The sequence below is a fragment of the Cedecea neteri genome (genome assembly GCF_000758325.1).
Lineage (GTDB): Bacteria > Pseudomonadota > Gammaproteobacteria > Enterobacterales > Enterobacteriaceae > Cedecea > Cedecea neteri_B.
The window spans coordinates 801,167-858,068 of the sequence record NZ_CP009459.1 but is presented as its reverse complement, the minus strand read 5'-3'; the positions used below and the strand labels follow the sequence as shown (position 1 = coordinate 858,068).

The 56,902-nt window shown below is 53.4% G+C and carries 55 protein-coding genes (2 of these 55 cut by a window edge); 37 read left to right on the top strand and 18 right to left on the bottom strand.

Features of this window, described 5'->3' with window-relative positions; all coding sequences use genetic code 11:
- Both LH86_RS04125 and melR read right to left on the bottom strand, forming a co-directional pair.
- Positions 1-1,885, bottom strand: partial view of a TonB-dependent receptor gene (locus LH86_RS04125; protein WP_039298584.1) — the 5' portion only. The gene continues 668 nt to the left of window position 1, outside the view; the window shows 1,885 of its 2,553 coding nt (coding positions 1-1,885); its start codon is at positions 1,883-1,885; its stop codon lies off the left edge, out of view.
- Positions 1,886-2,106: 221 nt separating this feature from the next.
- Complete coding sequence (melR, locus tag LH86_RS21870; protein WP_197061700.1) at positions 2,107-3,054, bottom strand: transcriptional regulator MelR; 948 nt, start codon at positions 3,052-3,054, stop codon at positions 2,107-2,109.
- Between the two features lie 325 nt (positions 3,055-3,379).
- Here melR and LH86_RS04115 point away from each other — a divergent pair, with 325 nt between their 5' ends.
- The 7 genes from LH86_RS04115 to LH86_RS04085 are packed head-to-tail and all read left to right on the top strand — an operon-like array spanning position 3,380 to position 10,317.
- Positions 3,380-4,285 (top strand): radical SAM protein, encoded by a 906-nt coding sequence (locus tag LH86_RS04115; RefSeq protein WP_039298581.1) that lies wholly within the window; start codon positions 3,380-3,382, stop codon positions 4,283-4,285.
- Positions 4,286-4,289: 4 nt separating this feature from the next.
- Entirely contained in the window at positions 4,290-5,951 is a 1,662-nt protein-coding gene (locus LH86_RS04110) for a hypothetical protein (RefSeq protein WP_039298580.1), read from the top strand.
- Positions 5,948-6,892 (top strand): hypothetical protein, encoded by a 945-nt coding sequence (locus LH86_RS04105; RefSeq protein ID WP_039298578.1) that lies wholly within the window; start codon positions 5,948-5,950, stop codon positions 6,890-6,892. The genes LH86_RS04110 and LH86_RS04105 overlap by 4 nt, the downstream gene beginning before the upstream one ends.
- Positions 6,889-7,563 carry a PIG-L family deacetylase gene (locus tag LH86_RS04100; protein ID WP_071842811.1) on the top strand — a complete coding sequence of 225 codons (675 nt, stop codon included), beginning with the start codon at positions 6,889-6,891 and terminating at the stop codon, positions 7,561-7,563. The genes LH86_RS04105 and LH86_RS04100 overlap by 4 nt, the downstream gene beginning before the upstream one ends.
- Positions 7,544-8,863, top strand: coding sequence for a hypothetical protein (locus tag LH86_RS04095; protein WP_039298574.1), 1,320 nt, complete (start codon positions 7,544-7,546; stop codon positions 8,861-8,863). The genes LH86_RS04100 and LH86_RS04095 overlap by 20 nt, the downstream gene beginning before the upstream one ends.
- Positions 8,864-8,905: 42 nt before the next feature.
- Positions 8,906-9,409 (top strand): GNAT family N-acetyltransferase, encoded by a 504-nt coding sequence (locus LH86_RS04090; RefSeq protein WP_039298573.1) that lies wholly within the window; start codon positions 8,906-8,908, stop codon positions 9,407-9,409.
- Between the two features lie 47 nt (positions 9,410-9,456).
- Positions 9,457-10,317, top strand: coding sequence for a glycosyltransferase (locus LH86_RS04085; protein WP_039298571.1), 861 nt, complete (start codon positions 9,457-9,459; stop codon positions 10,315-10,317).
- Between the two features lie 196 nt (positions 10,318-10,513).
- Here the strand turns inward: LH86_RS04085 and LH86_RS04080 are convergent, their stop codons facing one another.
- The 3 genes from LH86_RS04080 to LH86_RS04070 are packed head-to-tail and all read right to left on the bottom strand — an operon-like array spanning position 10,514 to position 12,221.
- Positions 10,514-11,524 (bottom strand): alcohol dehydrogenase, encoded by a 1,011-nt coding sequence (locus tag LH86_RS04080; RefSeq protein WP_081942992.1) that lies wholly within the window; start codon positions 11,522-11,524, stop codon positions 10,514-10,516.
- A gap of 51 nt (positions 11,525-11,575) precedes the next feature.
- Entirely contained in the window at positions 11,576-11,920 is a 345-nt protein-coding gene (locus LH86_RS04075) for a carboxymuconolactone decarboxylase family protein (RefSeq protein ID WP_008458624.1), read from the bottom strand.
- 19 nt (positions 11,921-11,939) lie between these two features.
- A complete protein-coding gene (locus tag LH86_RS04070; RefSeq protein WP_039298563.1) occupies positions 11,940-12,221 on the bottom strand; it encodes a hypothetical protein in 282 nt (93 codons plus the stop codon).
- Positions 12,222-12,506: 285 nt separating this feature from the next.
- Here LH86_RS04070 and LH86_RS04065 point away from each other — a divergent pair, with 285 nt between their 5' ends.
- The gene (locus LH86_RS04065; protein ID WP_039298560.1) at positions 12,507-13,409 is read left to right on the top strand and encodes a DMT family transporter; all 903 of its coding nucleotides are present in this window, start codon (positions 12,507-12,509) and stop codon (positions 13,407-13,409) included.
- Between the two features lie 36 nt (positions 13,410-13,445).
- Here the strand turns inward: LH86_RS04065 and LH86_RS04060 are convergent, their stop codons facing one another.
- Together LH86_RS04060 and LH86_RS04055 are read right to left on the bottom strand one after the other, a co-directional pair.
- Complete coding sequence (locus tag LH86_RS04060; RefSeq protein WP_039298557.1) at positions 13,446-14,051, bottom strand: ATP-dependent Clp protease proteolytic subunit; 606 nt, start codon at positions 14,049-14,051, stop codon at positions 13,446-13,448.
- A gap of 19 nt (positions 14,052-14,070) precedes the next feature.
- On the bottom strand, positions 14,071-15,558 hold the full coding sequence (locus LH86_RS04055; RefSeq protein ID WP_039305905.1) for a PLP-dependent aminotransferase family protein: 1,488 nt from the start codon (positions 15,556-15,558) through the stop codon (positions 14,071-14,073).
- 96 nt (positions 15,559-15,654) lie between these two features.
- Here LH86_RS04055 and LH86_RS04050 point away from each other — a divergent pair, with 96 nt between their 5' ends.
- A complete protein-coding gene (locus LH86_RS04050; protein WP_039305903.1) occupies positions 15,655-16,296 on the top strand; it encodes an FMN-binding negative transcriptional regulator in 642 nt (213 codons plus the stop codon).
- Positions 16,297-16,301: 5 nt separating this feature from the next.
- On the opposite strand, the gene LH86_RS04045 is transcribed toward LH86_RS04050, so the two are convergent.
- The 3 genes from LH86_RS04045 to LH86_RS04035 form a co-directional block, all read right to left on the bottom strand.
- Positions 16,302-17,351, bottom strand: a complete 1,050-nt coding sequence (locus LH86_RS04045; RefSeq protein ID WP_039298553.1) for an AI-2E family transporter — start codon at positions 17,349-17,351, stop codon at positions 16,302-16,304.
- A 130-nt stretch (positions 17,352-17,481) separates the two neighbouring features.
- On the bottom strand, positions 17,482-18,039 hold the full coding sequence (locus LH86_RS04040) for a DcrB family lipoprotein (protein WP_008458608.1): 558 nt from the start codon (positions 18,037-18,039) through the stop codon (positions 17,482-17,484).
- A 72-nt stretch (positions 18,040-18,111) separates the two neighbouring features.
- Positions 18,112-18,777 (bottom strand): 7-cyano-7-deazaguanine/7-aminomethyl-7-deazaguanine transporter, encoded by a 666-nt coding sequence (locus LH86_RS04035; protein ID WP_039298550.1) that lies wholly within the window; start codon positions 18,775-18,777, stop codon positions 18,112-18,114.
- Positions 18,778-18,951: 174 nt separating this feature from the next.
- Here LH86_RS04035 and tusA point away from each other — a divergent pair, with 174 nt between their 5' ends.
- A complete protein-coding gene (tusA, locus tag LH86_RS04030; protein ID WP_008458604.1) occupies positions 18,952-19,197 on the top strand; it encodes a sulfurtransferase TusA in 246 nt (81 codons plus the stop codon).
- Positions 19,198-19,234: 37 nt separating this feature from the next.
- Here the strand turns inward: tusA and zntA are convergent, their stop codons facing one another.
- A complete protein-coding gene (gene zntA, locus LH86_RS04025; RefSeq protein ID WP_039298547.1) occupies positions 19,235-21,451 on the bottom strand; it encodes a Zn(II)/Cd(II)/Pb(II) translocating P-type ATPase ZntA in 2,217 nt (738 codons plus the stop codon).
- Between the two features lie 184 nt (positions 21,452-21,635).
- Between zntA and LH86_RS04020 the strand changes: the two genes are divergently transcribed.
- The 3 genes from LH86_RS04020 to LH86_RS04010 all read left to right on the top strand — a co-directional run bounded on the left by LH86_RS04020 (position 21,636) and on the right by LH86_RS04010 (position 25,342).
- The gene (locus LH86_RS04020) at positions 21,636-22,682 is read left to right on the top strand and encodes a LacI family DNA-binding transcriptional regulator (RefSeq protein ID WP_039298544.1); all 1,047 of its coding nucleotides are present in this window, start codon (positions 21,636-21,638) and stop codon (positions 22,680-22,682) included.
- A 162-nt stretch (positions 22,683-22,844) separates the two neighbouring features.
- Entirely contained in the window at positions 22,845-23,915 is a 1,071-nt protein-coding gene (locus LH86_RS04015; RefSeq protein WP_039298541.1) for an SIS domain-containing protein, read from the top strand.
- A gap of 56 nt (positions 23,916-23,971) precedes the next feature.
- On the top strand, positions 23,972-25,342 hold the full coding sequence (locus LH86_RS04010) for a PTS transporter subunit EIIC (protein ID WP_231562718.1): 1,371 nt from the start codon (positions 23,972-23,974) through the stop codon (positions 25,340-25,342).
- A 2-nt stretch (positions 25,343-25,344) separates the two neighbouring features.
- On the opposite strand, the gene LH86_RS04005 is transcribed toward LH86_RS04010, so the two are convergent.
- Entirely contained in the window at positions 25,345-25,971 is a 627-nt protein-coding gene (locus LH86_RS04005; protein WP_039298535.1) for a lysoplasmalogenase, read from the bottom strand.
- 121 nt (positions 25,972-26,092) lie between these two features.
- On the opposite strand from LH86_RS04005, the gene LH86_RS04000 reads away from it, so the two are divergent.
- Positions 26,093-26,449 carry a DUF2500 domain-containing protein gene (locus LH86_RS04000; RefSeq protein WP_039298532.1) on the top strand — a complete coding sequence of 119 codons (357 nt, stop codon included), beginning with the start codon at positions 26,093-26,095 and terminating at the stop codon, positions 26,447-26,449.
- 2 nt (positions 26,450-26,451) lie between these two features.
- On the opposite strand, the gene LH86_RS03995 is transcribed toward LH86_RS04000, so the two are convergent.
- Both LH86_RS03995 and rsmD read right to left on the bottom strand, forming a co-directional pair.
- Positions 26,452-26,721: a DUF1145 family protein gene (locus tag LH86_RS03995; protein WP_096754169.1), complete on the bottom strand. Its 270-nt coding sequence runs from the start codon at positions 26,719-26,721 to the stop codon at positions 26,452-26,454.
- A gap of 5 nt (positions 26,722-26,726) precedes the next feature.
- Positions 26,727-27,314 (bottom strand): 16S rRNA (guanine(966)-N(2))-methyltransferase, encoded by a 588-nt coding sequence (gene rsmD / locus LH86_RS03990; protein WP_039298528.1) that lies wholly within the window; start codon positions 27,312-27,314, stop codon positions 26,727-26,729.
- Between the two features lie 181 nt (positions 27,315-27,495).
- Here rsmD and ftsY point away from each other — a divergent pair, with 181 nt between their 5' ends.
- The 4 genes from ftsY (at position 27,496) to rpoH (ending at position 31,995) form a co-directional block, all read left to right on the top strand.
- The gene (gene ftsY / locus LH86_RS03985) at positions 27,496-29,166 is read left to right on the top strand and encodes a signal recognition particle-docking protein FtsY (protein ID WP_039298525.1); all 1,671 of its coding nucleotides are present in this window, start codon (positions 27,496-27,498) and stop codon (positions 29,164-29,166) included.
- Positions 29,167-29,168: 2 nt separating this feature from the next.
- Positions 29,169-29,837 (top strand): cell division ATP-binding protein FtsE, encoded by a 669-nt coding sequence (gene ftsE / locus LH86_RS03980; RefSeq protein ID WP_039288597.1) that lies wholly within the window; start codon positions 29,169-29,171, stop codon positions 29,835-29,837.
- Positions 29,830-30,885: a permease-like cell division protein FtsX gene (ftsX, locus tag LH86_RS03975; RefSeq protein WP_039305900.1), complete on the top strand. Its 1,056-nt coding sequence runs from the start codon at positions 29,830-29,832 to the stop codon at positions 30,883-30,885. Before ftsE ends, ftsX begins: the two co-directional genes overlap by 8 nt.
- 255 nt (positions 30,886-31,140) lie before the next feature.
- Positions 31,141-31,995, top strand: a complete 855-nt coding sequence (gene rpoH / locus LH86_RS03970) for an RNA polymerase sigma factor RpoH (RefSeq protein WP_039288594.1) — start codon at positions 31,141-31,143, stop codon at positions 31,993-31,995.
- 35 nt (positions 31,996-32,030) lie between these two features.
- On the opposite strand, the gene LH86_RS03965 is transcribed toward rpoH, so the two are convergent.
- Positions 32,031-33,521, bottom strand: coding sequence for a PLP-dependent aminotransferase family protein (locus tag LH86_RS03965; RefSeq protein WP_039298523.1), 1,491 nt, complete (start codon positions 33,519-33,521; stop codon positions 32,031-32,033).
- Between the two features lie 118 nt (positions 33,522-33,639).
- Between LH86_RS03965 and LH86_RS03960 the strand changes: the two genes are divergently transcribed.
- From LH86_RS03960 to LH86_RS03950, 3 genes are all read left to right on the top strand, one after another.
- Positions 33,640-34,905 (top strand): 4-aminobutyrate--2-oxoglutarate transaminase, encoded by a 1,266-nt coding sequence (locus tag LH86_RS03960; protein ID WP_039298521.1) that lies wholly within the window; start codon positions 33,640-33,642, stop codon positions 34,903-34,905.
- Positions 34,906-35,044: 139 nt separating this feature from the next.
- Entirely contained in the window at positions 35,045-36,289 is a 1,245-nt protein-coding gene (locus LH86_RS03955; protein WP_039298519.1) for an aromatic amino acid transport family protein, read from the top strand.
- Positions 36,290-36,546: 257 nt separating this feature from the next.
- Entirely contained in the window at positions 36,547-37,650 is a 1,104-nt protein-coding gene (locus LH86_RS03950; protein WP_071842810.1) for a branched-chain amino acid ABC transporter substrate-binding protein, read from the top strand.
- Between the two features lie 173 nt (positions 37,651-37,823).
- Here the strand turns inward: LH86_RS03950 and panM are convergent, their stop codons facing one another.
- Complete coding sequence (panM, locus tag LH86_RS03945) at positions 37,824-38,204, bottom strand: aspartate 1-decarboxylase autocleavage activator PanM (RefSeq protein ID WP_039298516.1); 381 nt, start codon at positions 38,202-38,204, stop codon at positions 37,824-37,826.
- A 398-nt stretch (positions 38,205-38,602) separates the two neighbouring features.
- Here panM and livK point away from each other — a divergent pair, with 398 nt between their 5' ends.
- The 10 genes from livK (at position 38,603) to ugpQ (ending at position 48,915) form a co-directional block, all read left to right on the top strand.
- Positions 38,603-39,712, top strand: a complete 1,110-nt coding sequence (livK, locus tag LH86_RS03940) for a high-affinity branched-chain amino acid ABC transporter substrate-binding protein LivK (protein ID WP_039298514.1) — start codon at positions 38,603-38,605, stop codon at positions 39,710-39,712.
- A gap of 170 nt (positions 39,713-39,882) precedes the next feature.
- Positions 39,883-40,809, top strand: coding sequence for a high-affinity branched-chain amino acid ABC transporter permease LivH (gene livH, locus LH86_RS03935; protein WP_008457946.1), 927 nt, complete (start codon positions 39,883-39,885; stop codon positions 40,807-40,809).
- On the top strand, positions 40,806-42,083 hold the full coding sequence (locus LH86_RS03930; protein ID WP_039288570.1) for a high-affinity branched-chain amino acid ABC transporter permease LivM: 1,278 nt from the start codon (positions 40,806-40,808) through the stop codon (positions 42,081-42,083). Before livH ends, LH86_RS03930 begins: the two co-directional genes overlap by 4 nt.
- Positions 42,080-42,847 (top strand): high-affinity branched-chain amino acid ABC transporter ATP-binding protein LivG, encoded by a 768-nt coding sequence (livG, locus tag LH86_RS03925; RefSeq protein WP_039288567.1) that lies wholly within the window; start codon positions 42,080-42,082, stop codon positions 42,845-42,847. Before LH86_RS03930 ends, livG begins: the two co-directional genes overlap by 4 nt.
- Position 42,848: 1 nt before the next feature.
- Positions 42,849-43,562 (top strand): high-affinity branched-chain amino acid ABC transporter ATP-binding protein LivF, encoded by a 714-nt coding sequence (livF, locus tag LH86_RS03920; protein ID WP_085938903.1) that lies wholly within the window; start codon positions 42,849-42,851, stop codon positions 43,560-43,562.
- Positions 43,563-43,940: 378 nt separating this feature from the next.
- Positions 43,941-45,257 carry a sn-glycerol-3-phosphate ABC transporter substrate-binding protein UgpB gene (gene ugpB / locus LH86_RS03915; protein WP_039298511.1) on the top strand — a complete coding sequence of 439 codons (1,317 nt, stop codon included), beginning with the start codon at positions 43,941-43,943 and terminating at the stop codon, positions 45,255-45,257.
- 117 nt (positions 45,258-45,374) lie between these two features.
- Positions 45,375-46,262 (top strand): sn-glycerol-3-phosphate ABC transporter permease UgpA, encoded by an 888-nt coding sequence (gene ugpA, locus LH86_RS03910; RefSeq protein ID WP_008457934.1) that lies wholly within the window; start codon positions 45,375-45,377, stop codon positions 46,260-46,262.
- Positions 46,259-47,104, top strand: a complete 846-nt coding sequence (gene ugpE, locus LH86_RS03905; protein ID WP_039298508.1) for a sn-glycerol-3-phosphate ABC transporter permease UgpE — start codon at positions 46,259-46,261, stop codon at positions 47,102-47,104. Before ugpA ends, ugpE begins: the two co-directional genes overlap by 4 nt.
- Positions 47,105-47,107: 3 nt before the next feature.
- Positions 47,108-48,178, top strand: a complete 1,071-nt coding sequence (locus LH86_RS03900; RefSeq protein ID WP_039298505.1) for a sn-glycerol-3-phosphate import ATP-binding protein UgpC — start codon at positions 47,108-47,110, stop codon at positions 48,176-48,178.
- A complete protein-coding gene (ugpQ, locus tag LH86_RS03895; RefSeq protein WP_039298503.1) occupies positions 48,175-48,915 on the top strand; it encodes a glycerophosphodiester phosphodiesterase in 741 nt (246 codons plus the stop codon). Before LH86_RS03900 ends, ugpQ begins: the two co-directional genes overlap by 4 nt.
- 4 nt (positions 48,916-48,919) lie before the next feature.
- Here ugpQ and LH86_RS03890 read toward each other — a convergent pair whose 3' ends face one another.
- Complete coding sequence (locus LH86_RS03890; RefSeq protein ID WP_039298500.1) at positions 48,920-49,279, bottom strand: DUF2756 family protein; 360 nt, start codon at positions 49,277-49,279, stop codon at positions 48,920-48,922.
- A 121-nt stretch (positions 49,280-49,400) separates the two neighbouring features.
- Here LH86_RS03890 and ggt point away from each other — a divergent pair, with 121 nt between their 5' ends.
- A complete protein-coding gene (gene ggt / locus LH86_RS03885) occupies positions 49,401-51,143 on the top strand; it encodes a gamma-glutamyltransferase (RefSeq protein WP_039298496.1) in 1,743 nt (580 codons plus the stop codon).
- A gap of 95 nt (positions 51,144-51,238) precedes the next feature.
- Here ggt and yhhY read toward each other — a convergent pair whose 3' ends face one another.
- The gene (gene yhhY, locus LH86_RS03880) at positions 51,239-51,736 is read right to left on the bottom strand and encodes an N-acetyltransferase (protein WP_039298491.1); all 498 of its coding nucleotides are present in this window, start codon (positions 51,734-51,736) and stop codon (positions 51,239-51,241) included.
- Positions 51,737-52,210: 474 nt separating this feature from the next.
- On the opposite strand from yhhY, the gene LH86_RS03875 reads away from it, so the two are divergent.
- The 5 genes from LH86_RS03875 to gntU all read left to right on the top strand — a co-directional run.
- Entirely contained in the window at positions 52,211-53,248 is a 1,038-nt protein-coding gene (locus tag LH86_RS03875) for an oxidoreductase (protein WP_039298488.1), read from the top strand.
- 123 nt (positions 53,249-53,371) lie between these two features.
- Positions 53,372-54,067 (top strand): pirin family protein, encoded by a 696-nt coding sequence (locus LH86_RS03870; protein ID WP_039298485.1) that lies wholly within the window; start codon positions 53,372-53,374, stop codon positions 54,065-54,067.
- Between the two features lie 94 nt (positions 54,068-54,161).
- Positions 54,162-55,157, top strand: a complete 996-nt coding sequence (gene gntR, locus LH86_RS03865; RefSeq protein WP_008457915.1) for a gluconate operon transcriptional repressor GntR — start codon at positions 54,162-54,164, stop codon at positions 55,155-55,157.
- A gap of 150 nt (positions 55,158-55,307) precedes the next feature.
- Positions 55,308-55,841 carry a gluconokinase gene (gntK, locus tag LH86_RS03860; protein ID WP_039298482.1) on the top strand — a complete coding sequence of 178 codons (534 nt, stop codon included), beginning with the start codon at positions 55,308-55,310 and terminating at the stop codon, positions 55,839-55,841.
- Positions 55,838-56,902: the 5' portion of a gluconate transporter gene (gntU, locus tag LH86_RS03855; protein ID WP_008457911.1), read on the top strand. 276 nt of this gene lie beyond the right edge of the window; only the first 1,065 of its 1,341 coding nucleotides appear in the window; its start codon is at positions 55,838-55,840; the stop codon falls past the right edge of the window. The genes gntK and gntU overlap by 4 nt, the downstream gene beginning before the upstream one ends.

Genomic DNA, 56,902 nt, shown 5'->3' with positions numbered 1-56,902 from the left:
TTTCCACTTTCAGGTCGCGGCTGGAGCCGGACACGTTAGACAGCGCGTACTGCACGGTGTACTGCTCATCAATAGTCGGCGCTCGCCATGTGCGGGTGACATCGGCAAACAGCGACACATTCGGCGTGGCCTTCCAGACCAGCCCCAGCGCAGGCGTAAAGCCGTGGTAGTTTTTGCTGCTGTAGTCGTGGCCGACTTTAGGATCGCTGCTGTTGTACATCCGGGCGATGTTTGGCTCGCCGGTGTTGGTGACGCTGTCGTAGCGCACGCCCGGCGTCACGGTGACGCTGCCGAGCGTCATGCTGTCCTGCAGATACAGGCCGCGCGTTTGCTGCTCCCCGGCGGGCATGTAATACGGCTGGAAGTAGCCGTAGTTGTATGCGGCATTCTTCTTGTAGCCCGGATAGTACATCAGCGCATCGCGTTGGTTTTTATGCCAGCTTGCGCCGATTTCCAGCAGGTGATCCACCGGCCCGGTGCTGAAGCGGCTCTTGTTGCTGACTTCCACCAGGTTGTCTTTGTAATCCACCCAGCTCTCATTGCCGAGCGAGCCCAAATAGCTGGAGGCTCCGGCGGAGTCAGGGCGGGTATCATGCTGTTTGGTTTTGGAATAAGCGTAGTTCAGCGTCAGATCCAGCCAGGGCTTGTCTGCCGGGGCCAGGTTCCACTTCACGGAATAGTTTTCGTCGGTCTGGTTGCGGTACACCAGCTTTCTGCGCCAGGCCTCGTCTAACCCGTATTTGTCGACATCCGCCTGGCTCGGGGCGGCAATTTCGTCCCGCTTGGCGGCGAAGGGCTGCCAGCCGGTGGATTCCGAATGCATGGCCGAAAGCGTCAGCGTCTGCGCGTCGGTCAGGTAGAGATTGGTTTTGGCAAGCCAGGTCCCCTGCCGGTTAGCGGAATAATCAAAGTGCGTGCCGTCCGGGCGGGTAATATTGCCGCCGTCTCGTTTGCTGGCGTAGAGCATGCCGTCGGCAAAGCCTTCCGGCGTTCTGCCGTACAGCGCGCCGCTGTAGATATTCTGGTTGTCGTTGGTGTGGAAACCGTACTTCAGCATGCCGCCAAAGTTTTCACCGGGCTGCAAGAGGTCGGCCGCGTCTTTGGTGACGATTTTAATGCTGCCGCCGAAGCCACCGTTGCCGTTGGCGAGGTTAAACGGACCCTTATCGACGTCGATCTGTTTGATGAGCTCTGGCTCGATAAATACCGAGCCCTGGCGGTACTTCTCAAACCCTTTGGGCGCGCCGTCCAGCGTCACTTTGATGTCTTCCATGCCGCCCATGCCCCAGATATTCAGGCTTTGCCCGCCGGGGCGCGGTGAACCCGCGGAAGAGACACCCGGCAGTTTATCCAGCAGGGCGGCGACGTTATCGGCCTGAATGCGCTCGATATTCTCTTTTTTCAGCGTTGAGCGCCCGGCTACGACGCTGTCATCCAGGCCGCTGAGCACGGAAAGCTCAGGCACAAGAATCGGCGCGGTCTCGCCGGAGGCTGTCGGCAGGGAAACAAGCCGATAGCTATTGCCGTCGCGCACGGCTTTCAGGCCGCTGCCCGCCAGCAGATGATCAAACGCGCTTTGTACGGAATAAGTCCCTTTGAGACCTGAGGTCGTTTTATTTGACGTTTGATCCGGGGTGAAGACCAGCATTACGTTGGCATCATTCGCCAGCGTTTGCAGAGCGCTGCTCAAGGGCCCGGCAGGCACGGAAAATGCCTGGCTGGCCGCTGAGGTGGCTTCTGCCGCCCAGGAAAACGTGGGTAAACCGGCGGCCAGCGCCAGCAGGCCGGATAAGGCGATGCCAGACGCTAGTGGGGCGCGAGGGAGCTGTGCAGGTTGGCTCGCGTCGGAAATGGCCGTAGCCTTTCCGTTATTTTTTATCGTCATGATGTATCCCTGAAGGTGAGTCACAAGAAGTACTGCTTCAGAGAGGTCACGCGAGACTGAAAATCAGGCAGAAAATTTTTAAATTAAAAACTGGTGGCTAGTTTTCCATCGTCAGCACGATGTGAAACTGCATGTTGTCAGACTCTGAGCACAATCAGCTTATCTTTTTGTAGTAGAGCGGGCGATGGCATCGCCGTACTTGGTGGCGTAAATCAAGCTAATTAGCTAATGCCTGTGCGTATAGGATTATAGGTTCTGCTTTTACTGAGCGTTCTGTATTTCCCCGGTGGGATACCAACATGTTTATTAAAAACACTGTAAAACCGACTGGTTGATTGAAAACCGGCATGCAGGGCAACATCTAAAATAGGCAGGTCGGTTTCACTTAGCAGGACTTTAACGTGGTTTAGTCTTACATATGTGATGTGATTTTTAATCGTCATTTGCATGATTTTTTGGAAGATATCCATAGCATAATGTGGATTAAGTCGTACATGATCTGATATTTCCTGTATGCTGAGGTTGTTATCAAAATTTTGTGCAATATATTCGAGAATCTGACTAACATAACAAAGAGAGTGTTTTGATAATTGTCTTTTTAATGTGGGAGTGTTTTTTCTGCTGAATTTCGCTTCCCACCCCAATGTACCAAATCTTTGCATCATTCTTGCAATATCACCCACCGCAAGCTGTCTAATCCATTCTGAATCGCTTTGCGTATCACGGTACCAACGGGTTGCTTCTTGAATACTCAATTGGTCGGTGGAAATAGAGGTAAGCATTGTTCCATTGGTAATATTATTGACCATTGAAAAAGGGAGTGGCCATGAAAGAAATAAATGCATTGGTATGTATATAACAGCAATCCTGTTACCTTTATTGGGTTGGGTTAACCTGTGTGGGAGGCTACCCCAGAATACACATAACTGACCTTTCGCTATGGTGGCAATATTATTATTAATTTGCAATTCAATCGGGGCATCAAAGGGTATATTAACTTCGATATGCCTATGCCAAATACCGTAGTTACTTGTTTCCTGCTGGCCTAACGTGATCGTAAGGTTGTGTGGTGTAGATAATGAAGGTAAAGGACTTGCAGTGAGTTCTGTATAGTATGAAGCCACATGTTTTTGCACGTTTTTTTCTCTTTGCACTGTACCTTTATCCACAAACACACCTCACATATAGTTAAATTCTTCCAGAAATGAAGATTCAGTATTAGCGATATTTTAGAATCTTAGTGCTTATGTTTTAAACCGAAAGTTCCCTATAAAAGTTGGTTTTCATAGATTCTAGCCAAACTCCCGAAAAAATCCACACTAATAGTATGCTTTTTTTCTAAAAAGTCATTTTCCTGGAGGAAGACCGTAGGATCTGAGCTTTCAGGAAAAACTAGGTAACAAATAGGAAGAATTGGTGAAAGTAAAGTGTTTTATTTATCTGGAGACGGTCTAAAAATTTATTTCAGATCTTCCTGGGAGAGCTATTGTGTGTATGAAAACACTGAATATTATTGTGAATAATAACTGCAATGCAAGGTGCACTTTTTGCAATATATGGAAGAATAAACAGCTGGAGTTTATTTCACCATCAAAAATAGCTGAGTTTCTTAGTAAAGATATTAATCGCTATGTTAGAGAGATATCAATTACTGGAGGGGAGCCTACGCTACATCCTAAGTTTACTGATATTATTAAAACAGTTATAAATATCCAATCCGTTGAGACTGTATATCTGACGACTAATGGATCATCCTTAAAAAAAGTCTCTCAGGCGATAGACGCATTTGCCAACACGGGTAAAAAATTCAATATTTTGGTATCAATAGATGGTGCACCTGAAAAAAACGATAGACTTCGAGGTAAGGGTGCTTATCTGAAAGCCATTAAAATACTGGATTACGTTCATGAAATGTCACCACTCACAGGCATTGGCATAAGTACAACGCTCTCAGCGGAGACTGAAGTTAAAGATTTTAATTTCATTTTAGATCTTGTGGCGGAAAAAGACGTCTATTTTACATTCAGGATTGCTGAAAGTTCCGTGTACTATAAAAATAGTGATACAGATCCTTTTGCATTTTCAATTAGCGATAAGTTAAAAGCACTAGTCATTGATTATCTGAAAGGAAATCATAAAAATGCTTATTTTTATGCATTACTGAACTATCTTGAGCATAATGAAAATATTCTGATAAAAGATGGCGTATTGAATTGTTGTGCAGGGGAAAAATTTGCAACGATAAAAAGCTCAGGAGAAATAGTGCCCTGCATTCATGCGAGTAAACCTCTGGGGTTTATCGACGATATACAGCCTAAATATACAAGACAAATTATGAATAAATGCCCTTGTTTTACAGAGTGCACAATTTGGCCGAACATAAATTACGGAGCAGGATAATTAAATGGAACAGATAACTGAAGAAAAGGTTAAGCATATAATTATCAAAAATCGAGAGCGTATTTCTTTATTGGGTAATAAACTTGATTGTTCATTTATTGAAGTTGATGAATCCCTTTTACTTGCGGCTAATGATGAAGGTAAATCCTCAGGCTCAGACGTCGTGAATGTGACAATTGGGTTTCCTTTTCCAATTGGCCATTTGGTATTGAAAATAGATAGTGATTTCAGTGCTGACAACCGTTACAGATATATTGTAAGAGGAGATATCATTAGAGAACTACAACATAAAAGCTATTTGAGTACATTATTGGCTGATAAATTAATCTACCACTATAATATAGAAAATAGCATTGAGCAATTTTATAAAAAGGTAAGAAAAGATATTGGGCTGGTAAATAAAATGCTCTATGTTGATCCGCATAATCATGATAATGGAACTAATATTGGCGACTCGTTTATTAGCCTCTATTACCCTAAAGCTTTTTTAAGCAGTTTTCATGCGCTAGAAGTTGATGTATACACGCGGAGCTATCAACACTTACATCATCACAATAAATTGACCTTTTATGAATATGAAGAGTTAAAAACTTGTAATTTTGAACACTACGATCTGATCGTTATCTCTGATTTTATTGATGTCAATAGCACGTTTACATGCGAGATTCTTCAAAGGCTTTCTGTTAATAATAGGTTTAAAGTCATACTAAATGGAAGAAATAGTTATTTTTCTCGTAAAAGTAATGAGCTTTTTCATTTTAAATACCATAAAAGTGACCCTATTCTTATTGATAAAGGTATAGAAGATTATATGCAGGACTGCTGTTCTCCTTTTATTAATAATGATGATGCTTTGATGAGGATGGGTGAACGTAAGCTGCCCAAGAATGTGAAAGTAGTATTTATTAATCCGTTCACCTCGAAAGAAAAAAGGGACCTTACACCTGAAATGATCTCTAATCTTATTTATTCTTTATCAGAAACTATAGAAGGGGCCGTTTTTTATATTTCGCGAGGACTCAATCAAAATAAAGAAAAAGAATGGATTAAATCATTCATTGATCTTGGTGTATGCGCTGAGTATAGATTTTGTGACGCGATGCAAAATCTGAATCAGCTGGGTGCTTTTATTAATGATCAATGTGATATTTGTATCAGTGCTGATACGGCAGTAGTTCATGCCTGTATTGAACGACAGATTCCATGTATTACTATTTATCGAATGTCTTATTTTAATTTATTTTCTGTTCAATCAATAGCTGAAATATTTACCAGGAAAAGCCCTTTTCTGGTTCCCATGGCCTTGTACGACGATTGGAAGAGTGAAAGTGATATTATTGATGCAATAAAAATTTTGCTGAAAATAAAAACGAGTACTATTGCATTTGACAGGAGAGCCTACAGAATATTTTTAAATGTTTTATATCAACATCTTCATAAGTTAGAGCAGGTATCTAATCAGGATGAATATGAAGAGAGGATTGAGGCGCTTAATAAGATAATTTCCGATATAGAAAATCTTTTTTCAACTGAAATTAAATCAGTGATTCAGCATTTTAATTATACACAACTGCTGCAATATGTTATCGGGAATTATAATGCCAGATATCTTGTATCATATATATGCAAGTGTTCATTGTTAACCAAAATGGATAACATACTATGAAGATTATATTTCCTTGGCTAAATAACACGGATTGGACAAAGAATATATTTGATGCCATTCAGTCAGATTTCAATGATAAGATTATATGCATCGATCGGGATGTAGATCTATCTTCAGGCGGTTTTTTAATAAATAAATCAAGAACAACTGCTGAAATCATTTCAAGCGATGTTTTGTCTAATGCCTCTATCGCTATTTTTATCGATACGACGTTTATCGATTTTAGAATTATAAAAATGTACTATCCGGACTGCAAACTGATTGGCTTGGTCAATGGGGGGGAATTTCAGCAGTATGGTTTTAGCTATCAGCTTAGTCCTCAAGACTATCAACGGGTATTGCAATATGAGAATAGCTTGTTATCGTATCTGGATGTCATTATTTTGCCCTCTCAATTTGCCCTGAGACAATTTACTGAAGTGCATAAAAATCTGGCCGAGAAGTCAATTTTTTGCTGGTTGCCCTTGGGTAACTTACCCGATATTAGTGCACAATATGCAAGATCTGATAGAAAAGGAATGTGTTATTGCGGCCGACCTTCTTATGAGAAAGGATATGATATTATTAGAGAGTTTAATGAAGCAGATGACAGTATTGATATAATTTTTGGTGAACGAAAAGATAGCTACTATAATAAATTATCTTCTCATAAATATGCCATATTCCCGTCGAGGGAGGAACTTTATGGCTACGGAGTTATTGAAAGCTTATTTCTTGGTGTCATTCCTATTGTCCCTCATTCATTAAGCTATCAGGAAATAACGTATCTCCCTCACTATCTTAGTGACTTATCTGTACCATCGATACAAAATGCTATTCATTATTATGAGAGTTTATCTGACAGAAAACGAAATGAAATTGTTAGGACTAATCAGCGTAGAATAATTGAATTAGTCTCGGGTCCATTCTCTTTTATAAATACTATTAGAGGCTATTTATGAAGGTGTGCATATTTTCTCCACATATTGATGATGCAGCTTTATCTTGTGGCGGGTTATTGTCTTTCTTATCGAAAAATGAATCGAATAGTATTCATATAATTAATGTTTTCTGCGGGGTTTATAATGATAGTAATAATCTATTAGTAAATATTGATAGAACTTTTGAAGAGCGAAATTTGCTCAATAATGGTCAGATTACTTATTTTCCCATTCCAGATATTTCACAAAAATTACCGGTTTTTTCTTGGGATGACGTTTTTATGGGTAAAGACGAACTTCCTGATAAAGATTTCATCAACGATCTGGAAAAAATAGAAAAAGATATAAATGAATTAATTCATATGGAAACGTATGATCTTATATTGTTCCCCATGGGGTATGGCGATCATAAAGATCATGTAATGCTTTCTTTGTTGGGTCGGAAATATGTGGGTAATAGCGAGAATATCTATTTTTATCGGGATATTCCCTATAATAATAAAGGGAAATGGTGTGATGCGTTTTTTTCTCCGGTTATTGATATAACATTCAATTTAGAACATAAAATTGAAATAGTGAAAAAGTATGAAAAAGGTTTACAGGTTGGTGATGATATCTTAGCGGAAGTAATCAATTTTCATCAGTCCGCGACAGAATGCAAAGAGACGCTATATGAATACCATATTAAGTAGCGTGTTTCACGATATAAGAAATTCTTTAAACTTCATCATGCAGACAATGCTGGTTTTTTCTTTACCATTAGTTGATAGTACAGTCCTTAGTTTGCTAGGTAAAGATCAGGCGATTGCTGGCTCTTCTGTAGGTATTATCTTAGGGTCTTTTTTTACCTTAATTTATGCTTTAACATTTGGCGCCAGCTCATTTTTAAGTCAATCTTATGATAAGGATAAGGTATTCTTTTTTCGTCATCTTAAAAGTATTTCTCAGTTGTCGATATTTTCTGCGATTATTATAGTTATTTCATTTGTCGTGTTTAGAGGTTTTTATCAGAATTTTACGTCTATTCCTTCTGTAGATGAACAGCTCAATGAATATCTTTATTATTTTCCCGCTATAACTATTTTGTATGCTTTTAGTAGTATTATTGATCTCTATCTCTACAATTCTGGATCGTCGCGTAAATGTTTATATTTGACATGTGTTGAAGTTATCTCTAATGCTATGCTAAGCATTTATTTTGGGCTGTTGTGCAACCTGCCTTTTATTTCTGGGGTTGCCGGTGTGGCAGTGGCTTCTGTAATTGCTAAGTTGCTAAAAATATTATTATTTGCGCTAATGAAGTGTTGCCGTGAAGCATTTTTTATAAGTATCAAACAGAATGTGGAAATAAAAATAACATGCGCTGTTTTTATGAAAACATTGCCGTATTTTTTCAATGGTTTAATGTGGGTTGTATATGGTTATATGATTTATAAGTTAATACTTAATATAGCCTACGAAGAGATGTTTATTTATAGCCTGATGATTCCCTGGATCAGCTTTTGTTTCACCGCGCCTGCTGGATTCTCAAATTATTATTCTATATCTTTAGCTAAAAAAATTGTCAGTAATTCAGTTTCAAATTACGATATTACGATTGTATTAACAGCATTTATGTTTATGGTTTTAGTGATATTTATTGCACTACTATCTGTATTTAATTTTATTTACTTTAACATCATAAACTATGACGAGATAGATCATTACGCTTATCCGTTGATTGCATTGTTTGTGTTGTTGCGTTCATTGAATATCTTGCTATCCAGCGGTGTATTGAAGTCAGGATTAGATAATTTTTTTGTGTTTATGACGGATACATTAGTTATGTGGTTGGTTTGTTTTCCAATGCTTTTCTATTACAGTAATATGCCTGACTTCAGTTTAACGATTGTGTTCTCATTTTATGTGATTGAGGAGTCATTAAAAAGTATTGTTTACTGCTATCGTGTACAATCAAAAAAATGGATTGTTAATCTGTATAACGCCAGCTAATAGATAAAGTTAAACGTAAACTGTATTTAGCAAGGAGGGGATATGAACGTTGAGATATATAAAAATGAAGACTATAACGGCACTTGTTTTCTTTTAAAGTCTTCATTTGGTAGCGATAAGGATCTTGTTATCACGCCAGAGTTAATGTTGCGAGTCATCATTCGTCATCCCGAAAATCACGGTGAAATTATTGCCCATGCTGCTTTGTATGTTAGAGAAATGTACAATGAAGGCGACGCATTTATCGCTGGAATAATAGGTGATGTTGCAGTTTCTCCAGAATTTCAAAGACAAGGTCTGGCGACAAAAATGCTGTCTGTCATTCATGGTCATCTTAAGAAAGAAAGTATTTATTACTCATTCCTTTTTGCGTACCAGACAGAAATTTATAAAAAGTCAGGATATCATGATTTGGTATTGCCAATCTACTATTTTGACGTGCTTGATAATAGATGGAATACCTATTTGTATAATGGCGCGATGTTGCGCTGTGTAATCAATAATCAGCTGCGTGGGATGATAAATTTTAACGGTAGAACGTATTAATAATATTATCTTTGTCGGGAGTTTTTACTATTTTAAAGGAATTGAATATGAAAATTTGCGTTGTGATACCTACCTATAATGACTCGGATGCTTTACTCCGAACATTGAATAGTCTGGCTGTCCAGAAGATGAACGACAGTAATAGTTTCGATGTAGTTGTTGTTGATGATGGTTCAATGGATGATACCCGGACTGTCTGCGATATGTTCACCTTTGTCAGATATTTTTATCATCAGGATAAAGGCTTTAGGGCTGCAAAGGCTCGAAATATCGGTGCGGCGATCTCTGAGGGTGAATATATTGTTTTTCTTGACAGTGGCCTTGTCTGTCATAACCATTTCATTAACAATTACCTTAATTATTTTGATAAAAATCAGGATGTTGATGTTTTTTTAGGGAAAATTTTTGCTTTTAATCATGATGAAGATATTTTATCTATTCTGCACTCAACAGATTATGTCTTTGACGATAGGACGTTGGCCCTGTTTAATGAACGGGGAGTGATAGATATGCGCGATCCACGGTTTGATTTATTAGGCTATGACTTAAGTAATCATGATAGGTGGAAGGTATTCGGCGATATATTATGGACAGGAAACGTCTGTGTTTCAAGAGATGCTTTTTATCGCGTTGGATTGTTTGACGAAACATTTAACAGCTGGGGTGGGGAAGATATTGACCTGGGAATACGATTGCAAAAAATAGGATGTAAATTTTATTTTGCTAAACAATGCTTCACGGTTCATATACCCCATGTATCGGGCTACAGCGAAGAAATGTGTAAGAAAAAAGAACTTGTTCTTGCTGAAAAACATAAAGATATTGCTTATATGAAGTATTTCTCTCTTGCTCGCGAACAGCAAACAGATATCAATACCTATCTTTATCTTCACGTTGAGAATAGTTAATGTGAGCCATGCCTATCCAAAATTTCCCCGGCCCGGTTACCAGGGCCGTGAAAAATAACAGGCTTAGTACCGTCTTGGGCTGGCTCTATCAGGTTTATCGTCCTGAAGGTGAGTCACAAGAAGTACTGCTTCAGAGAGGTCACGCGAGACTGAAAATCAGGCAGAAAATTTTTAAATTAAAAATGGACGCCGGGTTTTACATCGTCAGCACGATGCGGAATCGTGCCTTGCCGGACTTCATTTTTTGCCACGCTTCGTTGGCCTGCGCCAGCGGGAATATTTCCGTCATCGGCTGCACGTTGTTCAGCAGGCTAAAACGCAGGGCGCTTTCCGTTTCATACGGCGTGCCGGTCAGCGAACCTTCGACGGACAGCTCCCGGCCAACCAGCATACCCGGAGAAAGCATGAGCGGCTGCTGGCCGACCCCGAGCACCATTAGCTTGCCTTTGGGCTGCAGGGCGGGCAGCAAAGAGGACGCAATAGCGTTGTCCGTGACCGTGGTAACGATCGCTTTTACACCGCCGAGTTTTTTCAGTGCTTCGACAGGATTGTCCTGACTGCTGTCGAGATAATCGCTGGCACCCAGCGTTAGCGCAGCCTGTGCTTTATCGCCCCCACGCCCGATGGCAATAACCCGGAAGCCCATTTTGGCGGCATATTGCACCGCCAGGTGGCCTAAGCCGCCAATGCCGAGGACTGCGATGCTATCCCCAGGCTGAGCGCCTGATTTACGCACCGCGTTAAAGGTGGCTATTCCGGCGCAAAGCAGCGGCGCGGCGGCCACTGCGCTTAGCGTATCCGGGATCGCCACAAGGCCGGTCGCCTTCGCCAGCATCATTTCGGCATAGCCGCCGTCCCGTGAACTGCCGACGACCGGTTGATGACTGCAAAGCGTGAACTCGCCGCGGCGGCAGGCATCGCATTCATTGCAGTGCCCGCCAAGCCTGCCGACGCCAACCCGCTGCCCAACACGCAGGCCGGACGGTACGCCGCTGCCGAGTTTGATCAGCGTGCCGACAACTTCATGTCCCGGCACGCGCGGGTAAGCCACGTTCTTTTCCGTACCGTCGATAACGCCGCCGTCAGCGCCACAGATGCCGCAGGCTTCTATTTTTATCAGCACTTCGCCTGCGTCAGGTTCAGGTATGGAGCACTCGACAAGTTCCAGGCTGCCGTTGCCGCTGGCCTGCATCGCTTTGTAGGTCATTTGCTTTCTCCAGTGAAAAAACGGCATCCTCAGGAAGGATGCCGCTTAGGCTCAGGCTTTTGGCAGCGCGTCGAACGCGTCCAGGGCGTGAGCGGTATAGGTCAGCGCCGCCCCGGTGTTCAGCGAAATGGCGACCGCCAGCGCTTCGGCAATCTCTTCCCGGGTTGCACCGTGTTTTGCGGCGGCTTTAACGTGTACCGACAGGCAGCCGTCACAGCGGGTGGTGATCGCCACCGCCAGCGCAATCAGCTCGTGGGTTTTGGCGTCCAGGTGGCCCATGGCGGAAGCGCCCGCGTCCATCTTCATCAGCCCTTTCATAAACTCCGGCTGCAGCTTCGCGTAATCACCCACCACACCCAGTAATTCTTCGCGATGTTCATTCCAGTTCAGCAACATACAAACCTCTCAGTTAATCTCAGGCGACGCTATAAATGCGGACTTCAGGGGCGGCGTTCAGAAACGGCTTCAGGGCTTCAACCACGTCGCGGGTAAACAATTCAGAACCCAGATAGGCTTCGGCCTGGGCGGCGGTGTTAAAGCCGTGCAGCACCTGGACGTCCTGCTCGCGGATCAGCAGTTCTTTGGAGACTGCACCGTCGATGGTGGTCAGGAAGGCCGCTTTGTACTGCTGGTAAACGCCCGCTGCTGCGGCGCGATTCTGCGCGCTGATATCAAGGGTGATTTGCAAATAAGCCATGGTTCACTGCCTCTTGTTGTGTGGCTCATGCCGTTGCACGAGCGGAAATGAGGGAGAAAAGCGACAGAGCGAAGAAGAAAAAGGCTGCCGCTTGCCTCTCCGTGTTGGGGCATTATGTGAATCAGTGTCAGGGTTAACAAATGACTTAATCTTGACTGCCAAGATAGATTTTCTTCTTTGGTGAGTGATTTTTTTGCTGGCCTGGTGATTCTTGTTCATTGTGGATCTGTCTGCTATGGCGGCTTTGAGCAGAATAGGAGGCCAATCTGAGGATCTGGAGTCACCATGCAAAATCGAAGCGCATTGCCGCTAAGTCAGCCGACAACTCACCCGCAAACCCGAGGCTGGATCAGCGGCTTTTTGGGGATGCTTATTTTTAGCGGCTCGCTGCCTGCCACGCGCGTTGCGGTGCTGGAGCTTGATCCCCTTTTTCTGACGGCGATACGGGCCACGCTTGCGGCGCTGCTGGCGGCCGGTACGCTGCTGATTTTGCGGCAGCCACGGCCGCAGCGGGGAGACTGGTTGCCGCTTTGCCTGGTGGCCGTCGGTGTGGTGCTGGGTTTCCCGCTGCTGACGGCTTTGGCACTGCAGCACACGACCTCGGCACACTCGCTGGTCTACATCGGCCTGTTGCCGCTGGCGACCGCCTGTTTTGGCGTGCTGCGCGGAGGTGAAAGGCCAAAAGCGGCTTTTTGGCTGTTTTCTCTGGCGGGTGCTGCGCTGGTGGCGGGGTTTGCGCTAAGCCACGGTTCGGTCAGCGGCTGGCAGGGCGATACGTTGATGCTGGGGGCGATTGCGCTGTGCGGGCTGGGCTATGCCGAAGGGGCGGTGCTGACCCGGCGGTTGGGCGACTGGCAGGTGATTTCGTGGGCGTTAGTGATTTCTCTGCCACTTAGTGCCGTAGCCGCTGCTTTTAACGTTCCGGCTACGGGAGCCGCTATCAGTGCTCCGGCCTGGCTTGCGCTGGGCTACGTGTCGCTGTTCAGCATGTGGATAGGGTTTATTTTCTGGTATCGCGGTCTGGCGCTGGGCGGGATTGCCGCTGTCGGACAGCTTCAATTGCTGCAGCCCTTCTTTGGCCTGTTGCTTGCCGGGCTGCTGCTTCATGAAGAAGTGCATACGTCGATGATCGCCGTGATGCTTGGCGTGCTGGTTTGCGTGTTCGGCGCTAAGCGCTTTTCTCGCTAGAAAGAAAAACCGCCGGTGAAGGCGGTTTCTCAGGCGTTAGTCGATATTCAGCTCGGAGAAGCTGGTAATGACTTTGCCGACAATGCCGTAGTCGATGGCTTCTTTCGGCGACATCCAGTAGTTGCGATCGGTGTCCTGCTTCACCTTCTCCAGCGGCTGCCCGGTGGCCTCGGCGATCATCTTGTTCACGCGATCGTGCATGCGAATGATCTCTCTGGCTTCGATCTCAATGTCCGTGGCCTGGCCGCGCACGCCGCCCAGCGGCTGGTGGATCATAAAGCGCGTGTTTGGCAGCGAATAGCGGTGTTTTTTGTCTGCCGCGAGGAAGATGGTGATCCCGGCGCTGGCAACCCAGCCGGTGCCGATGATATGGACTTCCGGCTTGATGAATTTGATCACGTCATGAATGGTGTCCGCCGCCTCAACGTGGCCGCCCTGGCTGTTGAGGTACAGCTTGATGGGTTTGTCGTTGATGCTTTGCAGCAGCAAAAGTTGGGCAACCACCTCTTTGGTGATCGCCTGGGTGATTTCGCCGGAGATAATAATCGAGCGGGAATCCAGCATTTTTTGCTGCATCAGCCCTGACGCATTGGCGGGGGTGGCGCTTTCTTCAGGTTCATTTTTTTCTAAATAGGTCAGCATAATCAGGCTCCTGCCAGGTTCATGGCGTAATCAGGGATGCACTTGAGCATAGCACTTCATTCAGACGCTGCACGGCGCGAACGATCTCTTCGTCGCTGTAGCCACCGAGGCCCAGCAGAATGCCGGACTTCTGTTTTTCAGGCGTAAACATGTGCGACACCGCGCGAACGGCGATTCCGGCCTGCATTGCCCGCTCCACAACCTGATGGTCGTCCAGGCCCTGACGCAGCCAAAGCACCATGTGCATGCCCTGGTCGCAGGGTTGAAGCCAGGCCACGTCCGGGGAAATGTATTGTTCTACCGCCGCCATTAACACGCGGCGTTTTTCAGCATAAACACCTCGCATTTTGCGCAGGTGGCGGTCGAGATGCCCCTCCGAAATAAAGCTCGCCAGCACGTGCTGGTCTGCCCCCGGCGGCTGCCTGTCCATCAGAATTCGCGCCCCGCAGAAGGCGGAAACCAGCTGCTGAGGCACCACGGCGTAGCCGAGGCGCAGCGACGGAAAGAGGATTTTGCTGAAGGTGCCGAGGTAGATAACGTTCTCCGGCCCCAGGCCCTGCAGCGCCGGGAACGGGTGACCCGCGTAGCGCATCTCGCTGTCGTAGTCGTCTTCAATGATCCAGGCCTGGTTGGCCTGCGCCCATTCCAGCAATGCGGCACGGCGCGACATGCTGAGCGGCATGCCCAACGGGTATTGGTGCGAGGGCGTGACAAACGCAGCGCGGGCGTTGGGGGCCAGCTTTTTCCCCAACTCAACGTCCAGCCCTTCGTCGTCCACGGCGACTCTGACCATGTTGCGGTCGCGGAACATCGTCTCAAACAGAGAGGTCGCCCCCGGGTAGCCCGGCTCTTCCATCCAGACGGCATCGCCCGCTTCCAGCAGGATTTGCAGTGTCAGGTAGAGGCCGTGCTGGTTGCCGGAAGTAATGATGACCTGCTCCGGGGTGCAGCGCACCGAGCGCGACTTTCTGACGTATTCACAGATAGCCTCACGCAGAACCAGAACGCCTTGCGGATCGGCATAGCCCGACGGGGCACCGGCACCCCGCGCCCGAATGCGGTTGCCGAGCCTGCGCCACACGTCGTCCGGCGCGGTATCCCCAACCGGAACAGAGACGGCAAACGGCTTAGGCGCCAGCGTTTTTAGCTGTTCGCCTACTCTGGCAAAGGCCTGCGCCTGGGCAGAAAGCGGGATGGCTGCCGCTGTACGAGCTGCCGGTTCGGGCTGCGGGCTTTCCGGGGCGTAGGCCACTCGGGTGCCGGAACCGTGTTTTGACTCAAGGAACCCTTCCGCTACCAGCTGCTCGAATGCCTCCAGCACGGTGCCGCGCGCCACGCTAAGGGCCGCCGACAACACGCGGGTGGAGGGCAGCAGGTCGCCGCTTTTCAGCTCGCCTTTGTGAATGGCGTTTTTCAGCGCTTTGGCTAGCTGCAAACTAAGCTGCCCGCTGCGGCGGTCAAGCTCGCCAATGGCGGGAATATCTACGGCTCGGGCTTTACGTGACATGAATTGTGGCTCGGTCATATTGCTATTATCTGGTTCTTTATCATAAACCACTTTGAACATAAGCTGGGCAAAATTACCGCGAATGAAGGTCTGTCCATGTATATGCCTCGCCCTTTTCAGGAGCCCGATATTGCTGTGCTGCAAGGGCTTATTCAGGCCAATCCCCTGGGCCTGTTGGTTGTACAAATCGACGGTATGCTGGAAGCGTTTGATATCCCCTTTGAGCTTTGCCCTGATGAGGGGGAATTCGGCACGCTCCGCGCGCATATTGCCCGCGCGAACCCATTGTGGCGCGGCCTTCAGCCCGAGCAGGACGTACTGGTGGTGTTCCGTGGCGCACAAGGTTATATCTCCCCGAGCTGGTATCCGGGCAAGCAGGAGCACCACAAAGAGGTGCCGACCTGGAACTACCAGACCGTGCAGGCGCGGGGGAGGATTGCGGTGCGGGACGATGTGGATTTTGTGCTGCGGCAAATAACCAGTCTGACGCGCCAGCAGGAGGCGCAGATGGAAATGCCGTGGCAGGTGAGCGATGCGCCCCCGGCGTTTATCGACTCAATGCTTAAAGCGATTGTCGGGATAGAAATCCCGCTGGCCTCGCTTGTCGGCAAGACCAAGCTCGGGCAGAACAAGAAACGTGAGGATCAGGCCGGGGCCGCGCAGGGGCTGATGGCCAAAGGCAAAGTGGCCATTGGCGAGGCGATGTTAAGCAGCCTCGCCGGGCGCGATAAAACGTAACCGGATTATCCCGGCAGGCGTTTTTTCGGCCTGCCGGGGCCCAGCAGGATCGCCAGTTTCGCCCCGCCCTGGGTGGATTCCATCAGGATTTTACAAACGCTGGTGAGCGGTACCGAGAGCAGCATGCCCACCGGGCCGAGTAGCCAGCCCCAGAAGAGCAGGGAGAGAAATACGACAAAGGTCGACATCCCCAGCCCACGCCCCATCATTCGGGGTTCCAGAATATTCCCCAGCACCATGTGTACCACCAGGAACAGCGCCCCGACCATCAGCATTTCATAGGTGCCGTTAAGCAGCAGAGCCTGAATCATCGGCGGCACGGCGGAGATCACCGACCCAATGTTGGGAATGTAGTTGAGCAAGAAGCCCAGCACGCCCCACATCAGCGCAAACTGCACGCCCAGCAGCTTTAGCCCCAGCCAGATAACAATGCCGGTCAGCAAACTGATAAAGGTTTTCAGCGCCAGGTAGTGGGTGACGCCTTTCAACGCGCGGTGCATGCCGGCGATGTGCAGCTTAGGGTTGGCCAGCGCAAAACGGAGTTTATAAGGGACATGACGCACCTCGAACAGCATAAAAATCACCGTCATCGCCAGCAAAAGCACGCTGGCCATCGCCCCAGAAAGCCCTGTCATCAGCGTTGTGGCAAAGGTCATCAGCTTGTCGGAGTCCAGCTTTTGCAGCAGGCGTTCCGGCGACAGCGGCAGGTGCAAAAACGGCATCGCATGTTCGATTTCACGCACTTTCTGCGTCAGCAGTTTGTTGAACTGCGGCATCTGCTCCATGAAGTCATTCATCGACGTTGCCAGCACGCCGACCAGCAAAGTGAGCATCACCAGCATGACCAGCACCACGATGGCAATCGCCAGCGGGCGATTAAAGCCACGGCGCATAAACCAGGTCACCAGCGGGTTGAGAACAATGGCGAAAAATACGGCCAGCAGGAGCTGAACGATGATGTCGGCTGCGGCGTGAATCCCGGCGAGAATAATCACCAGGGCCGCGAGTTTGAGCAAAATATGCAGGCCGGTCTTATCAGGTTGTAGAGCTGTCATGCAGACGTCCGATCGGGAAAAGGTGCTTTTAGTGTAGTGCTTCCTGGCAGGGCGACGGCGGCGGTCTGTCTGAAAATGAAGGAAAAAAATGGCCCCGCACAGGCGGAGCCATTGATGTATCGCGCGGCGATTACTTGATGACGATGGTGTTGATGATGTTTTCTGCGTTGGTCTGCGCCAGCTGCTGGTTATCCGCAGGCAGCGTGATCTGCATGGTCAGCAGTTTATCGTCCACTTTGCCAATGATGATGGAGGAGTACGCGGTCTGCCCTTTGGCGGAGATCACGCTGTCCAGCTGCTGCAGGGTGTGGCCTTTAATCTCGATGGATTTGTTGGTCACCACCTGAAGCTGCGGGTCGCGCGCGCGCTGCTGCTCTTCCAGGCCTTTTGCCAGCGTGGCAAGGTCGCTAGTCGGGTTGTCACTGACAATCACGATCACTGCTTTCTGGCCGGTTGCATCAGAATAAACGTGCATGTTGTTGGACTGGGTGCCCACCTTGCCGCTCTGATCGCTCATGTCCGCTGGCAGGGCAAAGCTCAGCTTGCCGTCCAGCAGTTCAACTGGCTGACCGCTGGCGCTGCTGGCTTCCGGCGCGCCGGTGGTGGCGGTTTTGCTGTCGTTATTATCACAGGCGGCAAGACCCACTACCAGCAGGCCAATACCGACATATTTTACCAGTTTGCGCATCGCGTTCTTCCTTTCCGTTAGCAAGCCAAAAGGCCAATCCTTGCATCTTAACACAAGATATTCAGCCCGCGTTTAACCAGGCTGCAGCGCGGAGATTTCAGATTTATCTGCGAGGCGTTTCAACAGCATATTCAGCAGAACGCCGTACATCGGCAGGAAGAAAATCAGGCTGATGAGCACTTTGAAGCAGTAATCAACGACGGCGATTTCCACCCAGTGCTGGGCCATAAAGGCGTCCGGGCTGCGCCAGAAGGCGATAAAGAAGAATGACAACGTATCGCTCACGTTACCGAACAGCGTGGACACCGTAGGCGCCAGCCACCAGCAGTGATTCTGGCGCAGGCGGTTAAATACGTGTACGTCCAGAATCTGGCCGAGCGCGTAAGCCATGAAGCTGGCAACCGCGATACGGGCCACAAACAGGTTGAAGTGCATTAACGCTTCAAAGCCCTGCCAGCTTCCCATGTAAAACAGAGAGGAGATGCCGTAAGAAATCACCAGCGCCGGGATCATCACCGCGAAAATAATCCGCCGGGCCAGCGGAGCGCCGAAAATACGCACCGTGAGGTCAGTCGCGAGGAAGATAAACGGGAAGCTGAAGGCGCCCCAGGTAGTATGAAACCCGAAGACGGAGACCGGAAGCTGAACCAGATAGTTACTGGAGGTGATCACCAGCAAATGAAAAAGCGATAGCCAAAACAGCGCGTTAGTGCGCTGGCGAGTGCTGAACTGCATCATGTTGTAGCCTTTTTAGTAGTGGGGTGAGGGAACCCAGTCAAAAATGTAAAGCGCGGGGATGATACTGCTTTAGTTTCTCAATGCAATGGTTAATTTTAACGCAATCGTTCACGCGGCTTGCGCCAGATTTTACCCGGCGTAAACTAGCGCGGTTTTTGACGACCTGAGAGAGTTATGACCGATTTGTTCGCAACCCCTGACCACACGCTGGATGCTCTAGGCCTGCGCTGCCCGGAGCCGGTGATGATGGTGCGTAAAACCGTGCGCAATATGCCCGTTGGCGAAACGTTGCTAGTGATAGCCGATGACCCGGCCACCACGCGCGATATCCCCGGTTTCTGCCGTTTTATGGAACACGAGCTGGTGGCCAGCGAAACCGACGCGCTGCCTTACCGCTATTTGCTGCGTAAGAGCCATTAAACGAGGCGCATGTTCGCGCCCCGTTATCTCTCGAAAACTATTTCTTCCGCAGCAGGCGAATGGCGTTTGCCGTGACCAGTGCGGTAGCCCCTGAATCCGCCAACACCGCCAGCCACAAGCCGGTCAGGCCGAGCAGAGTGGTGATCAGGAAAATCCCCTTCAGCCCCAGCGCAATCGTCACGTTCTGGCGAATGTTGTTATGAGTGGCTCTGGCGAGCCGCACCATACCTGCCAGCTCGGTCAGGCGGTTGTGGGTCAGGGCGGCATCTGCGGTTTCCAGCGCGACGTCGGTGCCGCTGCCCATCGCGATGCCGATGGTGGCTGCTTTCATCGCCGGGGCATCGTTGATGCCGTCGCCGACCATTGCCAGCGGCGCGGTGGCATTGAGTTTGTTCACCGCCGCCACTTTGTCTGCCGGGAGCAGGCTGGCGCGGTAATCAATGCCCAATTCGTTGGCTATTGCCGCCGCCGCGCGCGGGTTATCCCCTGTCAGCATCACGCCCTGAATCCCTAGCTGGTGAAGTGCCGTCACCGCTTCACGCGCATCTCTGCGCAAAGTGTCACGCATGGCGATGGTGCCCAGCAGCTGACCCTCACGCAGCACTACGATCACCGTCTGGCCTTCTTCTTCCTGCTTCGCGATACGCCTTTGCCAGGTTTCGCTGAGTGTCTGGTCGTCAAGTTTGGACGGGGAGCTGAGCAGCAGCGTTTCGCCCTGAATGCTGGCTTCCACGCCAACCCCGGCGAGCGCGCGGTGATTTTCTGCGGCGACAGAAGGCAAGTTGCGTTGTTGTGCCGCGTTGACAATAGCCTGTGCCAGCGGGTGGGTGGAGCCTTGTTCAACCGCCGCGGCGAGCGCCAGAAGCTGATCTTCTTCTGTCCCTTCTTCCACCGCAATGGCCGTAACCTGAGGTTTTCCTGCCGTCAGGGTGCCGGTTTTATCGAAAGCGACTTGCTGGATTTGACCGAGGCGTTCCAGCGCGGCTCCGCCTTTAATCAACGCGCCTCGGCGAGCGGCGGCGGCCAGACCAGAGGTAATTGCTGCAGGCGTGGAGATAACCAGCGCGCATGGGCAGCCGATCAGCAGCAGCGTCAGGCCTTTATAGATCCACGGTTCCCAGCCCTGGCCGAAGAACAGCGGCGGGATGACGGCGGTCAGCAGCGCGAGCAGCATGATGATTGGCGTGTAAATCCGGCTAAAACGATCGATAAAGCGTTCGATAGGCGCGCGGCGTTCCTCTGCTTCTTCAATCAGCCGCAGGATGCGGTCGATGGCGCTGTCGCCGGGCTCGGAAATGACCTCCAGCTGAACAAGGCGATCTACGCTGGTACTGCCTGCGGCGACTTTTTCGCCCTGCTGGCGCTCTACCGGCACGGATTCCCCGGTTAGGGCACTTTCGTCGAAGCTTGCAAAGCCGCTGAGCAGGCGGCCGTCGGCGGGTAAGCGGCTCCCGGCGGCGACTTCAATCACGTCACCTGGGCGAAGATCGGCCTGCGCGACGGTTTCGCGCTCGCCGTCCCGGAGGCGAATAGCGACGTCCGGCTTTAGCGCCATCAAGGCGCTTACCCCGCGGCGTGCACGGCTGGCGGCATAGGACTCGAGGCGTTCACCGATGAGGAACAGTAGCAGCACCATCGCCGCCTCGGCGGTTGCGCCGATAAACAGCGCACCGATTGCGGCGACGCTCATCAGCGTTTCAATGGCGAACCAGTTGCCGCTGCGAATCAGGCGCACGGCCTGGCGCGCAATCGGCCACAGGCCAACCAGCGTGGTGGCGATAAACGCCAGGTTGCCGAGCGGATGGTTGAATTGCTCGAGCCCCCAGCTAATGACCATCAGGACGATAAGCAGGATCAGCGGCAGGTTCTCTTGCAGGCTGCTGCTTTTTTCCTGCTTCGGGGCGCTGGCGTCGTTCAGCGTGTAGCCTGCCGCCTTGACCGCTTTCTCTACGTCGTTGCGAATGTCTCTTGAGGCGCTGACCAGCAGTTTTTCGGTAGAAAATACCACCTGAACTTGCTGCACATCGCTCACCTGTTTCACCGCATTTTCCACTTTGCGTGCGCAGGCCGCGCAGTCCATCCCCGCGACGTGCCAGCTGTAGCGGCTGCCGTTGTCGGCAATCTCTGGCTCCGGTTTTTGTGCAGAGCAGGCGTCATCGGCGCAGCAGGAGGGGCCTCCTTCCGCCTGCAGCGGGCTTAGTTTGGCAAACGCAAACTGCGGTGGCTTTTTGCCGTCTTGAGGTGTGTTGAGCATGGCGCCCTCCGGTAATGATAATTTTCTCATTACCGATGTTACTCTCTGGAGTTGACTCCAGAGTCAAGCGTCTTTTTTACCACCGCATGTTTCTGGCTGAGGGGCGGCTGTTTTCTGGATTGGCCTTTGCTTCCCTGCGGCGCTTCCCCTAGTATTATCCGCAGGTCGGGATGAGAATGAATCGATGAAAAAACCACTGACAATCAAGGATATTGCGGAGCTGGCGCAGGTGTCTATCGCCACTGTCTCCCGGGTGCTGAACAAAAACAGCTGGGTGGCGGACAAAACGCGTAGCCGGGTTGAAAAAGTGATTCAGGAGCATAACTTCAGCCCTAATCTGCTGGCGCGAGGGATGATTTCCAAGAAAACCCAGACCCTGGCGATTGTCGTTTCCGATATCAGTAACCCCTACTTTGTGATGCTGGTGGCGCAGATTGAGCACGAAAGTTTGCGGCTGGGCTACAAGGTCACGCTGTACGACACCCAATCGGCGAACAAAGCCTCCCGAGAAGCGCCGGTGGTGCCCGAAGAGCATATTTTTAATTCCATTACCGACAGCCAGATAGACGGCGTGATCATTCTCGGCGGCAATATCGACTACAACGATATCGGCGAAACCTACCTTCAGGAGTTGAAAAAGCTGATCGCTACCGTGCCGGTTGTGGTCGTGGGGCGCCAGCTGCCGGGGGTAGAATATGCCTGCGTTGAACGGGATCAGGCGGGCTGCGTGCGCTTAGCGACTCGCCACCTGATTGAGAAAGGTTACCGGCGCATTGGTTTTATCGGTGGGTCAAAGAATGTGTATATTACTCGCGAGCGCGAAGCGGTATTTCGGGCCGAGCTGGAAGCGGCAAAATTGTCGGTAGAAAATAGTTTTATTGTGCTGAATAACTTTTATTTACAGCATGGCTATGAGGCAATTGAAACGCTGATTTCAACGAATGAAATCTTGCCGGATGCTATTGTGGCAATTAACGATCATGTCGCCAAAGGCGCGATCCGTGCGCTAAAAGACCACAATCTGTCTGTGCCAGATAATATCGCCATAGTGAGCTGTGAATATTTCCCGGGTAGTGAGTATTTTATTCCCCGCATTACCACCGTTGACCACCAGAATGCTTTGATTGGCAAAGAGGTGATGACAAGGTTAATGGCTATTTTGAATGAGAATGCTGCCGGTATCGCAGTCGAAAAAATCCCTCTTACGCTGCTGAACGGCGAATCCTGTTAGATTTCAACGGCGGATCTCTTTTCCAGTCATCTGCCCGTTCCTTTCCCTCCACGTTATTTTTTGATCCCGTTAACAGTTGCGCGATCTGGCGTTGACAAGCCTTATCGGACTCCTCTAGCTTAAACCTGAAAACGTTTTCAGGTTTTGATTACAGGAGAGCCGATGAAACCGACAATGATGACCTACATCCATGAAGAGCAGGCGACGTTAAGCGCCATGTTGTCTCGCTATCCGTCCGATCTTCCGGTGCTCGGTGGGCAGAAAGAGTGGCTGGTGCTGGCCACAGGCTCCAGCATTAACGCGATCAATAGCGCGAAATACTACGTGGAAAAGCTGGCCGATGTGCGTATCTCCGTCGAAGAGCCGTTCCACTTTCAGCATTACGAAAAATTCAGTGAAGCCACCGATCTGGTAATAGGCGTTTCCCAGAGTGGGGAAAGTACCTCTACCATCAATGCGATCCAGCATATTCGCCAGACTCGCCCGGTCAAAACGCTGGGCATCACCAGCAAAACCGGGAGCGAACTTGCCCGCGCCGTGGACCACGTTATCGATATCGAAATTGGTGAGGAACGCGTCGGCTACGTCACCAAAGGGTACGTTGCTACGATCCTGAAATTTATGCTGCTGGGCGTGTTTGCCGCTCGCCGCAGTGGAAAAATCAGCGCCGAACAGGAAGCGGCTGAGCTGCAAAAGCTGGATGTTGCGGTGAAATCGATTCCGGGCGTGATTGCCGACACCGAAGCTTTCTTCACCAAATGGCAGACCGAGCTGACTGCTTCCCCGCGCTTCACCTCAATTGGCTATGGGCCGAGCGTCGGCGTTATCAAAGAGATGGAAACCAAGTTTGCCGAGACGATTCGCGTGCCTTCCCAGGGCGTTGAGCTGGAGGCGTTTATGCACGGGCCTTATTTCGAAGTGAACGGCAACCACCGGATGTTCTTTATTGATACGCCGGGCGTGGCTCGTGAGCGCTTATTACTGCTGAAAGCCTATGAGCAGAAATATACCGACTACGTGTACACCATCAAATTAGGTGAGGATAACGATCCGCGCACGCTGGCGGTGAAAGCTGATGTTGATGAGTTTATTGCCCCGCTGATCATGGTTATCCCTTTCCAGATATTGGCTCACCATATTGCTGAGGCAAAGGGCAATAATCTGCCGCAGCGGATCTTTACCGATTTTGGCGTGTCCGTAAAAAGTAAAACGAAGCCAGGTGATTACGCCTGAGACTCAGTGTTCCCTACACAATAATAACGTCCCTACCTTGCTACTGAGGAATGATTATGGCTACCTTCAGTCAACTTGCCCGACAGATAATTCAGCATGTCGGCGAGGCAGAAAATATAGAGCATCTTACCCACTGCGCAACCCGTTTGCGTTTTACTATCAAAGATAAAAGTAAGATCAATAAAGATGAGCTGTATAAGTTGCCGGAGGTAGTAAAGCTGGTTGAAAACCCGGGGCAATTCCAGATTGTGATTGGGCCAAAAGTTGAAAAGGTCTTTCAGGCTATTACGGCGCAAATGGGGGAACCGCTCTCAGAAGAAGCCTCTGCGCCGCAGGGCTCGATGATTAACCGCCTGCTGGCCACGCTTTCCGCTATCTTCACGCCTTACATCGGCGTACTGGCGGGCGTGGGGGTGGTGAAAGGGATTGTGGTTTTGCTGCAAACAATGAACCTGGTGGATACCCATTCGTATGTATTCACCGTGTTCAATGCGCTCTCCAGCGGCGTTTTCGTCATGCTGCCGCTGTTTATCGCGGTGACGGCAGCGGAACGCTTTAAGGCCAATAAATTTAGCGCCCTGGCGCTGACGGCGGCGATGATTTTCCCGCTGACGGATGCCAGCGTGCCCGGTGCCTTCCACGTTATGGGCCTGGCGCTGAACGTGAAAATCTACGGCGGGGCGGTGATCCCTGCGGTGTTTGCCGTGCTGTTCCTGAGCCACGTCGAACGCTGGCTGAAAAAGGTGATCCCGGAAATTGCTGCGCTGGTGTTTGTGCCGTGTTTGTCGTTGATCATCAGCGGCTTTGTGGTGTTTACCGTGATTGGCCCGGTGGCTGATTATGTTGGCGTCGGTATCGCCAACGGCTATGCATGGCTGTACAACCTCAGCCCGGTGATTTCCGGCGCGCTGTTAGCGGGGATTGGGCAGCTGTTCGTGGTGTTTGGCGTGCACTGGGGCATTATTCCGCTGGCGCTGATTAATATTCAGGTCAACGGCTACGACACCATTATGGCGATGTTTATGTCGGCGGTAATGGGGCAGTTTGGGGCGGTGTTCGGTGCCATCTTTATTGCCCGCAACCTGAAAGATAAGCAGATTGCGATTTCCGCTTCGCTCTCCGCCTTCTTCGGTATTACCGAACCGGCGCTGTACGGCGTGAACCTGAAATACCGCATGTTGTTTGTTTTCGGCTGTATTGGCGCAGCGCTGGGCGGCGGGATTACCGGCCTCCTGGGTGTGAAAACTTATAGCTTCCTGCCGGTGCTGAACGTGTTCGAGCTGGGGCTGTTTAGCGGGCCGGAATCGAAGATGATTTATGAGGTGATTGCTATCGCGGTGGCGTTTACGGTGCCTGCGGTGTTGACCATTATCTACGGCAAAACCCGCAGGCTGGAACCTGCCTCCCTGGCGGAAGACAGGCGTTAACCTCAGATATACAGGGCGCGGACAATCATAAAGTGCCCGGCAAAGTAGCAGGCGGCGGCAATGGCGCTGTCGCCTCTGAAGCGGTGACGGTAGTGGCTGACCAGCCAGACAATGTTGCCCAGCAGCAGCAGGCTGGCCCCCACAAACCCGGAGAAGCTCGGGGCCGTCGGGCGGAAGAAATAAAGCTCGGCGGCAAGCCAGACCATCACCAGCGTCATACCGATAAACGTCAGAATGGGCACGCGCAGCGCTTCCAGCCGTGTCCAGATAGTCGCGACCAGCAGCGCGCCAATAATCAGCAGAGCCAGCGGCAGCGGCCAGAAAATGGCTAAGCTCATCTGGCTGGCAAAATAGATGGTGTACAGCAGGTGCGAAAGGAAGAACGCGCCCACGGCGTAAAGCAGGCGTTGAGTGGGCAATAGCGTGAGCGCATCGCCGACCAGCGTTGCCAGCAGGCCCGCCACAATCAGGTAGCCCGTCGCTTCAAACATCGGTGCCTGCCAGGCCAGCAGCAGCAGAAGCAGCAGGGTGAGCGGCTTGAAAAGCCAGCGCTGCCAGGTGGAGCCGCGCCAGGATGCATCAATGTAAATCCAGGCCGATAACGCAACAGCAATAAATGACCAAAGCATGGCATATCCTTATTTTAATTGTTGGCGTAACACCGTTCAGTCTAGTGGCTAAGCGGCGCAGATGACAACGGCGCGGCGCCAGGGTTATGCTGAAAAGTGTCTGACAATTAGAGAAAAAGCCATGAGCAAGCCCCCAGTTTTCATTATCGCCATCGTCGTGGTCATCGTGGTGGCCGCTTCTTTTCGCTATTTTCAGCAGCGCCGCGAGAATATCGAAAACGATGCCGCGCCGCTCAGCGTGAAAAAAGTGGTGGTGGCGACCAAACGTGAAAAACCGTCCAATGATAGACGCTCGCGCCAGCGTGAAGTCACTCCGCCGGAAGACTCGATCCGCTATGAGGTTTGGTTTGCGCCACAGAGCGGCGGGATGGAAATGAAAATGCGCGTTGAAGCGGCGGAATACCATGCGGTATCGGTGGGAGATAGAGGTACGCTGAGTTACAAGGGGACGCGCTTTGTCAGCTTCGTCCCCGAATAAACTCACTTGCCCTGACGGAGCTTTTTCTGCCAGACCAGCAGCTCAAACACGCCAAAAACAAAAATCTTAATTTGCTCACCGCGGGCCAGCGCCGGGCCGTCTTTGGGCTGCGTGGCTTTCAGCAGGCTGAGCTGCAGGCCGTGCATAATCACCATGAAGATCAGCGCGACGTTAACGAAAATGTTCAGCGGGCGCGGATAAGGGTGAACCAGGTTAAAGATCAGAAAGCCCCAGACGCAAAGCATCAGCAGGCGGCCAAAGTTAATCAGAATCGGCATTATGCGGCTCCTTGAGCTTCACGAATAAACAGGCGATAAGCCACCTGACCGGCGACTTTTTCACGGTGCAGCGCCCAGCTGGCAGGCACCGCTGGCAGACCATTTTCCACTTCACTTTCTACGTAGATTAGCGCGTCATCCGTCAGCCAACCGTTTTTCTCGAGCAGGCTGAGCGTTTCATCCAGCAACCCCTTACGGAACGGCGGGTCGACAAAGACGACGTTGTGCGGCGTGCCGGGCTGCGCGAGCACATTCAGCGTATTGGCGTTGAGCACTTTGCCATTGCTGGCTTTTAGCGTCGCGAGGTTCTTTTGCAATTGCTGGGAGACAGCGCGATCCATTTCAATCAGCGTCGCGCTGGCGGCATAGCGAGAGAGTGCTTCCAGCCCGAGTGCACCGCTGCCGGCAAAACAGTCGAGGCAATGAGCATCCACCATCGACGGAGCCAGCCAGTTGAAAAGCGTTTCACGCACGCGGTCTGTCGTCGGGCGCAGGCCTGGGCTGTCCGGGACCGGGAGTTTTCGGCCGCGCCATTGGCCGCCGATGATGCGGATCTGGCCGGAACCAGAGGATTGAGGTTTCTTCATTGCTCTCACTGCGATGCTAAATTTTGCGGTTATTCTAGCGGCGCTCGTCCGGCCAGGAAACCTTAATCCACTGGCGTGATGCCGCGCCGGGAAAGTGATAGACTAACGCACTATTTTTTATGCCCGTGGCAAGCAGAATCGGGTCTGTGCCATGAATTAACAGCGAGGAGTGTAGTCGCAAATGGCGAAAGAGAAAAAACGTGGCTTTTTTTCCTGGCTGGGATTTGGCCAGAAAGAGCAGCAGCCGGACGTCGAAGCAGAACAAAAAGTAATAGAAGAACAACCGGTTACTGAGCAAGCCCCCGCGCAGGATGAACCTCAGCAGCCTCAGGCTGCCGGGCAGGAACAGCAGGATTTAGTTAGTGAGCACTCACTGGAGGAGTCCGAAAAGTTTGCTGAGCAGGTCGTGGAGGTTAACGCCCAGCTCGTAGAAGAGGTGGAAGAAAAAGCGCTGACTGCCGAGCCGGAAATGATTCCTGAGCCGGAAGCGACCGTTGAGCCAGAGGTCGTGGCTGAACCAGAATCTGTGGCGGTTATCGAGCCTGAACCGGTTGTTGAACCAGAGCCAGTGGCAGTTATCGAGCCAGAACCCGCTGTTGAACCCGAAGCAGTTGCCGAGCCTGAGGTGATTGAACCTGCGGCTGTTGTGGCAGAGCCGGAAGTCATTGAGCAGCCTGTTGCGGCCGTGGAGCATGAAACGCTGCCGTTGCCGGAAGACGTCGCCGAAAATGTAGAGCAGCCTGACGAGTGGCAGGCCGAGCAGGACGAGATCGTCAACGAAGAAGTGGCTGAAGCCGAAGCGCTGTTCGCGCACGAAGCTGCCGTTGAAGATGAAGCCGTGGCTGAAGAAGCGGTTGATGAAGAGCCGGAAGAAGAGGCTGTCGAAGAGGCAGCTCCGGTTGCCGTGCAGCAAGAGCAGGAAAAGCCGACCAAAGAGGGCTTCTTCGCTCGCCTCAAGCGCAGCCTGGTCAAAACCAAACAAAACCTCGGTTCCGGATTTATCAGTCTGTTCCGCGGCAAGAAAATCGATGATGATCTGTTTGAAGAGCTGGAAGAGCAGCTGCTGATTGCCGACGTTGGGGTTGAGACAACCCGGAAAATCATCGCCAACCTGACCGAAGGCGCCAGCCGCAAGCAGCTTCGTGATGCGGAAGCGCTGTACGGCCTGCTGAAAGAAGAGATGAGCGAAATCCTCGCCAAAGTGGACGAGCCACTGATTGTGGAAGGTAAAACGCCGTTTGTTATCCTGATGGTTGGCGTGAACGGCGTGGGTAAAACCACCACTATTGGCAAACTGGCGCGCCAGTTCGAGCAGCAGGGCAAATCCGTGATGCTCGCGGCAGGTGATACCTTCCGTGCGGCAGCGGTTGAGCAGCTGCAGGTTTGGGGCCAGCGCAACAATATTCCAGTTGTAGCCCAGCACACCGGCGCGGACTCCGCTTCGGTTATCTTCGATGCTATTCAGGCGGCGAAGGCGCGTAACATCGATGTGTTGATTGCCGATACCGCAGGGCGTTTGCAGAATAAATCGCACCTGATGGAAGAGTTGAAGAAAATTGTCAGGGTTATGAAAAAGCTGGACGAAGATGCCCCGCATGAGGTTATGCTCACCATCGACGCCAGCACCGGTCAGAATGCGATAAGCCAGGCTAAACTGTTCCACGAAGCGGTGGGGCTGACGGGCATCACCCTGACCAAACTGGATGGTACCGCCAAGGGTGGCGTAATCTTCTCTGTGGCAGACCAGTTCGGCATTCCGATTCGCTACATTGGCGTCGGCGAACAAATTTCTGATTTACGACCGTTTAATGCGGGCGACTTTATAGAGGCACTTTTTGCCCGAGAGGATTAACAATGATTCGCTTTGAACACGTCAGTAAAGCCTATCTCGGTGGGAGACAAGCGTTGCAGGGAGTCACCTTCCATATGCAACCAGGCGAGATGGCCTTTCTGACCGGCCATTCTGGCGCAGGGAAGAGTACTCTGCTCAAGCTTATCTGCGGTATCGAACGGCCCAGCGATGGGAAGATTTTTTTCAGCGGGCATGACATTAGCCGCCTGAAGAGCCGTGAAGTGCCGTTCCTGCGTCGTCAGATTGGGATGATCTTCCAGGATCACCACCTGCTGATGGACAGAACCGTGTACGACAACGTGGCTATCCCGCTGATCATCGCGGGTGCCAGCGGCGAAGACATTCGCCGCCGCGTGTCTGCGGCATTAGATAAGGTCGGCCTGCTGGACAAAGCGAAGAACTTTCCTATCCAACTCTCCGGCGGTGAACAGCAGCGCGTGGGTATTGCTCGCGCCGTGGTAAATAAACCTGCTGTACTGCTGGCGGATGAACCGACCGGGAACCTTGATGATGCGCTGTCGGAAGGTATTCTGCGCCTGTTCGAAGAGTTTAACCGCGTGGGCGTGACGGTACTGATGGCGACCCACGACATGGGGCTTATCTCGCGTCGCAATTACCGAATGTTGACCCTCAGCGACGGCCATTTGCATGGAGGCCTGGCAGGTGAATAAACACAGTGCGCTCAACCATATCAAGCGCTTCAGCAACAAGCTGGATAAAATCAACCAACTGAGTAAGTTAGGTGACCTTGGCCGTTCGGTGAAAAAACGTGGCAAGGGGCCGCAGTCCAAAAGCAAATCCCTGAAAGGTGGCGTGAATGAGCAGTTCCGCTACGCCTGGGAAGGCGCGCTTCAGGATCTGAAGAGCAAGCCGCTGGCGACCTTCCTGACGGTAATGGTGATTGCCATTTCCCTGACGCTGCCGAGCGTCTGCTACATGGTTTACAAGAACGTGAACCAGGCGGCGACGCAATATTATCCATCCCCGCAAATCACCGTTTACCTCGATAAGGCGCTGGACGATAACGCCGCGCAGCAGGTGGTGGGCGCGATTCAGGCGGAGGAGGGCGTGGATAAAGTCAACTACCTCTCCCGCGAGGAAGCGCTGGGCGAGTTCCGTAACTGGTCGGGCTTTGGCGGCGCGCTGGATATGCTGGAAGAGAACCCGCTGCCCGCCGTGGCCGTGGTGAACCCTAAACTGGATTTCCAGAGCACGGACCACCTGAATACGCTGCGTGACCGCGTGGCGAAGATTCACGGCGTTGATGAAGTGCGCATGGACGACAGCTGGTTTGCCCGCCTGGCGGCGCTGACCGGGCTGGTCGGGCGCGTGGCGGCGATGATCGGCATCCTGATGGTTGCCGCAGTGTTCCTCGTTATCGGTAACTCGGTGCGTCTGAGCATCTTTGCCCGCCGCGACACCATCAACGTGCAGAAGCTTATCGGGGCAACCGACGGCTTTATTCTGCGTCCGTTCCTGTATGGCGGCGCGCTGCTGGGCTTTAGCGGTGCGTTCCTGTCGCTGATCCTGTCTGAGGTTCTGGTGATGCGTCTCTCTTCGGCGGTGACGGAAGTGGCGCAGGTGTTCGGGACTAAGTTTGATATCAGCGGGTTGGGCTTTGATGAATGCCTGCTGCTGTTGCTGGTCTCGTCGATGATCGGCTGGCTGGCAGCCTGGCTTGCCACTGTTCAACATTTACGCCGCTTTACGCCGGAGTAAAAAGTTTTTGATATACTCATTCCCTGCTACGATAACGTCGTCAGCAGGGAGTGCGTTTGACACCGTAGTGCCCCCTGCGATGCTGCAATAACCGTCACACTTTGTGTGTAATCTATTCACAGCTTTACATTGAACTTGTGGATAACATCACTGTCTGAGAGTACAGTGAAGGGTACGGTCTGGGCCTGACGTGTTGTCGGTGCGCCTCAGCCACTTGAATGGCAAACCGTACTTAGTCTCTAAGAGAGGGTTTGAATGACCAAAGAAATGCAAAATTTAGCTTTAGCCCCTGTTGGTAACCTGGAGTCGTATATCCGGGCTGCAAACGCCTGGCCGATGTTAACGGCTGAGGAAGAGAAGGAGCTGGCTGAAAAGCTGCATTACCAGGGCGATCTGGAAGCAGCGAAAAAGCTGATCCTGTCTCACCTGCGCTTTGTTGTTCATGTTGCGCGTAACTATTCCGGCTACGGCCTACCGCAGGCAGACCTTATCCAGGAAGGCAACATCGGCCTGATGAAAGCAGTACGCCGTTTTAACCCGGAAGTGGGTGTTCGCCTGGTCTCCTTTGCGGTGCACTGGATCAAGGCTGAAATTCATGAATACGTGCTGCGTAACTGGCGTATTGTGAAAGTCGCGACCACCAAAGCACAGCGTAAGCTGTTCTTTAACCTGCGTAAAACCAAGCAGCGTCTGGGCTGGTTTAATCAGGACGAAGTCGAAATGGTGGCCAACGAGCTTGGCGTATCCAGCAAAGACGTGCTTGAGATGGAGTCACGCATGGCGGCGCAGGATATGACTTTCGACATGTCCAATGACGACGACGCTGACGGCCAGCCGATGGCGCCGGTGCTCTTCCTGCAGGATAAGTCTTCCAACTTTGCCGACGGCATTGAAGACGACAACTGGGAATCTCACGCCGCAGACAAACTGAGCGATGCGATGATGGGCCTGGATGAGCGCAGCCAGCAGATTATTCGCGCGCGCTGGTTAGACGAAGACAACAAAAGCACGCTGCAGGAACTTGCCGACCGCTATGGCGTTTCCGCCGAACGTGTTCGTCAGCTTGAAAAGAACGCGATGAAAAAACTGCGCGCCGCTATCGAAGCATAACGCCGATACGCCCGTCGCACCGAGAACGCCCCACTTTATGCTGGGGCGTTTTGCTTTTTATGCTCCGGCATACATGCCAGCAACGCGGTAAAAGCCGCTTCCATTTCGCTCTCCGGCAGGCTGGCAAATCCCATCAATAATCCTTTCTTGCGCTGTTCGGTCAGGTAATACCGTGACAAGGGCCGCACCAGAATATTGCGGGCGTTGGCGCGCTCAGCAATCGCCACATCATCGGCTTCATCCGGCAGGTTTAAAATCAGATGCAGCCCGGCGTTATCGCTAAAATCTGACAGCGCCTTTGGCCCGCAGTGGCGGGAGATCAGATCGGTCAGGAAGGCACGGCGGCGGCCGTAAAGCAGGCGCATCCGGCGAATATGGGCCGAATAATGCCCGGCGGTAATAAACTCTGCCAGCGCCTGCTGAATCAGGGAATGGCCGCCGCGATACAGCTCCGCATGGGCGGTTTTCAGGTCATTGACCAGCGGGCGAGGCAGCACGACATAGCCGAGCCTTAACCCCGGATAAAGCGTTTTACTGAACGTGCCGATGTAGACCACCGGCGCGTCGGTGACCAGCCCCTGCAACGCCGGAATAGGCTGGCCAGAAAAGCGAAATTCGCTGTCGTAATCATCTTCAATAATCCAGCTGCCGTGCTGGCGGGCAAGTGCCAACAGGCGCTGGCGGCGCTCCAGGCTCATCACCGCCCCCAGCGGGTACTGATGAGATGGCGTGACGAAGATTAAGCGCGGCGTCTCGGTAACTTTCTCCGGCGGGCAAAGGCCGTTCTCATCGACGGTAAGCGGCGTAACCCGCACGTCATTCATCGTCAGTACATGGCGAATCCCCCAATAAGAAGGTTCTTCGATCCATGCCAGTTCGCCTCTGTCACATAACATCCGGGTGACCAGATCGATAGCCTGGTGGATCCCTTCGGTGATCAGGATTTGGTCGACCTGGCAGTTTACGCCCCGCGAGACACGCAGATAGTCGACCAGCGCATGCTGTAGCTCTGGCGTACCGCCGTTGCAGCTATAGCTCAGGCGCTCCGGCTTAGGGCGGCGGCTGATGCGTGCCTGGATCTTGCTGAATAGCGGATGAGGGAAGGCGTTGACGTCCGGCACGCCGGGAATAAAGGCTCCCCACTGGCGCGGGCTGGCGCTCACCTGCGAAAGAAGATGCTGGCCGCGACGGGAAATCGACACCTCAGGTGCCGGAGCTGTGCCGCCTTCGCCAAAGCTGCCCGTGGAGGTGAAGCGATCCGGCAGCGTTTTTTCAACAAAAGTCCCGCTGCCCTGGCGGGATGAAACGTACCCCTCGGTCATAAGCTGCTCATAAACTGTTAACACAGTGTTACGGGAAATGCTGAGTTCGCTGGCTAAGTCGCGGGAGGCGGGCAGGCGGCTGTGGGGCGGCAATGAACCATCCAGAATGGAGCGCCGTAGTGCGTTATACAGGCGCTTATGCAGCAGGATATCGGCCTCTGCCTGTAGCCTGACAAGAATCAAATCACCCACTAAATCTCGCAATTGGATCCCTCAGATAAACTGAATTGGTACTCGATTATAGGGCCAATACCTGTGTAAATAAACGACATTGTTTCTGATTTGTTGCGACAAAGTGACTGACTTAACAGGAGAGAGCAAGGTGAAAAGTGCAGAGCTGAATCAGCGTCGTTTACAGGCCACGCCGCGCGGCGTGGGCGTGATGTGTAGCTATTTCGCAGAGAAGGCGGAGAACGCCACCCTGTGGGATGTGGAAGGCAACGAGGTTATCGATTTTGCCGCCGGGATTGCCGTGCTGAACACCGGCCATCGTCACCCGAAAGTGATTGCCGCGGTAGAAAAACAATTGCAGGCCTTTACCCACACGGCTTACCAGATTGTCCCTTATGAAAGCTATGTTTCGCTGGCTGAGCGTATTAACGAACTGGCGCCGATTGACGGCCCGGCGAAAACTGCGTTCTTCACCACCGGTGCAGAAGCGGTTGAGAATGCGGTGAAAATCGCCCGCGCTTATACCAAACGCCCCGGCCTGATCACCTTCGGCGGCGGCTTCCATGGCCGTACCTTTATGACCATGGCGCTGACCGGCAAAGTGGCACCGTACAAAATCGGTTTTGGTCCGTTCCCTGGCTCCGTCTACCACGCGGTTTACCCGAATGCCGCTCACGGTGTGACGACTGACGATGCGCTGAAAAGCCTGGATCGTATCTTTAAAGCCGATATCGCCGCGGACCAGGTTGCGGCCATCATACTCGAGCCGGTTCAGGGGGAAGGCGGCTTCAACGTGGCGCCACCTGAATTTATGCAGGCGCTGCGCCAGCTGTGCGACACCCACGGCATTCTGCTGATTGCTGATGAAGTGCAGACCGGCTTCGCGCGTACCGGCAAGCTGTTTGCGATGGACTATTACGACGTCAAAGCCGACCTGATGACGATGGCGAAAAGCCTGGCCGGTGGCTTCCCGCTGTCCGGCGTTGTGGGCCGTGCCGAAGTGATGGATGCCCCTGCGCCTGGCGGTCTGGGTGGCACCTATGCGGGCAACCCGCTGGCGGTTGCGGCAGCTCATGCGGTGCTGGATGTGATCAAAGAAGAACAACTGTGCAAGCGTGCTACCCAGCTTGGCGAACACCTGAAAGAAGTGCTGAATCAGGCACGTCAAAGCTGCCCGGCGATTGTTGACGTACGTGGACAGGGCTCGATGGTCGCAGTGGAGTTTAACGATCCGCAGACCGGGAAACCTTCGCCAGAATTTACCCGCGAAGTTCAGCTGAAAGCTCAGGAACAAGGGCTGTTGCTGCTGAGCTGCGGCGTCTACGGCAACGTTATTCGCTTCCTTTATCCGCTGACCATTCCTGATGCTCAGTTCACCAAAGCGCTGGCCATTCTGTCCAGAGTGCTTAAGGGCTAATCCCTGTAGTTTGCGGCGGCAGGGAAGCCCGCCATACACAAGGCGGCCGCAGCGTTTTTTCCCAGCGTGAAGTGGTTTATCACCCTGATATCCCCTGTTTTCCGGCGGGCGTTACCGCCGGAGTAATACGGAAAATATTATGTCTGAAAATTCCACCTTCTCTCCCGCCGTTGCGCGCGGGGAGCGGACTGCTGTCCCCGGAAAATCTCTGAGTTTCGTTGAAGGCGTGTCGATGATTGTCGGCACTAACATTGGCGCGGGCGTGCTTTCTATCGCCTATGCCTCAAGCAAGGCGGGCTTCTGGCCGCTGTTGTTCTGGCTGGTGCTGGTGGGCAGTCTGACCACCGTGACGATGCTTTACGTCGCCGAATCGACGCTGCGTACCCGTCAGCATTTGCAGCTCAGCGGGCTGTCGCTGCGCTACGTCGGGCGCTTTGGCGCGCTGATGATGTTCCTTTCCGTCTGCGTAAACAGCGTCGGGGCGTTGACCGCCTATATGACTGGCAGCGGTAAGCTGCTGCACTCTTTGTTTGGTATTTCCCCGGCCCTGGGCAGCGTGCTGTTTTTTATCCCGGCTGCGGGCGTGCTGTACATGGGTTTGAAAGCCATCGGGCGCGGGGAAAAGTTTATTAGCGTTGGCATGGTGGTGATGATCGCGGTGCTGGTGATTGCTACTTTGCTGAAAGAGACAACCAGCGTCGGCTACCTGCTGGAAGGCAACTGGCTTTATATGGTGCCGGTGTTCAACGTGGTGGTGTTCTGCTTCTCGGCGCAGTACATCGTGCCGGAGATGGCGCGTGGTTTTGCCGATAAGCCCGAAAAGCTCCCGAAAGCCATCATCGTTGGCATGGTGGTGACCTTCGCGCTGCTGGCTCTGGTGCCGATGTCGGTGATCATGCTTAACGGCCTGGACGATATCTCTGAGGTGGCGACGATTTCCTGGGGGAAAGCGCTGGGAGAGTGGGCATTCTTCTCGGCGAACCTGTTTGCACTGTGCGCCATGCTGACGTCGTACTGGGGGCTGGGCGGGAGTTTCCTGACCAATATCTTTGACCGCTTCCGCCTGGGCAACGATGAACCTTCGCTGAAGCGTTTTATGGTGCTGCTGGTGGTCGCGATCCCGCCGTTTGTGCTGGCCTACAGCGGATTGGTGTCGTTCGTGAATGCGCTCTATTTTGCCGGCGTGTTCAGCGGGGTGATTTTATCGATTATGCCGATCCTGATGATCAAAGGCGCCCGCCGCAGCGGCGATGTCACGCCAGGCTGGACCTGCCCGGCGTTTATGACCCACCCGCTGATCCAGATTTTCATTGTGTTGCTTTACCTCTGCAGTGCCGTTTATGCGGTTGCTTCCGCTCTGGGATATTTGCCAGCTGGCTGGTGATGCCGAGGCTTGCTCCCCCGCGTCTGGAGGCTTTCCGGCGCGGTTATTTTTTTGTCACATTCCCGTTATCTAACCTTCAAATATGTCTTTCCAAATTATCGCAAATGGCGCTATGTTTAGCATAGTGTGCTGCCGTAGCGCCGGCTGTCGCCCTTGAGTTAGCTATCATATGCTTTTCTTATACCTACAAACAGAATAATGCGCTAACAAACAACAACACAACAAATTCAATAACCATAACAATGGGGACTCTCAGGATGAAAATGACGGGTAAAGCCTTACTGGCAGGATGCATTGCACTGGCAATGAGCCACGCGGCGATGGCAAAAGATATTAAGGTCGCGGTAGTAGGGGCAATGTCTGGGCCGGTCGCGCAATACGGCGATCAGGAATTTACCGGTGCCGAGCAGGCGGTGGCTGACATTAACGCCAAAGGCGGGATCAAAGGCGACAAACTGGTTATCACCAAATATGACGATGCCTGTGACCCGAAACAAGCGGTAGCCGTAGCGAACAAAGTGGTGAACGACGGCATCAAGTACGTTATCGGTCACCTGTGCTCTTCTTCCACTCAGCCGGCGTCTGACATCTACGAAGACGAAGGCATTCTGATGATTACCCCGGCGGCTACTGCTCCTGAGCTGACCGCGCGTGGCTATAAGCTGACTCTGCGTACCACTGGCCTGGACTCCGACCAGGGCCCAACCGCGGCGAAATACATTCTTGATCACGTGAAGCCTAAGCGTATTGCGGTCATCCACGACAAGCAGCAGTACGGCGAAGGCCTGGCGCGTTCCGTGCAGGACGGCCTTAAAAAAGGTGGCGCTAATGTGGTGTTCTTCGACGGGATCACCGCCGGTGAGAAAGACTTCTCCACGCTGGTTGCCCGTCTGAAGAAAGAAAACATCGACTTCGTTTACTATGGTGGCTACCACCCGGAAATGGGGCAGATCCTGCGTCAGTCCCGCGCCGCTGGCCTGAAAACGCAGTTCATGGGGCCTGAAGGTGTAGCGAACGTTTCCCTGTCTAACATCGCCGGTGATTCCGCAGAAGGCCTGCTGGTAACCAAACCGAAGAACTACGATCAGGTTCCGGCCAACAAACCGATTGTGGACGCGATCAAAGCGAAGAAACAGGATCCAAGCGGTGCATTCGTCTGGACTACCTACGCAGCCCTGCAATCTCTGGCCGCTGGCCTGAACCAGAGCGCAGATCCGGCGGCAATCTCTAAATACCTGAAAGGGGCGACCGTGGATACCGTGATGGGGCCGCTGTCGTGGGATGAGAAAGGCGACCTGAAAGGCTTTGAGTTCGGCGTGTTCACCTGGCATGCCAACGGCACAGCCACTGACGCAAAATAAACAGCAAACGGCAACCCAGGGTTGCCGTTTTAATGTTTGCTCGGGCGATGAGGGCCGGAGTACAACTCAACCCTCACCCCGGCCCTCTCCCAGAGGGAGAGGGGGAAAACGGCCGACGGGGAACATTGTTTATTCCCTCTCCCTTTTGGGGAGAGGGTTAGGGTGAGGGCCGCTTACTTCCCCCAGCCGCCGTTCTGCTCGCGGAACCCGGAAGCCTGCATAAACGCCGTCATCACTGCATGATCCTCAACGCCAACATCCGCCAGCCACCAGTGTTTAATCGCCGGGTTATCCCGCATAACCTCTTCCAGCAAATACTGCCCCACGCCCCTGCGGCGGGTAATTTCACGGACGCGCAGAGAATCCAGCGCTCCGGCATCCCCTGTGAGCGTGACACGCACCGCGCCGAGCAGGCGCTCGTTAAATTTTGCGGCGTAGATCCTTTCATTGTCGCTAAGGGTCAGCGAACCGCTGGAATATTCCGGCCAGATCTTACCGAGGTCAATTTTATCCTGAGCGCTAAACTCAAACAGACGAATGATAGTGAGTTTCATAAGTGACCTAACCAAAAAGCGGGAAAACCCCGAGTGTAACCAATTTATTTGCCTCAGACGCTTTATCTTTTTTATGCCGTTCAGCAGTTGATTACTTTTTAGCGTAAAGGTAAGCCAGCCTTTAACGCGGCAGATTGAATCCTGACCAGGATAAAGCACTAAAATCCAGTGAATTGTTCGGCTCTTTGTACCGCTATTTTATGCTGATTTTGGTGCTTTTTTTTGTTTAACTATGGCGAAATACAGAATATTATCTCTACTTAATCGCCTGAAAAATAGAGAGTTTAGCCTGATAAATTGTAAATTTTACCGCTAACTCCTTAAAGGCACTGATAAAAATGGTCATTGATTATAAAAGGTACTGAGTGCTTTTTAACCAAGTTATGGGGATGGAACGAATGAAGATGAACGCGAAGACATTATTGGCCGGGCTGGTGGCGCTGGCCGTGTCTCACGCGGCAACCGCGGGTGATATTAAAGTCGCTGTTGTCGGGGCAATGTCAGGCCCGGTTGCGCAGTGGGGCGACATGGAATTTAACGGCGCTCGCCAGGCGATCAAAGACATCAACGCCAAAGGCGGGATCAAAGGCGACAAGCTGGTTGGCGTTGAATATGACGATGCCTGCGATCCAAAACAGGCCGTGGCGGTTGCCAACAAAATCGTTAACGACGGCGTGAAATACGTTATCGGCCACCTGTGCTCCTCTTCCACCCAGCCGGCTTCCGACATCTATGAAGATGAAGGCATCCTGATGATCACTCCGGGCGCGACTAACCCTGAGCTGACCCAGCGCGGCTACGGCATGATCATGCGTACCGCTGGCCTCGACTCTTCCCAGGGCCCAACGGCGTCCAAATATATTCTGGAACACGTTAAGCCGCAGCGTATCGCGATCATCCACGATAAGCAGCAGTACGGCGAAGGCCTGGCGCGTTCCGTACAGGACGGCCTGAAAAAAGGTGGCGCGAACATCGTGTTCTTCGACGGGATCACCGCTGGCGACAAAGATTTCTCCACCCTGGTGGCGCGTCTGCAAAAAGAAAATATCGACTTCGTTTACTACGGCGGTTACTACCCGGAAATGGGGCAGATCCTGCGTCAGGCACGCGCCGTTGGTCTGAAAACTCAGTTTATGGGGCCAGAAGGCGTGGGTAACGCTTCTCTGTCCAACATTGCTGGCACTGCTGGCGAAGGGATGCTGGTGACTATGCCTAAGCGCTATGACCAGGATCCGGCCAACAAAGCTATCGTTGATGAGCTGAAAGCGGCGAAGAAAGACCCGAGCGGCCCGTATGTGTGGATCACCTACGCGGCAGTTCAGTCTCTGGCCACCGCCATGGACCGCACCGGCAGCAAAGATCCTGCTGCGCTGGTGAAAGATTTAAAAGCACACGGTGCGAACACCGTGATTGGGCCGCTGAACTGGGATGAGAAAGGCGATTTGAAAGGATTTGAATTCGGTGTCTTCCAGTGGCACGCCGATGGGTCGTCCACCGTCGCCAAATAAGGCGACCACTCGTCATACTTCAAGCCGCAGGTGCGTTGGCTGCACATGCCCACCCCAGTCACATACTTATGTATGCTCCTGAGGATGAGCAAGCTTGCCGCCTTCCTGCGACTCGAATTATTTAGAGTGGGTTCAATATCCCGTCCATACGGGTTTGGAAAGGTTAAGTTATGTCCGAGCAGTTTCTCTACTTCCTGCAGCAGATGTTTAACGGCGTCACGCTGGGCAGTACCTACGCGCTGATCGCCATCGGTTACACGATGGTGTACGGCATTATTGGCATGATCAACTTTGCCCACGGCGAAGTGTATATGATCGGCAGCTACGTCTCTTTCATGATCATCGCCGCGCTAATGATGCTCGGAATTGATGTGGGCTGGATGCTGGTAGGCGCAGGCTTTATTGGCGCCATTATCATCGCCAGCGCCTACGGCTGGAGCATTGAGCGCGTCGCCTACAAGCCGGTGCGTAACTCCAAGCGCCTGATCGCCCTGATTTCCGCCATCGGGATGTCCATCTTCCTGCAAAACTACGTCAGCCTGACGGAAGGTTCGCGCGACATCGCGCTGCCAAGCCTGTTTAACGGCCAGTGGATTGTGGGGGCGAGCGATAATTTCACCGCCACCATCACCACCATGCAGCTGGTTATCTGGGTTGTGACCTTCCTGGCTATGCTGGCGCTGACGCTGTTCATCCGTTATTCCCGCATGGGCCGCGCCTGCCGTGCCTGTGCTGAAGACCTGAAAATGGCCAGCCTGCTCGGGATTAATACCGACCGCGTTATCTCGCTTACCTTCGTCATTGGTGCCGCAATGGCGGCAGTGGCTGGCGTACTGCTGGGCCAGTTCTACGGCGTCATCAACCCGTACATCGGCTTTATGGCCGGGATGAAAGCCTTTACCGCAGCGGTACTTGGCGGTATCGGCAGTATTCCTGGCGCCATGATTGGCGGCCTGATCCTCGGTGTTGCCGAAGCGCTGACTTCAGCCTACCTGAGCACGGAATATAAAGACGTCGTCTCCTTCGCGCTGCTGATTGTGGTGCTGCTGGTGATGCCTACCGGGATCCTGGGTCGTCCGGAGGTTGAGAAAGTATGAAACCGATGCATATTGTTTTTTCGCTGCTCTCCGCGGCCATGTTCTTCGTTTTAGCATCGGTATTTATGGGCGTTCAGCTTAGCCTGGACGGCACCAAACTGGTGGTGAACAGCGCGCCTTCCGTGCGCTGGGAATGGGTCTTCATCGGCACCGCTGCGGTGCTGGTGTTCCAGCTGCTGCGCCCGCTGTTCCAGAAGGGCATGAAGAAAGTGTCCGGGCCGAAGTTTGTGCTGCCGGCGCTGGATGGCTCCACGGCTAAGCAGAAGCTGTTTCTGGTGGCGCTGCTGGTTGCCGCTGTAGCGTGGCCGTTCCTGGTGTCACGCGGCACCGTGGACATTGCTACATTAACCATGATTTACATCATCCTCGGCCTGGGGCTGAACGTGGTGGTGGGGCTATCTGGCCTGCTGGTGCTGGGCTATGGCGGCTTCTACGCTATCGGCGCTTACACTTTTGCGTTGCTGAACCACTATTACGGCCTGGGCTTCTGGACCTGCCTGCCGCTGGCGGGGCTGGTGGCTGCTGCCGCGGGCTTCCTGCTTGGCTTCCCGGTGCTACGTCTGCGCGGTGACTACCTGGCGATCGTGACGCTGGGCTTCGGTGAGATCGTCCGTATCCTGCTGCTGAACAACACCGATATTACCGGCGGCCCGAACGGCATCAGCCAGATCCCAAAACCGACCTTCTTCGGCCTGGAGTTTAGCCGTACCGCCCGCGAAGGCGGCTGGGATACCTTCAGTAACTTCTTCAACGTGGCCTACGACCCAAGCGACAGGATTATTTTCCTGTACCTGGTGGCGCTGCTGTTGGTGGTGCTGTCGCTGTTCGTGATTAACCGCCTGCTGCGTATGCCGCTGGGCCGGGCCTGGGAAGCGCTGCGCGAAGATGAAATCGCCTGCCGTTCACTGGGCCTGAACCCAACCCGCATCAAGCTGACTGCGTTTACCATCAGCGCCGCGTTCGCGGGCTTTGCCGGGACGTTGTTCGCTGCACGCCAGGGCTTTGTCAGCCCGGAATCCTTCACCTTCGCCGAGTCGGCGTTTGTGCTGGCGATTGTGGTGCTGGGCGGGATGGGCTCGCAGTTCGCGGTGATTCTGGCCGCGATTCTGCTGGTGGTTTCCCGCGAGCTGATGCGTGACCTGAACGAGTACAGCATGCTGGTGCTCGGTGGCCTGATGGTGCTGATGATGATTTGGCGTCCACAAGGCTTGCTGCCGATGACGCGTCCGCATCTGAAGCTGAAGAAAGAGCAAGTGAAAGGAGAGCAGGCATGAGTCAGCCATTGTTATCCGTAAGCGGTCTGATGATGCGTTTCGGCGGCCTGCTGGCCGTCAACAATGTCTCGCTCGAGCTGCATCCACAGGAAATTGTTTCACTTATCGGCCCGAACGGTGCCGGTAAAACCACGGTGTTTAACTGCCTGACCGGTTTTTACAAGCCGACCGGCGGCACCATTTTGCTGCGCGACCAGCATCTGGAAGGCTTACCGGGCCAGCAGATTGCGCGCATGGGCGTGGTGCGTACCTTCCAGCACGTCCGCCTGTTCCGTGAAATGACGGTGATTGAGAACCTGCTGGTGGCGCAACATCAGCAGCTGAAAACCGGTATTTTCGCAGGCTTGCTGAAAACCCCTGGTTTCCGTCGCGCCCAGAGCGAAGCGCTGGACAGAGCGGCCACCTGGCTCGAACGTATCGGGCTGCTGGAACACGCTAACCGCCAGGCAAGCAACCTGGCCTATGGCGACCAGCGTCGTCTTGAAATTGCTCGCTGCATGGTGACCCAGCCGGAAATCCTGATGCTGGATGAACCTGCCGCCGGCCTTAACCCAAAAGAAACCCATGAGCTGGATGAGCTGATCATGGAACTGCGTAATCACCACAACACCACGGTGTTGCTGATTGAGCATGACATGAAGCTGGTCATGGGTATTTCTGACCGTATCTACGTGGTGAACCAGGGAACGCCGTTAGCCAACGGCACGCCGGAGCAAATCCGCAACAACCCTGATGTGATCCGCGCCTATCTGGGTGAGGCTTAAGATGGAAAATGTAATGTTGTCGTTTGACAAGGTGAGCGCCCACTACGGCAAAATCCAGGCGCTGCACGACGTCAGTCTGCATATTAAACAGGGCGAAATTGTTACGCTCATCGGCGCTAACGGCGCAGGTAAAACGACGCTGCTTGGTACGCTTTGCGGCGACCCGCGAGCGACCAGCGGCCGCATCGTGTTTGATGGCAAAGATATTACAGACTGGCACACGGCACGCATCATGCGTGAGGCCGTGGCAATTGTGCCGGAAGGGCGTCGCGTTTTCTCCCGCATGACGGTGGAAGAGAACCTGGCGATGGGCGGCTTTTTTGCCGAACGTGACCAGTTCCAGTCGCGCATTAAGCGCGTCTACGATCTGTTCCCGCGCCTGCACGAACGCCGCATCCAGCGGGCGGGCACCATGTCCGGCGGTGAGCAGCAGATGCTGGCGATAGGCCGCGCACTCATGAGCCAGCCGCGTCTGTTACTGTTAGATGAACCGTCGCTGGGTCTGGCGCCGATCATCATCCAGCAAATCTTCGACACCATCGAGCAACTGCGCAGCGAAGGGATGACCATCTTCCTCGTGGAGCAGAACGCCAACCAGGCGTTGAAGCTGGCCGACCGGGGCTACGTGCTGGAAAACGGCCACGTCGTGCTGGAAGATACCGGCGATGCGTTGCTGGCGAACGAAGCGGTGCGCAGCGCTTACTTAGGCGGCTAATAAAAGCAAAACGGCAACTTCGGTTGCCGTTTTTTGTCTGCACCCTCTCCCTGTGGGAGAGGGCTGGGGTGAGGGCATCAGGCCACTCCGTCTTTCTTGCCCCTCACCCTAACCCTCTCCCCAAAGGGGAGAGGGAACAATAAAGAGTGAGTAACCATTCCATCATTCCCTCACCGCCTGGCTGCAACGTGAATTTTTCAGGGAATACATGGGAGAAAGAAAAATATATCTCCCGTCGACAAAGAAACATTTCATTCACTCCGCTGTAACTATTCCGTCATCCAACCGTTATTTTTCTGTCATTCGAGCGTGTCATGTTACCTCGCGAGCATAAAACGCGTGATTTCGCGCATCCGGCACAACAAGAGAGATAACCGAATGACATCGTTACGACACACAGCTTTAGCGCTGACGCTTGGTCTGGCATTTGCCTCCCAGGCGATGGCCGTTACCACGATTCCTTTCTGGCATTCAATGGACGGGGAACTGGGTAAAGAAGTCGATTCTCTGGCAAACCGTTTCAATGAAACGCACCCTGATTACAAAATTGTGCCGGTTTATAAAGGCAACTACGATCAAAGCCTGGCGGCGGGTATCGCGGCATACCGTTCCGGTAACGCCCCGGCCATCCTGCAGGTATATGAAGTCGGCACCGCGACCATGATGGCTTCCAAGGCTATCAAACCGGTCTACGAAGTGTTTAAAGAAGCCGGTATCAAGTTCGACGAATCTCAGTTCGTCCCGACCGTGGCCGGGTACTACACCGACTCTAAAACGGGCCACCTGCTGTCCCAGCCTTTCAACAGCTCCACCCCGGTGCTGTATTACAACAAAGACGCTTTCAAGAAAGCCGGTCTGAACCCGGATCAGCCACCTAAAACCTGGCAGGACGTGGCGGAATACAGCGCCAAACTGCGTGCAGCGGGCATGAAGTGTGGCTACGCCAGCGGCTGGCAGGGTTGGATCCAGCTGGAGAACTTCAGCGCCTGGCACGGTCTGCCGTTTGCGACCAAAAACAACGGTTTTGACGGCACTGATGCTGTACTGGAGTTCAACAAACCTGAGCAGGTGAAACACATCGCGCTGCTGGAAGAGATGAACAAGAAGGGTGACTTCACCTACTTCGGCCGTAAAGATGAGTCCACCGAGAAGTTCTACAACGGTGACTGCGCGATCACTACCGCGTCTTCCGGCTCCCTGGCTGACATCCGTCAGTACGCGAAATTCAACTACGGCGTAGGCATGATGCCTTACGACGCAGACGTGAAAGGCGCACCACAGAACGCCATCATCGGCGGGGCAAGTCTGTGGGTTATGCAGGGCAAAGACAAGCCAACTTACACCGGCGTGGCCGAATTCATGCAGTTCCTGGCTAAGCCAGAAATCGCCGCTGAATGGCACCAGAAAACCGGCTACCTGCCAATCACCACCGCCGCTTACGAGCTGACCCGTAAAGACGGCTTCTACGACAAGAACCCGGGTGCGGACACCGCAACTCGCCAGATGCTGAACAAGCCACCGTTGCCGTTCACCAAAGGTCTGCGTCTGGGCAACATGCCGCAGATCCGTACCGTGGTTGACGAAGAGCTGGAGTCCGTCTGGACCGGTAAGAAAACACCACAGCAGGCGCTGGACGCTTCCGTTGAGCGTGGTAACCAGCTGCTGCGCCGCTTCGAGCAGTCTACCAAGTCTTAAGTTCTACCCTCGCCTTCTCCCGAAAGGGAGGGGGGAGAGTACGGCGCTCTCTGTGAAAGGAGAGCGTTGTGCTAAGGGGCAAAGCAACGCCTGTTCTAACATTAACCGAGTAACCCTATGTCATCATCTCGCCCGGTGTTCCGTTCAAGTTGGCTACCCTATGCGCTGGTTCTGCCGCAGCTGATCATCACCGTTATTTTCTTTATCTGGCCGGCGGGCGAAGCCCTCTGGTACTCGCTGCAAAACCTTGACCCGTTTGGTCTGTCCAGCCATTTCGTTGGCCTGGATAACTTCGTGCAGCTCTTCCACGATAGCTACTATCTGGACTCTTTCTATACCACCATGATCTTCAGTGGCCTGGTGGCGGGCTGCGGGCTGCTGGCTTCGCTGTTCTTCGCCGCGCTGGTGGATTATGTGGTGCGCGGCAGCCGTTTTTATCAAACGCTGATGCTGCTGCCCTATGCCGTTGCGCCCGCCATTGCCGCGGTGCTGTGGATCTTCCTGTTCAACCCAGGGCGCGGGCTGATTACCCACACGCTGGAAGAGTTTGGCTACAACTGGAACCACGCGCAGAACAGCGGGCAGGCCATGTTCCTGGTCGTGTTCGCGTCCGTGTGGAAGCAGATTAGCTACAACTTCCTGTTCTTCTTTGCCGCTCTGCAGTCGATTCCACGTTCGCTGGTGGAAGCCGCAGCCATTGACGGAGCTGGCCCCGTGCGCCGCTTCTTCTTTATTTCGCTGCCGCTGATTGCCCCGGTGAGCTTCTTCCTGCTGGTGGTGAACCTGGTGTATGCCTTCTTCGACACCTTCCCTGTGATCGACGCGGCAACTGGCGGTGGCCCGGTGCAGGCAACCACCACGCTTATCTACAAGATTTATCGCGAAGGCTTTACCGGGCTGGATCTCTCTTCCTCGGCGGCGCAATCGGTGGTGCTGATGCTGCTGGTGATTGTCCTGACGGTGGTTCAGTTCCGCTTCGTTGAACGTAAGGTGCGCTACCAATGATTGAGAACCGTCGCGGGCTGACTATTTTCAGCCACACCATGCTGATTCTGGGCATCATCGTCATTCTGTTCCCGCTGTACGTGGCCTTTGTTGCCGCGACGCTGGACAACAAAGCCGTCTTCGATACGCCGATGACGCTGATCCCCGGCACTCACCTGTGGGAAAACATCAGCTATATCTGGACCAACGGCGTGGCGGTCAACAGCGCTCCGTTCGGCCGGATGCTGTTTAACAGCACGGTGATGGCGCTGGTGATCACCATCGGCAAAATCGCCGTGTCGATGTTGTCGGCCTTCGCTATCGTCTGGTTCCGCTTTCCGCTGCGTAACCTGTTCTTCTGGATGATTTTTATCACCCTTATGCTGCCGGTCGAAGTGCGTATTTTCCCGACGGTTGAGGTTATCTCTAACCTGAAAATGCTCGACAGCTACACCGGCCTGACGCTGCCGCTGATGGCGTCGGCCACGGCCACGTTCCTGTTTCGCCAGTTTTTCATGACGCTGCCAGACGAGCTGATGGAAGCGGCCCGCATCGACGGCGCCTCGCCGATGCGCTTTTTCTTTGACATCGTGCTGCCGTTGTCCAAAACCAACCTGGCGGCGCTGTTCGTGATCACCTTTATCTATGGCTGGAACCAGTATCTCTGGCCGCTGCTGATTATCACCGACGCCAATTTGGGCACCGCCGTGGCGGGCATCAAAAGCATGATTGCCAGCGGTGATGGCGTGACGCAGTGGAACCAGGTGATGGCAGCGATGCTGCTGACGCTCGTCCCACCGGTTGTTATTGTTTTAGTTATGCAGCGCGCCTTCGTGCGCGGTCTGGTTGATAGTGAGAAATAGCCCATGGCTGGTTTAAAATTACAGGCAGTAACCAAGAGCTGGGACGGTAAAACCCAGGTGATTCAGCCGCTGACCGTGGACGTTGCGGACGGTGAGTTCATCGTGATGGTCGGGCCTTCTGGCTGCGGGAAATCTACGCTGCTGCGTATGGTCGCCGGGCTGGAACAGGTGACCAGCGGGGATATCTGGATCGACAGCCAGCGCGTCACCGACATGGAACCCAAAGAGCGTGGTATCGCCATGGTGTTCCAGAACTATGCGCTTTATCCGCACATGACCGTGGAAGAGAACATGGCCTGGGGCCTGAAGATTCGCGGCCTGGGCAAAGAACAAATCCGCCAGAAGGTGCTGGAAGCCGCCCGTATTCTGGAGCTGGACGCACTGTTAACCCGCCGCCCGCGCGAACTGTCCGGCGGCCAGCGCCAGCGTGTTGCTATGGGCCGCGCCATCGTGCGCGATCCGGCGGTATTCTTGTTCGACGAACCGCTGTCTAACCTCGATGCCAAGCTGCGTGTGCAGATGCGTCTTGAGCTTCAGCAGCTTCATCGCCGCCTGAAAACGACCAGCCTGTACGTAACGCACGACCAGGTTGAGGCCATGACTCTCGCCCAGCGCGTGATGGTGATGAACAAAGGCGTGGCGGAGCAGATTGGCACGCCAGTCGAGGTTTACGAGCGCCCGGCGAGCCGCTTTGTGGCAAGCTTTATTGGCTCTCCGGCGATGAACCTGCTGGATGGCAACATCAGCATCGACGGCTCACGCTTTGAGCTGGACGGCGGCGATGCGCTGCCGACCGGTAGCCAGCGCCTGCAGTGGGTTGGCCGCCCGATGACGCTGGGTATCCGCCCGGAACATATTACGCTAAGCTCACAGGCTGCAGGTGGCATCCCGATTGTGGTGGAAACCCTTGAAATGCTGGGGGCCGATAACCTGGTCCACGGCCGCTGGGGCGGCCAAAAAGTGGTGATTCGCCTTGGGCATCAGGAGCGCCCGCAGCCGGGCACCACGCTTTGGGTTCACCTGCCGGAAGAACATCTGCACTTCTTTGATGGCAAAAACGGACAACGTTTATGAGCAACTGGCCTTATCCAAAAATCGTCGCCCACCGTGGCGGCGGTAAGCTTGCGCCGGAAAACACCCTCGCGGCAATCGACGTCGGGGCGCGTTACGGCCACACCATGATTGAGTTTGATGCCAAGCTCTCGCGCGACGGGCAAATCTTCTTGCTGCATGACGACACGCTCGAGCGCACCAGCAACGGCTGGGGGATTGCCGGGGAACTGACCTGGGACAATCTGCTGAAAGTTGACGCGGGAAGCTGGTTCAGCCGTGAATATGCGGGCGAGCCGCTGCCGCTGCTTTCTCAGGTGGCTGAACGCTGTAAACAGCACGGCATGATGGCCAACATCGAGATCAAGCCAACTACCGGTCTGGAAGCCGAAACGGGCAAAGTGGTTGCGCTGGCTGCCCGTGAACTGTGGGCCGGGCAAACGGCACCGCTGCTTTCTTCCTTCGAGATTGAGGCGCTGGAAGCGGCACAGCTTGCGGCCCCTGAACTGCCTCGTGGTCTGCTGCTGGATGAATGGCGTGATGACTGGCAGGAACTGACGACCCGTTTACAGTGCGTGTCTATTCACCTGAATCATCAACTGCTTGATGAGGCCCGGGTGAAGGCATTGAAAGCTGCTGGACTCTATATTCTGGTTTATACCGTGAACGTTCCCCACCGCGCGGCCGTACTGCTGCAGTGGGGCGTCGATGCCATCTGTACCGACCGCATCGACGAGATAGGCCCGGACTTCTCCGCATAACGCCTTACGGCGTGACTGGCGGCGGCAGCGTTGAACTGTTTGGCTTCAACATGCCGCCGTTATTTCCTTTTAGCATCCCACCATTGGTGTTCGGCAGCGGGTTCATACCCGGCTGCGACTGCAGGACACGCTGCTGATTGTTGTTCAACTGCGTCTGAAGCTGTTGTTGCTGAAGCTGATTTTGCGATTGTCTCTGCTGGTTTAACATCCCCTGCTGCTGAGATTGCTGCGTTTGCATCTGCGTCAGCATCCGTTGCTGGCTCGGGTTCTGATAGCCCGGCAGGTTAGGGTTGTTGGTGGTGTTGAGCGGCTGTGCGAGCGCGGTCAGCGGCAGCAAGGCTGCCAGAAGCCATACCTTTTTCATCGTTATCTCCTCCCATCAGGGGTTGCTTAAGTTTACTCCGTTTCCTTTATCACGGTGATTATTTCGGATTTGTGAACCAGGCTTAAGCGGGGACTTTCCCCGGGTAAATGAGGATATAACGATGATAAAGCAGTGGAAAACTTTGCGCTGGGTCGCCATTCCGGCCCTGACAATCGGGCTGTGTTTGACGGTGATAGCCGCTCCTCCGCCGGTTTCTTACGGCGTGGAAATGGACGTTTACCATCCGGTGCGCGCGGAGCACGGCATGGTGGCTTCGGTGGACGCAGCGGCGACTCAGGTGGGCGTCGATATTTTAAAGCAGGGCGGTAACGCGGTGGATGCCGCGGTCGCCGTGGGTTATGCCCTTGCGGTCACGCACCCGCAGGCGGGCAATATCGGCGGCGGCGGTTTTATGATGCTGCGCACCAAAGACGGCAAAACAACCGCGATAGACTTCCGGGAAATGGCGCCGGAAAAAGCCAGCCGGGATATGTTCCTCGACGATAAAGGCAATGCGGACAGCAAGAAGTCGCTGACCTCGCATCTTGCCTCAGGTACGCCGGGCACGGTGGCAGGCTTTAGCCTGGCGCTGGAAAAGTACGGCACTATGCCGCTGAATAAAGTGGTGCAACCGGCTATCAAACTGGCGCGGGACGGCATCATTGTGAACGACGCGCTGGCGGACGACCTGAAGCAGTACGGGGCGGAAGTGATCCCTAATCACGCCAACAGCAAAGCTATCTTCTGGAAAGCGGACGGAGAGCCGCTGCAGAAAGGTGACAAACTCGTGCAGGCCAATCTGGCGAAAAGCCTGGAAATGATTGCCGAGCAGGGGCCGGATGCCTTCTACAAGGGGGCGATTGCCGACCAGATTAGCGAAGAGATGGCGAAGAACGGCGGGCTGATCAGCAAAGCTGATTTGGCCAATTACAAAGCCATTGAGCGCCAGCCCGTCAGCGGTGAATACCGGGGCTACGAAGTCTACTCCATGCCGCCGCCGTCTTCCGGCGGGATCCACATCGTGCAGATCCTCAATATTCTCGAAAACTTCGATCTGGCGAAATACGGCTTTGGCAGCGCGGACACCCTGCAAATCATGGCCGAGGCGGAAAAATACGCCTACGCCGATCGCTCGGAATACCTCGGCGATCCGGACTTTGTGAAGGTGCCGTGGCAGGCGCTGACCAGCAAGGCGTATGCGAAATCGCTGGCGGAGAAAATTGATATCAACAAGGCTCGCCCATCGAGCGAAATCAAGCCGGGTAACCTGGCGCCGTATGAAAGTAACCAGACCACGCATTTCTCCGTGGTGGATAAAGACGGTAACGCGGTGGCGGTGACTTATACGCTAAATACCACTTTCGGCACCGGGATCGTGGCCGGGAATACCGGCATCCTGATGAATAACCAGATGGATGACTTCTCCGCTAAGCCGGGCGTGCCGAACGTGTACGGGCTGGTGGGCGGGGAGGCCAACGCCGTGGGGCCGCACAAGCGTCCGTTATCTTCTATGTCGCCAACCATCGTAGTGAAAGACGGAAAAACCTGGCTGGTCACAGGCAGCCCGGGCGGGAGCCGAATTATCACCACCGTGCTACAAATGGTGGTCAACAGCATCGATTTTGGCATGAACGTGGCAGAAGCGACCAATGCGCCGCGCTTCCATCACCAGTGGCTGCCGGACGAACTGCGGGTGGAGAAAGGCTTCAGCCCGGATACGCTCAGGTTACTGACAGAGAAGGGGCAAAATGTCCAGGTGAAGGCTGCGATGGGCAGCACGCAGAGCATTATGATTGCGCCGGACGGGAAACTATATGGCGCGTCTGATCCACGTTCGGTGGATGATTTAACCGCGGGGTATTGATTGCCCCCTCACGGAGAGGGCGGCAATAAACACTACTGGCTGTGGCTTGTTTCCCCCTCTCCCTTTTAGGGAGAGGGTCGGGGTGAGGGTAAAAATCACTCCGGCTTAAAACGCGCCATAAAATACGCATCCACATACTCGCCGTCGCGCAGCGCAAAGCGCTTCCCGGTGCCTTCCACCTCGAAGCCAAATTTGCGATACACCGCCAGTGCAGACGCGTTATCGGTATACACCGTCAGCTCGATGCGCTCGATGCGCAGCCACTTATCGCACAGGCCAACCATTTCCTTAAGCAAAGCCGAAGCGATGCCTTTCCCCTGATGATCGTAATGCACGCCCATACCGAAAGTGGCGACGTGGCTACGGCGCGGAGACTGCTCCACCGTGAGCGTTAGCTGCCCCACAATCTCATCGTCGATGCATGCCACCAGATGTCGGCTCCCCGGCCGGGGATCGGTAATTCGGTCATGCCAGGCTTTTAGAGAAGGATGAGGTAGCTGTAGCGTGTCGCGGTAAAGCGCCGGATGGGCATATATTTTCTGTAAAGCTTCCGCATCGCCAGGTTCGGCGTGACGCACAACAACTGATTTCATCCTTTTCTCCTCAATGAGTTATAGAAAACCTTTTAAACATCATTGACTTTGCACAACAAGTCAACGCTATTTTTTTCAAAAAACGCTTTACAAGTGCGAATGATAATGATTATTATTGCCATGCGTTCAGGGGAGACCCCTACGGAGACATCCTGAAAGCACGACATTGCTCACATTGCTTCCAGTATTACTTTAGCCAGCCGGGTGCTGGCTTTTTTTTTGCCCTTCTTATTTGAAGCTGTAGCCGCGTTGGCTGCACTCAGTTACCCGAATCACTTACCGAAGTAAGCTCATCGGGATGCCCTCCCTTGCCGCCTTGCTTCAGCTCCAACTAATTTGGGCAAACTTTGTGCCCTTCTTATTTGAAGCCGTAGCCGCGTTGGCTACGCCCGGCCTTTAAAATAAGTCTGCGGCTATAACGTGGCGCGGCTTTGCAGTAAGGTACAGGCAGCTCAAATCAAAAAGGACAATGAAATGACTCTGCACTGTGCCTTCATCGGCTTTGGTAAAAGTACCACCCGCTATCACCTGCCGTTCGTTCTGGTTCGCAAAGACAAACTCAACGTGGCCCACATCTTCCGCCGCAGTGAAAAACCGGAGCTGGAACAACAGCCGCAGTACGCGGGCATTCACTTTACCAGCCAGCTCGATGACATTCTTAGCGACCCGCTGGTCAAACTGGTGGTGATTTGCACCCACGTTGACAGCCATTTTGAGTACGCGAAAAAAGCGCTCGAAGCGGGTAAAAACGTGCTGGTGGAAAAACCGTTCACCCCGACGCTTGCCGAAGCGCGTGAGCTGTTTGCGCTGGCAAAAGAGAAGGGCCTGGTCGTGACGCCTTACCAGAACCGTCGCTTTGACGCCTGCTTCCTGACGATGAAGAAAGCCATCGAGAGCGGCAAGCTCGGCAAGATCGTGGAAATTGAAAGTCACTTCGATATGTACCGCCCGGATGCGCCTGCGAACCCGGGTCAACCGGCGGATGGCGCGTTCTACGGCCTGGGCGTACACACCATGGACCAAATCATCTCCCTGTTTGGTCGCCCGGATCACGTTGCCTATGACATCCGCAGTCTGCGGAACAAAGCCAACCCGGACGATACCTTTGAAGCCCAGCTGTTCTACGGTGACCTGAAAGCGATCGTGAAAACCAGCCACCTGGTGAAAATCGACTACCCGAAATTTATCGTACACGGCACCAAAGGCTCGTTCGTGAAGTACGGCATTGACCAGCAGGAAACCAGCCTCAAAGCGTACATCATGCCGGGTGAGCCAGGGTTCGGGGCCGACAGCAGCGTAGCGACACTGGAATACGTAAACGAAGCCGGAGAAACGGTGTGTGAAGAGTGGAAACCAGAAGTGGGCGACTATGGCCGCGTCTATGATGCGCTGTACGACACGCTGATCGGCGGCAAGCCTAATTACGTCAGAGAAATTGAAGCTCTCACCAACCTGGAAATCCTCGAACGCGGTTTCGAACAGCCTTCTCCTGCGACAATAAGCCTCGCCTGATAGCTTTTTGACTCCTCGAACTCGTTCACTTTTTTTGAACAGAGGAGTCAATTTTCACCCTCTATGATCCTCCGTGAAATGGGTCCACACTTATCCCATCAAACGAATTGCGGAGGACATACCATGATCTACTTAAGAAAAGCACAGGACCGCGGCCATGCGAACCACGGCTGGCTGGACAGCTGGCATACCTTCTCTTTTGCCGACTATTATGACGCCAACTTTATGGGCTTCTCGGCGCTGCGGGTCATTAACGAAGACGTGATCGACGCGGGCCAGGGTTTTGGGACCCATCCGCACAAAGACATGGAAATTCTGACCTATGTGCTGGAAGGTGCGGTTGAGCACCAGGACAGCATGGGCAACAAAGAACGTGTGCCTGCGGGTGAGTTCCAGATCATGAGCGCCGGGACCGGGATCCGCCACTCAGAGTACAACGCCAGCCAGACCGAACCGCTGCGCCTGTACCAGATTTGGATCATTCCAGAAAAAACCGGGATTACGCCGCGCTACGATCAGCGCCGTTTTGATGCGCCTCAGGGTCGTCAGCTGGTGCTTTCCCCGGATGCCCGCGACGGTTCGCTGAAGGTTTACCAGGATATGGAGCTGTCCCGCTGGGCGCTGGCCAAAGATGAGCAGTCGGTTTATCAAATTCCGGCCGACCGCCGCGTTTGGATCCAGGTCGTAAAAGGCGACGTGTCCATTAACGGTACGCAGGCAAAAACCAGCGACGCGATCGCGGTCTGGGATGAGCAAGCGATTTCCGTTCATGCCAGCGAGGCGAGCGAGATCCTGCTGTTCGACCTGCCGCCGGTATAACGTTACCCGTCACAACCTGCCCCTGAAAAAGGGGCGGGTTTTCTTTTGTCCGTGCTAAACTCGGCTGTCGAAACTTCACAAGTCGCTCAGGACAATGAAAAAGAAAAGACCGGTACTACAGGATGTTGCAGATCGCGTTGGGGTGACCAAAATGACGGTCAGCCGTTTCTTACGCAACCCGGATCAGGTGTCTGCCGCACTGCAGGTAAAAATTGCCGCCGCGCTAGATGAACTGGGCTATATCCCCAACCGTGCGCCGGATATCCTTTCTAATTCAACCAGCCGGGCCATTGGCGTCCTGCTGCCTTCCCTGACCAACCAGGTGTTCGCCGAAGTGCTGCGCGGCATTGAAAACGTCATTGATGCCCACGGTTACCAGACCATGCTGGCTCACTACGGCTATAAGCCGGAGCTGGAGCAGGAACGTCTGGAATCCATGCTGTCCTGGAATATCGACGGCCTGATCCTGACCGAACGCAACCACACGCCCAGAACCCTGAAAATGATTGAAGTTGCCGGAATACCGGTGGTGGAGTTGATGGACAGCGTTTCTCCTTGCCTGGATATCGCCGTAGGTTTTGATAACTTCGAGGCGGCTCGTCAAATGACGGCCAGCATTATTGCCCGTGGCCACAAGCACGTGGCCTACCTCGGTGCGCGCCTCGACGAACGTACCCTCATCAAGCAAAAAGGCTACGAGCAGGCGATGCTCGACGCCGGACTGACGCCGTACAGCGTGATGATTGAAAACTCGTCGTCTTATTCCACCGGCATTGAACTGCTGCGCCAGGCAAAACGCGAATATCCCCAGCTCGACAGCATCTTCTGTACCAACGATGACTTAGCGATTGGTGCGGCCTTTGAATGCCAGCGCCAGGGGCTGCGTATCCCGGAAGATATGGCGATCGCCGGTTTCCACGGCCACGATATCGGGCAGGTGATGGAGCCGCGTCTGGCGAGCGTGCTGACCCCGCGAGAGCGCATGGGGCGTATCGGCGCAGAGCGTTTGCTGGCGCGTATTCGCGGTGAAATCATTACCCCGAAAATGCTGGATTTAGGCTTTACGTTGTCGCCTGGTGGCTCGATCTAGGCCAAATTTTTTATTTGATGTAGCTCACACTTATACACTTTGCAAGCTAATGGTTATTGCTTATTGCTCAGCCAGACCGGAAAATGTTATCGGTAACAGTTACCCGTAACAAAACCAGGCGCATTGCTTTGTGTCAGAGTCGGAGCCATCATGAGCACTACTAACCACGACCACCACATTTACGTCCTGATGGGCGTCTCCGGCAGCGGCAAATCCGCCGTTGCCAGCGAAGTTGCCCATCAGCTGAACGCCGCGTTTCTTGACGGCGACTTCCTGCACCCCCGCAGCAACATCCTGAAAATGGCCTCCGGCGAGCCGCTGAACGACGACGACCGTACCCCGTGGCTGAAAGCGTTGAACGACGCCGCGTTTGCGATGCAGCGCACCAACAAGGTTTCGCTGATCGTCTGCTCGGCGCTGAAAAAGCACTATCGCGACCTGCTGCGTGACGGTAACCCGAACCTCTCCTTCATCTATATGAAAGGCGATTTTGAAGTGATCGAAAACCGCCTGAAGGCGCGGAAAGGCCACTTCTTTAAAACCCAGATGCTGGTAACCCAATTCGAAACCCTGCAAGAACCGCAGGCGGATGAAAAAGACGTGCTGATCGTCGATATCGACCAGCCGCTGGACGGCGTCGTCGCCAGCACCATCGCATTGATCAACCAAGGCAGCGCAGAGTGAGTACATTAACGCTTGTTTTAACCGCGGTCGGCTCCGTGCTGCTCCTGCTGTTTTTAGTGATGAAGGCGCGTATGCACGCCTTCGTGGCTTTGATGGTGGTTTCTATTGGTGCCGGGCTTTTCTCCGGCATGCCGCTCGACAAAATCGCCGACACCATGCAGAAAGGCATGGGCGGGACGCTGGGCTTCCTGGCGATTGTGGTCGCCCTCGGTGCCATGTTCGGTAAAATCCTGCATGAAACCGGCGCGGTGGATCAGATTGCCGTCAAAATGCTGAAATCCTTCGGCCACAGCCGCGCGCACTATGCGATTGGCCTGGCTGGCCTGATTTGCGCGCTGCCGCTGTTCTTTGAAGTGGCTATCGTGCTGCTGATTAGCGTGGCGTTTTCAATGGCGCGCCACACCGGGACTAACCTGGTGAAGCTGGTGATTCCTTTGTTTGCTGGCGTCGCTGCCGCTGCGGCGTTCTTGCTGCCGGGGCCTGCGCCGATGCTGCTGGCCTCCCAGATGCACGCTGACTTTGGCTGGATGATTCTGATTGGTCTGTGCGCCGCGATCCCGGGCATGATTATCGCCGGGCCGCTGTTCGGGAACTTCATCAGCAAATTTGTTTCGCTGGAAATTCCCGAAGACATCTCCGAGCCGCATCTGGGTGAAGGTAAACTGCCGTCCTTCGGTTTCAGCCTGTCGCTGATCCTGCTGCCGCTGGTGCTGGTTGGCCTGAAAACTATCGCCGCTCGCTTTACCGCGCCGGGTTCTTCGCTGTACGAATGGCTGGAATTCATTGGCCACCCGTTCACCGCGATTCTGGTCGCCTGCCTGGTGGCTATTTATGGCCTGGCTTATCGTCAGGGCATGGATAAAGAAAAAGTGATGGCGATTTGCGGCCAGGCGCTGCAGCCAGCGGGCATTATCCTGCTAGTTATCGGTGCCGGTGGCGTGTTCAAACAGGTGCTGGTTGACTCCGGCGTGGGTCCGGCACTGGGCGAAGCGCTGACCGGGATGGGCCTGCCTATCGCGATTACCTGCTTCGTGCTGGCGGCGGCGGTACGTATCATTCAG

Coding starts and splice junctions, on each gene's coding strand:
- zntA (WP_039298547.1), bottom strand. CDS start 21,451: ATGCTCAACACACCTCAAGACGGCAAAAAGCCACCGCAGTTTGCGTTT.
- LH86_RS03890 (WP_039298500.1), bottom strand. CDS start 49,279: ATGAAAAAGGTATGGCTTCTGGCAGCCTTGCTGCCGCTGACCGCGCTC.
- ggt (WP_039298496.1), top strand. CDS start 49,401: ATGATAAAGCAGTGGAAAACTTTGCGCTGGGTCGCCATTCCGGCCCTG.
- LH86_RS04045 (WP_039298553.1), bottom strand. CDS start 17,351: ATGACAGCTCTACAACCTGATAAGACCGGCCTGCATATTTTGCTCAAA.
- livK (WP_039298514.1), top strand. CDS start 38,603: ATGAAGATGAACGCGAAGACATTATTGGCCGGGCTGGTGGCGCTGGCC.
- LH86_RS04000 (WP_039298532.1), top strand. CDS start 26,093: ATGAGCAAGCCCCCAGTTTTCATTATCGCCATCGTCGTGGTCATCGTG.
- ugpA (WP_008457934.1), top strand. CDS start 45,375: ATGTCATCATCTCGCCCGGTGTTCCGTTCAAGTTGGCTACCCTATGCG.
- LH86_RS03950 (WP_071842810.1), top strand. CDS start 36,547: ATGAAAATGACGGGTAAAGCCTTACTGGCAGGATGCATTGCACTGGCA.
- LH86_RS04070 (WP_039298563.1), bottom strand. CDS start 12,221: ATGGCTTATTTGCAAATCACCCTTGATATCAGCGCGCAGAATCGCGCC.
- LH86_RS04060 (WP_039298557.1), bottom strand. CDS start 14,051: ATGCTGACCTATTTAGAAAAAAATGAACCTGAAGAAAGCGCCACCCCC.
- livF (WP_085938903.1), top strand. CDS start 42,849: ATGGAAAATGTAATGTTGTCGTTTGACAAGGTGAGCGCCCACTACGGC.
- LH86_RS04080 (WP_081942992.1), bottom strand. CDS start 11,524: ATGACCTACAAAGCGATGCAGGCCAGCGGCAACGGCAGCCTGGAACTT.
- LH86_RS04085 (WP_039298571.1), top strand. CDS start 9,457: ATGAAAATTTGCGTTGTGATACCTACCTATAATGACTCGGATGCTTTA.
- LH86_RS04100 (WP_071842811.1), top strand. CDS start 6,889: ATGAAGGTGTGCATATTTTCTCCACATATTGATGATGCAGCTTTATCT.
- LH86_RS04115 (WP_039298581.1), top strand. CDS start 3,380: ATGAAAACACTGAATATTATTGTGAATAATAACTGCAATGCAAGGTGC.
- ugpB (WP_039298511.1), top strand. CDS start 43,941: ATGACATCGTTACGACACACAGCTTTAGCGCTGACGCTTGGTCTGGCA.
- LH86_RS03875 (WP_039298488.1), top strand. CDS start 52,211: ATGACTCTGCACTGTGCCTTCATCGGCTTTGGTAAAAGTACCACCCGC.
- rpoH (WP_039288594.1), top strand. CDS start 31,141: ATGACCAAAGAAATGCAAAATTTAGCTTTAGCCCCTGTTGGTAACCTG.
- LH86_RS04090 (WP_039298573.1), top strand. CDS start 8,906: ATGAACGTTGAGATATATAAAAATGAAGACTATAACGGCACTTGTTTT.
- LH86_RS04075 (WP_008458624.1), bottom strand. CDS start 11,920: ATGTTGCTGAACTGGAATGAACATCGCGAAGAATTACTGGGTGTGGTG.
- LH86_RS04105 (WP_039298578.1), top strand. CDS start 5,948: ATGAAGATTATATTTCCTTGGCTAAATAACACGGATTGGACAAAGAAT.
- LH86_RS04050 (WP_039305903.1), top strand. CDS start 15,655: ATGTATATGCCTCGCCCTTTTCAGGAGCCCGATATTGCTGTGCTGCAA.
- gntR (WP_008457915.1), top strand. CDS start 54,162: ATGAAAAAGAAAAGACCGGTACTACAGGATGTTGCAGATCGCGTTGGG.
- LH86_RS03900 (WP_039298505.1), top strand. CDS start 47,108: ATGGCTGGTTTAAAATTACAGGCAGTAACCAAGAGCTGGGACGGTAAA.
- LH86_RS04095 (WP_039298574.1), top strand. CDS start 7,544: ATGAATACCATATTAAGTAGCGTGTTTCACGATATAAGAAATTCTTTA.
- gntK (WP_039298482.1), top strand. CDS start 55,308: ATGAGCACTACTAACCACGACCACCACATTTACGTCCTGATGGGCGTC.
- ugpQ (WP_039298503.1), top strand. CDS start 48,175: ATGAGCAACTGGCCTTATCCAAAAATCGTCGCCCACCGTGGCGGCGGT.
- LH86_RS04015 (WP_039298541.1), top strand. CDS start 22,845: ATGAAACCGACAATGATGACCTACATCCATGAAGAGCAGGCGACGTTA.
- ftsY (WP_039298525.1), top strand. CDS start 27,496: ATGGCGAAAGAGAAAAAACGTGGCTTTTTTTCCTGGCTGGGATTTGGC.
- ugpE (WP_039298508.1), top strand. CDS start 46,259: ATGATTGAGAACCGTCGCGGGCTGACTATTTTCAGCCACACCATGCTG.
- ftsE (WP_039288597.1), top strand. CDS start 29,169: ATGATTCGCTTTGAACACGTCAGTAAAGCCTATCTCGGTGGGAGACAA.
- LH86_RS04065 (WP_039298560.1), top strand. CDS start 12,507: ATGCAAAATCGAAGCGCATTGCCGCTAAGTCAGCCGACAACTCACCCG.
- livG (WP_039288567.1), top strand. CDS start 42,080: ATGAGTCAGCCATTGTTATCCGTAAGCGGTCTGATGATGCGTTTCGGC.
- LH86_RS04055 (WP_039305905.1), bottom strand. CDS start 15,558: ATGTCACGTAAAGCCCGAGCCGTAGATATTCCCGCCATTGGCGAGCTT.
- LH86_RS04005 (WP_039298535.1), bottom strand. CDS start 25,971: ATGCTTTGGTCATTTATTGCTGTTGCGTTATCGGCCTGGATTTACATT.
- LH86_RS04040 (WP_008458608.1), bottom strand. CDS start 18,039: ATGCGCAAACTGGTAAAATATGTCGGTATTGGCCTGCTGGTAGTGGGT.
- LH86_RS04020 (WP_039298544.1), top strand. CDS start 21,636: ATGAAAAAACCACTGACAATCAAGGATATTGCGGAGCTGGCGCAGGTG.
- tusA (WP_008458604.1), top strand. CDS start 18,952: ATGACCGATTTGTTCGCAACCCCTGACCACACGCTGGATGCTCTAGGC.
- LH86_RS04010 (WP_231562718.1), top strand. CDS start 23,972: ATGGCTACCTTCAGTCAACTTGCCCGACAGATAATTCAGCATGTCGGC.
- LH86_RS03955 (WP_039298519.1), top strand. CDS start 35,045: ATGTCTGAAAATTCCACCTTCTCTCCCGCCGTTGCGCGCGGGGAGCGG.
- LH86_RS04035 (WP_039298550.1), bottom strand. CDS start 18,777: ATGATGCAGTTCAGCACTCGCCAGCGCACTAACGCGCTGTTTTGGCTA.
- LH86_RS04110 (WP_039298580.1), top strand. CDS start 4,290: ATGGAACAGATAACTGAAGAAAAGGTTAAGCATATAATTATCAAAAAT.
- livH (WP_008457946.1), top strand. CDS start 39,883: ATGTCCGAGCAGTTTCTCTACTTCCTGCAGCAGATGTTTAACGGCGTC.
- panM (WP_039298516.1), bottom strand. CDS start 38,204: ATGAAACTCACTATCATTCGTCTGTTTGAGTTTAGCGCTCAGGATAAA.
- LH86_RS03870 (WP_039298485.1), top strand. CDS start 53,372: ATGATCTACTTAAGAAAAGCACAGGACCGCGGCCATGCGAACCACGGC.
- yhhY (WP_039298491.1), bottom strand. CDS start 51,736: ATGAAATCAGTTGTTGTGCGTCACGCCGAACCTGGCGATGCGGAAGCT.
- rsmD (WP_039298528.1), bottom strand. CDS start 27,314: ATGAAGAAACCTCAATCCTCTGGTTCCGGCCAGATCCGCATCATCGGC.
- LH86_RS03930 (WP_039288570.1), top strand. CDS start 40,806: ATGAAACCGATGCATATTGTTTTTTCGCTGCTCTCCGCGGCCATGTTC.